Consider the following 56,789-nt stretch of genomic DNA (forward strand, 5'->3'; position numbering starts at 1 on the left):
ATCGGTAGTGTAGTAAGCCAGTTTTTAAAAAGTGATACACAACAAGAAAAACAATCAAACTTATCAACTACTACATTATATGTAGGCAATCTACCATATCGAGCCAACGAACATGTTGTCCGCGAACTTTTCGAAGAGCAAGGGCAAGTATTTTCAGTTCGTCTACTTAAGGATAAAAACACAGGCAAACGACGTGGTTTTGGTTTTGTTGAGATGTCTAAGCAAGATGCAGAAAAGGCGATTACTCAACTCAATGAGCGTGAATTTCAACAGCGTACATTAAAAGTAAGAGAAGCAAAGCAAAAGCCTGAAGGTGAGATGGATCACTCACCCGCTTAATTAATCTTTATTTAAATTAATAATAGAGATTGCTTCTTTACTACCCATTATTGGTGCCGTTGCATAGAAACGCACTTCCGATGCACTCGGCACCTTTTCTCCTACTATTTGACTTCCCAACAATGACACTGCGCGATTGGCTATTGCTTTGCCTGAATCAACCAGCTCCACATGCTTCTGTAAGCAATTCTTGATATCGTGAGCTATCAAAGGAAAATGTGTACATCCCAACACTAGCCTATCAACAGTGGCTGGAATGTTAAGCCGAGCTATTTCCGCACAAAGTGCCTCTTTATCCAACTCGCTATGCCAATAAAAGTGCTCAGCGATCCTTACAAGCTCCGTTGAATGCAAAGTTTCAACTTTACAACCTGAGGTAAAATCCATGATGAGCTTATGTGTATAAGCATTATTTGACGTTGCCGGTGTTGCCAATAGTGCGATGTGCTTGGTCTTTGAACTAGATGCAGCAGGCTTAACAGCAGGAACCACACCTATAATTGGTATCTGGGTATGTTTTCTGGCTTCTTCTAATGCGTATGTTGAAGCGGTATTACATGCAATAACGATAAGATCAACATTGCCCAAGTATTGCTGTTGCCAACGAATAAGTCCCTTGATACGTGATTTGATTAGCTCTTGAGGCTGAAGACCATAAGGGAGAAAAGCGTTGTCCATAACATAACTAAATGAAACCCCCTGCAAACATGCCTTTAAGTGCGACAGCACACTGGTGCCACCGATCCCCGAATCGAAAACCAAAATATGCGACAAACTTCATACCTCAAATCAATGAAGTATGAAGTTTGCCATGAGTCCTCGCGAAAATAAACTGGCTTAGCTTGTTTGTTTTTACTCAACTTGCTCTTTATTTAGTTCATTCAGTTTACTAAAAAAGCTACTAGCATAATCCAAAAACTCATTTAGTCTCGACTGACCTTCATTCATCCAAGCAAGCAGGTTTGGCAACTCATTATCGGCATTGAGTCCCTTAGCTTGCTCTTGCACATCTGCTAACTGCTTATTCAGTGGCATAAATGCCTTCTCTAACTCTTTCATTGGATTGCCTTGCTGATATTGAGCAATCGCAGCAGACGTTTTACTTTGTCTTAGATCCATCGTGAAATTAGCGATCTGATCAGAGTTTAAACTAAGCGACTTTGCCAAATCGAAAGCTTCATCGTATTCACCACCGAAAAAAGAGTCACTGACATTACGGATATCTTCCATCATATCGTTAATTGCTTGCTGCTCCTCTTCGTTCAGCTCACCATTTACCTTAATTGAGAAACTGACTTCGTGAGAGGACTTTGTGCCATATGCCATGCCATAATCATTACCTTTTTGCGCGACACTCGCAGCGGCCCCCTGAGCATACGCATCGGAGAATGAAATAACGACTTCATCCCCTTCAGCCGTTGTAAATGCATATTCAGCCTGATTAGAGAGGCTCGCAAACTGCGCGGCACTGATTGCTAATGCCTTTGGCGACTTTTCTTCAAACAGCTCTTTTTCAAAATCATCTAAACCTTTAAAAATCCCTTCTCGTGACTTTTCAATACCATCTTCGATGTCGGAATTGAAAGCGCCCATGCCTTTTAACTCTTCGCTGGCTTCATCAATACCCTGAAGCACGCCCTTACGTGCCCCATCGAGCATGGATTTCAATTCGTCATCATTTTTGCCGTCGACTTTGGCTTTCTTCACTGCACCCTGAACAAAATCGAGTACATTTTTGACAATAGATTCAAAATCAAATAGTGGCTTGTCTTTTTTATCTTGTGTCGGCTTCTCAATCCCTAACGCTTCGGCAAGCTTATCATCAAGAATTTTAGCTGCTAGCTTAGATTTATTCCCCGCATAGCTGTCCGAATTAATTTGGATATTTGGTCCTATCCCTTTGCTCTTTCCAGGCTTATGCTGCATCGCTGGATTGAGCAACTGATTTAATTGCCCGATTTTCATGGTATGCCCTCCAATATATTAGTTAGATTATCGGCATATTTGCGCAAAGCTAAAGTATAATGATTAAAAAAACAGCAAACCAGACGTATCAGTGATGCTAGACTGGACAAATTAGCAACGCTCCCTAAAATAGCGCCTCTTAATTCAACATAGATGGTTTTAGCATGGCAGTAATAAAAATTGATGATTCAGCATATGAGCAACAGTTAGCAGATAAAGCTGAGCGTATCACAACACAATTTGCACAGTTTGATGCACCTGCACTTGAAGTGTATGAATCTGCAACTCGCCATTACCGCCAGCGCTGTGAATTTAGAGTATGGCATGAGGGTGAAGATCTGTTTCACATCATGTTTGACCAGCAAACAAAAGAAAAGATCCGTGTTGATAGCTTTGATCCTGGTGCGCCGCTTGTCAATGAAATGATGCAGGTGATGATACATCAGCTGAAAGGCAACGAAATATTGCGTCGTAAACTGTTTCAGATCGACTATCTCACGACGCTGAGCGGTGAAGTACTGATCAGCTTGCTTTATCACAAGCAGTTAGATGAAGCGTGGCAAACTGCCATGCAGACATTAAGAGCCGAGTTGCAACAAACCTATAAAGTTGATTTTATAGGTCGTGCTAGAAAACAAAAGGTTGTGTTTGGCAACGACTATGTAACTGAAAAACTAAGCGTTAACGGTAAAGAATATATTTATCAGCAGGTTGAGAACAGCTTTACGCAACCGAATGCGGAAGTGAATCAGAAAATGCTAGCTTGGGCACAGTCCATTAGTGAACCGCTAAGCAACGACCTACTAGAGCTTTATTGTGGTAACGGTAACTTTTCAATCGCATTGGCTGGTTCATTCAATAAAGTGCTGGCTACTGAGATCTCTAAATCATCAGTAAAGTCTGCACAATTTAATATTGCAGCGAACAAAGTCGATAACTTAGATATTATTCGCATGTCGAGTGAAGAATTTACACAAGCCATGAAAGGGCAGAAGTTTTCTCGATTAGATGGTATTGATTTACGGTCCTATAATTGCCAAACGATTCTTGTCGATCCGCCTCGTGCTGGCATGGATGAATTGACCTGTCGCTTAGTTAGCAACTACGACAACATTATTTATATCTCATGTAATCCAGACACGTTAGAGCGTGATTTAGCCTTGTTATGTGAAACACATAAAATCGCACGTATGGCGATTTTCGATCAGTTCCCTTATACCCATCATATTGAATCTGGCGTTTACTTAGTGAGAAGTGATCTCTAACGATTAACGACTGGCTGCCATCGCTGTGATAAGTGCTGGCAGCTGAGTTTCGCTAAAGACTTGAATACCGGATTGCTGCAATAAAGACGCCGTCAGCCCCTGCCCTACTATTTTTTTACCTGTATGACTACCATCGTAAATCAGATTGCTGCCGCAAGACGGACTAGACTCTTTTAACAACGCAAACTTTATATCGTACTGAAGACAAGCCGCTAGCGCTTTTTTAGCACCGAGTTCAAACGCGGTGGTAAAATCGTCCCCTTGTTTACTCAAAACTTTACCATCTGCTATTTCAGCCGATGGGCGAGGTGTTGGTAAGCCACCAGATACTTCGGGGCATAGCGGTAAGACCCAATTTTTTTGCCGCCAATACTGTAATGTATTGTCTTGAAGGCTTTGTGAAGAGGCGTCATACCTCACTGGATAACCTAATAAGCAGCTAGAAACTAAAATTTTAAACATAAAAAAGCCCCGCAACAATTGCAGGGCTAGTCTAATACAAATTAGATTTTATTTCTTTGCTAAATAATTCACCAAAGCAGCAATTTGCTCAGGCTTAGTCGTGCCAGACTCACGAAGCAATAGCTTGTATTTACCGTTTACCACGAACATTGGTACACCTGTTAGCGCACCTTTATCAGAAAGGGTCTTCTGCATACGCTGCATTTTTGATGCTTTAGTACGAACAGAGAAACTGGCATAAAGTTTATCAAATTTCTCTTCTTCAACACCTTGCGCAATAAAGATATCTTTTACATCAGCAAGTTCATTGATTTTTGCACGCTTGCCATGAATATGATTAAACATGGCTGCAATTATCTTGTCCTTTTGTGGCAGCACTTCAGCAGTTGCAAGTGCTTGTGCCAACACCTGTTGGATCTCAGGCTCTCTTGGACCAACAAAATCTATATGGCTCTTTTTAAACTTAACGCCCTCATCCAGCTTTGGTTTAACGTCAACGATTAAATTTTCCATTGCGTTACAGGCTGGACAATAAAATGAAAAATACTCCATTACCTCAGGCTTTTTCGTGCCACGCTCGGCAATAACTTCATAATGAACACCTTCTTCAAATGGCGCAGCCTGAGCAAGAAGAGGAAGCATTAGTGCAACCGCTAAGCCTTTTAATACTTTCAACATACTAACTTTCTCCAGTCCTTATTTTTTTAATAGATATGCGATCAATTCATCAAGCTGCTCTTGACTCTTGATACCTTTCATTTCGATTCTGTATTTGTCGTTTACGATAAAAGTTGGAACGCCTGTAAGCGCACCCGCTTCAGAAAATTTTTCTTGTGCTTTAAGCATGTTATTTTCAGCACTCACGACTGGCATACTCGTAACAGCCTGATCAAACTTTTCAGCAGAAATCCCATTTAACTCCATTAGCGTTTTCAAATCTTTAATGTCTAACAGTTTGTTTCTTTCAACATGAATAGCATTAAAAATCTTCTCAGCAATCACATCCGCTTTGCCTGCTTGATCAGCAATAATATAGGCATAGCTTAGGTTGCTCTGCGTTTCTGTAGGAACACCTCGCAGGAAGTTCACATGGCTTTTTTCAAAGTACGCCCCCTCAGGTAAGTTCTTTTCAATCGCTTTTGCAATTGGCTCAAAGCGGAAACAATGAGGGCAGTAGAAGGAAAAAAACTCGGTAACTTTCTCTGATTTACTCTGTTCGGTTGTTAAGGTTGTGTAGTGCTCACCTTCGGTAAAGTCTGAAGCCATTGCAGCAATAGGCAAAAGTAATGCAATAAGTGCGATTTTTAATTTTTTTAGCATGTTACTCTCTCTAATTTTAAGGAAATAGGCTCAAACTTGGTTCATCTAATGCGGCAAATTGCTCTTTTAACGCTAGGATCTGTTGTTCCCAGTATTTGTCTGTCGCAAACCAAGAAAAGTTCCGTTCGAATGCAGGATCCTGCCAGCGCTGTGCCAACCAAGCCATATAATTCACCATTCTCATGGCACGTAGCGGCTCAATTAACGCAAGCTCTTTTGAATCAAACGGCATAAATTCTTCGTAACCCATAAGCAGGGTGTCTAACTGTACCAATTGCTCGTTGCGGTCGCCATTTAACATCATCCACAAGTCTTGTATTGCAGGGCCTTGCTGACAATCATCAAGATCCACCAACATCAATTGATCTCTAGACCACAATAAATTTCCAGCATGACAATCCCCATGAAGCCGAAGTGTTTTGGCAACTTGATACTTTGAGGTTGCTTTGTTAATAACTTGCTCAAGAATAGTAACAAATGGAGTATGTAGATGACTAGGCACTAACTGGCTTTTTAGTAGTGTTTGTTGCGCATCAACCAAAAACCGCTGAGTATTGAGCTGTGGTCTATGTTCAAATGCTCGCTCAGCCGACAGACAATGCAAGCGTCCTAGGTAGCGACCTAAAATTTCCAAGTGGTCTAGATTATCGAGCTCGAACTGGCGTCCGCCAACACTTGGAAACAACGTGTAGCGATAACCTTCATAAAAATGCAGACTACGCCCAGCAATAAGTAAAGGTGCCACAACAGGCACTTCAGCTTCTTTCGCTGCCAGTGCGAATTCATGCTCTTCAAGAATTTGTTCATCCGTCCAACGCGCTGGGCGGTAAAACTTCACCACATAACGCTTGCCGTCCTCAGCACCAAATTGATAAACACGGTTTTCATAGCTGTTTAAGGCCAATAATCCCGTTGTCGGATATATCTCAAGTGCCTCAATCGCATCTAAAATAAGATCCGGTGTCAGCGCGTTAAAACTAAAATCGTTCATAATGTTTATAAAAAAGCGAGGTTTTATACCTCGCTTTACCTTACTCTATTATCTTCCTTTGAAGAAATTGGTCGGCTGCGCCAGCCGCTCTTCAGGATCGTCTTGGTTAATAAGCACAAACTCAAATTCAGTTACTGGCTTTTTCAAATCATATGGGTCAATCACAACAGAGAGTGGCACATCTAATGTCGTGCCTGCAGCTAAGTGCACCTCTTGCTTACCGATCACCTGATAATTACTGAGACCCGTTATAGCAATAGAAAATTTCTGCTCAACTTGCGCTTTGTTTATCACTTTCAAGGTATAGGTATTTTCTACCAATCCCTCAATATTGACACGATAAAGCTGATTTCTATCCCGAATAATATCAAGATCCATCGGCTTACGCATCGCAATGTTCGCAACTAATGCACCAGTGATAACGACCAGAATCAATAAATAACCGATTAATTTACCACGTACTGGTTTGGTCTTTTCGCTAGATGATTCTAAATTGCGCTCTGTAGTGTAAGCAATCAATCCGCGCGGGTAGTTCATCTTATCCATAACACCATCGCAGGCATCAATACACGCACCACAGTTGATACATTCATATTGCAAGCCATTACGAATGTCGATACCGGTAGGACACACCTGAACGCACAGGTTGCAATCGATACAATCTCCTAGCCCAAGCTCTTTTGGATCTTGTTTGCGTCCTCGAGGACCTCGACTTTCACCTCGTTCGCTATCATAGGCGACGGTAAACGTATCTTTATCAAACATGGCTGATTGGAAGCGAGAGTAGGGACAGATGTGTAAACACATAATTTCTCTCATCCAACCAGCATTACCATAAGTACAAATGGTAAACACGATGATGCTAATGACGGAATAGAAGCCTGCTGAAAAAGTAAGTAAATCAGGGATCAATGAGCGGATCGGAGTAAAGTAACCAACAAAAGTGATTGCGGTATATAGTGAAAAGAGTATCCAGCTACCGTGTTTTGCCGTTTTTCGCCAAAACTTGTCAAAATCCATCGGTCTCTGATCTAGTTTTTTCCGTTGATTTGCCGTTCCTTCAAACTTTTCTTCAAACCAAATAAAGATAAACGTCCAAACGGTCTGCGGGCAGGTGTAGCCGCACCATACTCGGCCATAAAAAGTGGTCACCAAGAACAAAGCAAATGCTGCTATCATCAGAATAAAAGCAAAGATAGTCAGATCTTGTGGCCATAGTGTCATGCCAAAAATATTAAACTTCTGCTCAAAAATATCGAACAACACCGCCTGATGACCGTGAAAATTTAACCAAGGTAAAGCCATAAATGCCAACATACCAATAAAGCCGATACGCCTTCTTAGCAGTTGATGTAGGCCAGACACCGCCCGGACATATATGCGATTGCGAGGATTAAAACGATCGGGCGTAGAGCTATTGAGCGATTTCCCTTCAGTGCCACCTATTGGCTTTTGAATTTTTACTTCAGACGGTATATTTTTAACCTTGATTCTTTCGTTCTCCATGGAAGCTCCTTAGTGCTTTGGAACGAGATGCACTTGCTACAGTGACCTTGAAAAATACAGGCTAAACTATTGCAATGTGCCCCATGACATAGTTTAGCGCTTACTATTATACGCTTTGAAACTCTATGATTAATAGTAAGTTGAGCTAAAACCCACCATAAATGATGAGAGACTTGTTGCGACCTGACAGACAAGTTTATTACACTAGGAACAAGATTTTTGTTAGCTAGATCAAATCAGCGTCAGATTATGAAAAAATTCTTAGTATTAGCCATTATAGTCGTTGCTCTGTTTACTGTGGATCATCCATTGATTAAAGAGCCAAGAGATAGATTACTTGGTCAAGGCGTTGAAGTACTCAGCGAGTCCAGCAAAGTACAACGCAGCACGGCTGCAAGAATCGCCAGAGCCAATGTCGTAAAAACAATTACCATGACAGATGACGAAAAGCGCTACATTGACGAAGCCCTTGCAACAGATGAAAAAGTAAGGCTTTTCCACCTCAAGTATTGTAAAGAAAACGACTATAACCTGTATTTCTACGGCCCCGATCTCGTCAAAATCTGTGAAATTGCGGAGCAAGCTATTCATGAAGCAAAGGGGTTATAATGGACTTTAGTCAATTAAATAAAAAGTCGGCAAAATCCTTTAATGATCAAAAAGCGCTCATCAAAAAGCTTAGTCAAGGACGCGTTGTCAATTGCCCAAGCTGCCAGCAACCCATTGCTCTCGGTTTAAGCCAATCGACGTCAAATAGAGCCGTGGCGCAATGCCAACAGCGTTGCACATTTATCGAGTTAGATCTCGCGTAAAGATTATTCAAATAACCCACTATTCACTGCGGCAACTTCGACTAATTCAGCATAAGATGCGGCAAACTCATCAGCCAATTGTGCTTGAGTTAGTTGAAACTCGGTCAGTGACTGTCCTACTTTGTCACAATAAATCGTTAGCTGTTGCTCACCAAGTGCAAAAAGCCCCAGTTGTTCTGTGCTGACTTGCAAAGCTTGTTTAATATCGTCGGCGAGCGGACTGGACATCAATTGCTCATAAAAGGGCGTCGCCGCCATTAAAAATCCTTCGGCCCAATTAATTTTTTGCTCAAGTGGTGTTTCACCATTCCAAGGCAATTGAAATTCAGTTTCATATACCTGCTCAGAAATCTCATGATGTAAAGCCATCAATGCAAATGCAATACTCTCATCCAATTCGGGATCCGCGTTGGTTAAAGCCTTAAGCCACTTTTCAACCTCAATACCGTTTGGGTCTATGCAGGTAGCAAATAAATATCCTTGTAAAAAAGCAATATCAATAGAAAGCTTGCGCGCAGAAAAGTAGTTTTCTAAATTCAGCTGATCAGCTGCAGTAAAAGAGAAGTCGTGCATAGTGTTGCCTTGAACTTAGGCGCCGTATAAGCGCCTACAAAAATGCTTTTATATTAATAACTAACCTGAGATTAGATTAACTAAAGTCTGATATGACAGAAGTATATTATAAATTTACTGGGTAACGACCTTCGCCATCCGGTCTACCCAAAAACTTAACAGCATCGTGTACTTCTTTTGGTAGACTTGCATCTGGCTTGATATTACCAGACACGCGAAACTGGAAATTGGCAGCTAATGTCGCATCAGCCTGTAAGCCCAAACGGTTTTCAGGGTCAACAACCACGGCAATATCTCCTGATTTACAATCGAGCTGACCACTAAGATCGCCGATACTAAACCAACCATTCATGCCTTTAACATCAATATTTGGACTACTTATCTCACCATTTAGCCCTTCACAGTACGGTGCACCACTTTGGTACTCCTTCACATTGACGATAACGCGCCCTTTGGCATCAACCGGCAATGGCAGAGTTACTTGATCCATAGCCTGCTCAACACTGAAACGAAGTGAGGCATTATTTACCGTCACTGATTTACTTACTAAATTCGATGAGAAATTGGCTTTCCCTGAGATCTCATTTTTATCTCTCGCATTACCAAACTGTACATTGCCTGCCAAATCACCAAGTAGTAATGACGACGGTTCAAGCTCCCACTTAACCTGATTCAATTGAATGTTATTGAATCTCACACCGCTCACTTGACCATGCCAAACAGAACCATTTACTGCACCTAGCTGCAAATTAGCTGGCAATTGACCTTTAAAAACTTGCAGCAACACCGCTGCTGGCATAGTAAAAGCACTAAAAATAATAAATGCGAGTAAAAATATAATGAGTAGAGATAGTGTTTTTTTCATAATTATTTCTCTAAAACCAAGCGACTAACACGCACAAAGCCAGGTAAATTCCCTTGTGTAAGGTCTAGGTTATCTACTTTTACTCCATGCTTATTTGTCAGTTCATCTATCCAAGCAACAAGTTTATTAAATTCCACATCATCGATGGTTAAACGCAAGCTTTCGCCACTAGGTTGCATTTTGCTGATATCAATTTGAAAACGGCCACGGGTGTTATTGACTATCTGACTGATATTGCCGCCGCTAATCACCTGTGCAGGACTGCTAGATTTCAGCTTACTCACGCTTTGACCAACCCAATTTACGAGTTCGTGATTACGTTTTAGCTTAGCTTCGGCATCGCTGACAGCCTGATTCAAAGGTTTGAATATACCCATTACTAGAACAAAAACGACAAAAATAACGCCAGCAACAATCAACAGTTTTTGTTCTTGCTCTTTTAAACCACGCCAATAGTTCACTACTTGCTGCTTCATGCTGCACCTCGAATGCGAATTTCACCCACCACAAAGTCACCATCATTGTTCAGGGCACCCTGTTCAACACTTACACCGCGTTGCTCTAAAATTGCTTTGACCTGACCAAATACTTGGAACTCTTTTGCGCGTGCTCTAATTCTAAGCTCATTCCTACGTTTGTCGTAACGCAGCGTTTCAGGCGCGAAGGCATCGACCTCTTCATAAATAGCCACAAAGTGATTAGTTAATTCGAGCAAACCGCCTTGTTCCGTGCCAGATAACGCATCAAGCTCATTCTGGATCTGTTTTTTCAATAAGTGCGGACGCACTACTTTATTTGGAAATGCCTGTTGATACATAGCGACCGCTTGGGTTTCTAGCTGATTAGCTTGATGACTTATCACATACAGCTGAGTGCCTTTAATTGCGATAAAGCTCACTACTGCCACGCTCGCCGCTATTAGGCCACTGCGCCAGTCACGCCACCACTGCGGCTGCTTTTTCTTCGCAGCGAACCGACCTTGACGCAAATTAAAATCAATATTTGATAGTGATTTCGCGAAGATGGCTAAAGGTAAATCGTAATCTTGTTGTTGCGCAGTAAGCGTTATCGTTTCTGAGAAATCGCTTGCAGGGCTAAAATGCGCCAGCTGTTCAACACCCGCAATGGCGAGGTACTCATTAACCCAGCTAAGTTCAGCAGTGCCAACTTGCCAAGCATTGTGTTTGAATAGCCATTGCTGACCTAACTGCACGGCACTAGTCATCTCTTCATGAAGCGACAGACATAAGGCGTCCGGTAGCGCTTTACTTACACTGATCCCTGCATCATCGAAGGCACTAAACCAGCTTTGTAGCCAACTGCTATCACAAATCGCGACATCGATAGTATGTGTGTCGGCTTTCATGCCCGGTTTACCAATTGCGATAAATAGCGCATCGATGTCGGTCGCGACATGCTCCTCAAGCATAAACGGTAAGGCTTGCTCTAGTTTTCTATTCCATTTTGCTGGTAACTCTAGCGTACGTAATTGCACCGCAGTCGCTGGTAGTAACAAAACAACCGGTCTCGTTTGCGCTTTTTCGGCAAGGCTACCAAGTTGTTCACTCCCTTCTAATTCACCACTGGCAATAATTTGTTGTTGTTCTGTTGACCACACTAACCAGTGTATTGTCTCCTGGTGTGACTGACCCACACGGATCAATAATTGTTCTGTCACTCTACGCCTCCAAATTTACGAGCAAGCACGTACGCTTTACCATCTTTTGTTTCTATAATTGATGTGAGAGAAAAGCGTCGCTCATCAAACACAGCTGTTGCTCGCAACTGAAAATAATTGCTGTTAATCGTAAAAATTTTGGAAGTCTTGTTAGGGTCTTTGACCCCTTGATTCGCGACTTCCGTGTAAAATTCATTGATATCGGTAAAACCTTTTTTTGGTCTTGCAGAAATAATAGCTTCAGCACCTGATTTCGATAAACCAGGTATAAGCGCACTGAGTAAAAGCGCTTGCTCTGGCAATATCGTATTGACGTTTACCGCGAGCTCCTCACTTCCGGGGATCACGCAAACATAAGGCTTAATCTTTTCCATCACCAGCGGATTAAAGCCCTTAATTACTCGTAGCTCACTTACGGACGCCATCAAATTATTAGCCGTTAAATAAGGCGTCTGATTAGACATATACTCGTCTTCTTCTGCCCCTGAGCGGTAAGTAATGCTATCTTCGTCAAGCCAGTCGTACACACTATCAGCAAGGGCTTCCTCGCTTTCGTTACTCGGCAAATCCTCAATATTCTTCAAAAGTTCCAATAGTGCAGCATGGGCTGGGTTTGTATTCTTTCCACCAATCTGCTGACCACCTTGGTTATTTCCATTTGTTTGTGACTTTGCTCTCAAGGCATTCAGGTTTAAGCATGCCTGTAAGTCTGTAACTTTACCGCTCAACGTACCATGGTCAACAGGGTAAGGCACTTCTTCACGAGCCCAAGGCTGGTCTAGATTAACGGTATCAGGATCATCTTTTTTCGCTTGTATCAACGCTCTTTTGACTAATTCCTCAGCACCATAGCTATACCACTTGGCTTGTTGCTGAGTTTGAATATTCGAGGCCTTTTGTACCTGCACCATTAAACTACTTGCCATTTCAGCGGCAATTGTCGCTGCCAATGCAACGATGAAAAGTACGATAACTAGAGCTGCACCTTGCTGCTTCATGGCTGTTGCCCCTTATCATCAGCAACACCACTGCCTGGCGTTAAAAATAAACGGCTTATTGGATCCGAGTCTTTTCTTTGTAATGTAACTTTAACCGCTTTAGGTAACGATTTAGACTTCCAATCAGCTTGCCATTTTAGTTTGTCATCCAAAAATTCAAACTTTAACTCTTCTACATCTTCCAAGATAACCTGCGCGCGGGGCTCTGTTCCATCTAGCTGATCAACGTATATTCGATAAATACGCTCAAGCTTGTCATCGATAACCCGATAGCCCACAGCCTGCAGTTCAGAGCGAGGCAATAAACTAATAGGGTTAGTCCAACCATCACGAACAAAAGCGATACCATCGTATTGGCTATCGAGCTCATAACGACCATGAATGATATAAGTTGGGCTAAAGTCCCCAGCTTCATTTCTAACTTCCCGCTTAGTGATCTGATTAAAATCCTGATCCATCAACCGGAAAGTCGTTTGTAGCCCTTCTATTTCGGCAATTTTTTCCGCTGAGGCCGCTTGAGCCTTTAGCGTTGAATCTAAAATTTGATGAGTCGCCGTCACCACTACCGCTAAAATCGCTAGAGCCAACAAGACTTCTATTAGTGTGAAACCACGCTGTGGTGTATGAACAGTCACTACTTACTCCGGTACATAAAAGTGGTGATGTCATACACTGAGTTTTTGAGTTCAGGCTCGCGGAAAACGTGTACGGTGAGCTTTACAAAGTTAGGATCTGCGGTTTGTAGGATATGTTGTTGCCAATACCAAGTGACCCCGGCCATTTCCTCTTCGCCTTTATTACCATTTTTCCCATGCCAGTCATCACCTTGCGCGCGTAAAAATACCAAGCGATTTTCTGCCACCCACGATGCATAGGTTTGTTCTTCAAGCGAGCTGATATGGTTTATATGTTCGCTTGTTGCTTGCATTGCAGCAATACCAGCGACAGCACAAATACTTAACGCAACCATGACTTCAAGTAAAGTAAATCCTAAGCTTTTTCTTGGGCTCATTCTTCCGGTTCCCGCTTAAGCCCGACGGGCGCCATAAACTCACCTTCAATGAAGAAGATAGGCTCTTGTAGCTCTTTATTTTCCACACTTAATCTAAATGCGCTGACCTCACCGGAAGATAAAATAAGTACTTGCGGGATCTTGAGTTTTTTAAGTTCAAGTAAATTGTCGTCGTCGCCGCCACTCATCAACTCTCGCCAATTTGCTTGCTCAAGTAAGTTATCTTGAGACCACGGCAGATCTTCTAAGATCAATTCCACTTTGTACTGCTCAGGCAGCTCAATTGGTTTGTAGATATCGTCGGCTTCGAAAGTTCGCCATTTCTCACCATCAAAAACCAAAAACTCAATCACACCTTTATCCAGATGAAAGCCAAGTTCTACCTGATTTAGTACTGCAAATTCTGACGCGAGATTAATCGTCCCCTGCACACGCATAGCCATGGTTTCGAGCTCTTCCTCATCACTATCACTGACGGTATAAGTAATGAGGTTTACTGAAAAAGCAATGATCACCAAGACAATAAGGACTTCAAGTAAACTGAAGCCCTTTACCTTGGCTAATGTCGGCTTGTACAGAGGTGCTAACATAGATTAACGTTCGTCTTCCGTATCCCAGTTTCCGATATCATCATCTGTTCCAACTTCGCCATCTGGACCCATTGAAAAAATATCGATTTGGCTCATTTCGCCTGGGCTTACTAATTGGTAAGGATTACCCCATGGATCTTCTGGAAGCTTAGAAATGAAGCCACCTTCAGGGAAACGTTTTGGTACCGGGTCAATATTTGTTTGCGTTACCAAAGCTTCCAAGCCTTGCTCTGTGGTTGGATAGCGTTTGTTTTTTAGCTTGTACATCTTCATTGCGTCTTCAATCTGACGAATATCTAGACGTGCCTTTTCCTTTGCTGCTTCTTCTTGTTGACCCATCACGTTAGGCGCAACGATAGATAAGATCATACCGATGATAACAAGTACCACCATCACTTCTAGTAGTGAGAAACCTGATTGTTTTTTCACAATGTTTACCTCAATGCTGTTATTGATGACCATGCAAAAACATGCGATGGCCTTTCCTTTTTGACTACAATCCTACGGCTTTGTTCATCGCCATAATCGGCTGAAGAATCGCCATAACTATAAACAGTACAATAATTGCCATCGTCGCTATCATCGCAGGTTCTAGCAACTTCAGCGAGACATTTACCATACTTTCAAATTCTCTTTCTTGGTTATTCGCAGCACGCTCAAGCATCTGTTCTAATTCCCCCGACTTTTCACCGCTGGCAATCATGTGCAGCATCATAGGTGGGAACATTTTAGTCTGTTGCAACGACGCTCTAAGGCTTGCACCTTCACTCACCCGAGTCGCTGCTTCTGCAACGGATGCTTTGATTTTTTCGTTCTCAAGTACTTGACCTGAGATTTTCATGCCCTCAAGCAGTGGAACGGAACTCGATGAGAGAATACTTAAGGTACGCGCAAATCGTGCAGTATTCACGCTGCGAGTTACCTTACCAAGACCCGGTAAACTCAGCAGCTTGCTATCATACCAAAAGCGGATCTTAGGTTTTTGTAATGCTTTTTTAATCGCGTAGGTGCCAATGACAACCACTGCCAACGTGATCATCCAGTAGTTTTGTACAAAATTACTGGCAGCCATAACCCACTCTGTTGTCCAAGGCAGTGCTTGCTTAGACTTCTCAAAGGTCTTCAAGATCTTTGGTACTACCGTCCCCAATAGAATGGAAACTATCGCGATAGCAAAGATAACCAAAATAATGGGATACACCATAGCTTGCGTAATTTGGCTACGCATATGTTGGCGCTGCTCAGTGTAATCGGCCAAGCGATTTAGTACTTCATCTAAGTGCCCTGACTTTTCTCCAGCGGCAACCATTGAGCGGTATAAGTGATCAAATACGTGAGGAAACTCCGACATACCATCTGCAAGCGTATAGCCTTCAACGACTTTTGATCTTACCGCCATCAGCATACGCTTTAGTCTTGGCTTTTCACATTGCTCAGCTACAGCCATCACCGCAGCTTCAACAGGTAAAGAAGATTGGATCAAGGTCGCCAACTGACGCGTGATTAAGGCAAGATCTGATACCGAGGGACGGTAACCTTGAAAAAGCGTAAAACCACCACTACTTTGGTTTTTATCTTTCTCAGCAGCAGGCAAAACTTCAAGTGGCATCATGGCTTTTTCTCTTAGCATTTGCCTAACTTGCTTCGCCGTATCCGCCTCTAAAATCCCTTTTTTTTCTTTGCCTTTACCATCTAAGGCGCGGTATTCGAACGCTGCCATTAGCCTTCCTCACGTGTAACACGCATTACTTCTTCTAAGGTTGTTCGGCCAGCGAGTACTCGCGAACAGCCATCTTGTCGGATGCTTGGCGTACGCTTACGAATATATTTCTCTACCGCTTGTTCACCTTTACCATTATGAATAAGTTCACGGATAGGCTCATCAACGATGAGAAGCTCATGAATACCCGTACGGCCTTTGTAACCATTGAAATTACACTCTTCACAGCCGACTGCACGGAAGATTTGTGTGCCACTGTCTTTGGCAACCCCCAGCAGCTCACACTCTCGCTCATCAGCTACATGCGCTTCTTTACACTTAGGACAAAGCGTTCTTACCAATCGCTGTGACAGCACGCCGAGCAGTGATGAACTCAAAAGAAACGGCTCAACCCCCATGTCTTCCATACGCGTGATAGCACCGGCGGCCGTGTTAGTGTGTAGTGTGGATAATACCAAGTGGCCGGTCAAAGATGCTTGAACACCAATTTGCGCGGTTTCTAAATCTCGGATCTCACCAACCATCACCACATCTGGATCTTGACGTAGGATCGCACGTAAACCTCGAGCGAATGTCATATCCACTTTTGGATTTACTTGTGTTTGGCCAATGCCTGGGATCTCATATTCAATCGGATCTTCAACCGTTAAGATATTGCGGTCCTTAGAGTTGATTTGTGTCATGCCCGCATACAAGGTTGTACTCTTACCTGAACCCGTTGGACCGGTAACCAATATGATACCGTGAGGCTTGGCAATGAGCTCCGCAAACGCATCGCGGTTTGCTTGGGTCATGCCCAAATCTTCAAGATTTAATCTCGCATTATTTTTATCTAGTAGACGCAGCACCACTCGTTCACCAAAACTTGATGGCATCGTCGATACACGCACATCCACCGCACGCCCCGCTATCCGCAAACTGATACGGCCATCTTGCGGTACACGCTTTTCTGCGATATCGAGTTTCGCCATTACTTTGATACGAGACACTAATAATGAAGACAACTTACGATTTGGCTTCAATACTTCTTTCAGTACGCCATCAACCCTAAAGCGAATAACCAGTTCTTGCTCAAAGGTTTCGATATGGATATCCGACGCACCTTCTTTTATCGCTTCACTCAACATGGCGTTAATGAGCTTGATGATAGGCGCATCATCATCCGCAGCAAGCAGATCTTCTGTTTGTGGTAATTCTTCAGCAAGCGAGAACAAATCCATCTCGTTGCCGATATCTTCCATCATCTGTTGTGTTTCAGAGCTGTCTCTTTGATAAGACGCCTCAAGCATATGCTCAAAGCGGTCTTCATCTAACGCTTCGAGATGTAATGTTTTGCCTGCAACGCGGCGTACTTCCATCAGCGTTTCAAGATCAAGCGTGCCTTTGTGAAAAAGCTTAGCCTGATCGCCATCAGGGCTGAGTAACACCCCTTTTCGACGTGCAAATGAAAAAGGTAAACGCAAGGAAATCGTCGGTACGACAGGTATTTCAGCTACTTCGCCTAGTATTGGCTCAGCGCTTTGCAACTGAGCTGCCATCTCTTCAGCCTCAGCTCCTAAGTCTGGCGTGACTTTCTCATCAATCATTTTCACGCTCTTTTCTATTTTGCTCTTTCAAGAACTCTTCATACGTCGGTGGCAAAGTAAGCTTGTCGTCCCACTTAGGAAGGATAGGCGTATCTTCAAATGGCATTAACTCGATACCATCTTCTCTTTGTTTATGCTGCTCACCACGGATAAAATTATATTTTGAATGGCTAATATCGTTCATACTGCGGCTATCACGTACAATCGTCGGACGGATAAAGACGAGTAAGTTACGCTTTTCCTTCTTAGTCCCTGTTGATCTAAATAGGTGACCTAAAACTGGAATGTCACCTAATAATGGTACTTTAGAAACACTTTCTTGAACGGTTTCGTCAATCAGACCACCTAAGATAACCATGCCACCATCATCCGCGATAACCGTGGTATTGATAGCACGTTTAGCCACTCGAATATCCACCGACGTTGCACCTTTCACGCTTGATACTTCTTGTTCTATCGTCAGTTGAACGGCTGTACCATCGTTAATCTGAGGGGTTACTTTTAATTTAATACCTACTTCTTGGCGGTCTACCGTTTGGAACGGGTTTGAGTTATTGTCATTTGCAGTAGAACCAGTCACGATCGGTACTTCTTCACCGACGATCATGGACGCTTCTTCGTTATCCATAGTCGTAACTGACGGTGTGGCTAGAATATTTGAGTTAGTATCCGTGGTTACCGCTTGAATGATAGCACCCCAGTCATTCTTCACAATACCAGCCGCCAGACCATTGATACCACCTAGAACTTTGGCAAGCCCAGTCAAATCGCCCTCAACAGTCTCGTCATATGATGTTGCCTTTCCAGATTCTGAACCTAATATATTCTTAGTGACTGTTTTGTCACGCGCTTGCTCAGCAGCAACAGCTATGGATCCAATAGGTGCAGTTGTGCCATCGTTAAACTGCAACATACCGCCTTTCTCTGAAATCCATTGCAACCCTAGGTTAATACCATCGGCTTCAGAAACCTCAACAACGATCGCTTCAACCAATACTTGGGCACGACGGATATCTAACTTTTTAATCACCTGAGTTAATGACCGCATTGTATCTGGTTGTGCGGTAATCACCAGCGAGTTTGAGTCTTCATGCGCCTCTATGCTGGTTTCATTTTTGCTACTACTGCGAGTTCTTGCTTGCTGACCTGCAGCTTGTTCTTCTTCAATCGATTTACTCACGCCTTGAAGAACCTTAACCAAGTCTTCCGCTTTTGCGTAATTCAGATAGAAGACCTGAGTATTGCCTTGAGATTGCAACTCGTCGTCTAAACGCTTGATAAGCTCAGCCGCGCGGCTACGGGCCTGTGATTCGCCACTAACAATCACACTGTTGGTACGGGTATCTGACACAATTTTCGGGATAAGGAAGTCTGGTACACCGCCTTTACCTGAGTCTTGGAAAATCTTTTCAACGACTTTAACAACATCTTCAGCAGTGGCATGCTTCAGCTTAACGATATCAACACGCTTATCGCCCGCTTGGTCAACCGTTTTGATAATATCAACAAGGCGATTCACCGAGGACGCATGGCCGGTTAGCATCATCACGTTTGCTGAATTTAGATTGGTTACGTGACCACCATCTTTTTGGTCACTGAATTGACGAATAAGTGGACCAAGCTCTTGCACGCTAACGTTCTTCACGCGAACAACGCGTGTTACCATTACGTCACCGTTACCTAGCTCTTCACCAGATACCAAAGGTACGTTCGACTTTTTACCATCAGAACTACGAACCACCTTAAGCACACCGCTATCCATTTCAATAACTGAATAACCATATACTTCAAGCACATTTAAAAAGAACTGATAATAAAGTTTTTCATCCATCAGCTCATAACTGCGAACATTGATATTACCGCGCACGTTAGGGTCTATAATGATAGTTTTATTCAGCTTATCACTAACGATATTAATGAATTCATTAATATCGGTACCTTTGAAGTTCGCGGCATATTCAACCGCAGAAACAGAAAGTGAAATACCAGCAGCAATCAAGAGCGTTGCATACTTAGCTAACCCTTTTTTGGTTTTTGTGAGGTGTAGCTTTTTACCCATTATTCTAAAACTCCAAAATTAGTAACTTTACAGGCTAAACTGCACATCCATCACCTGACCGTCTCGTTCGATCGTGATGTTCGCATCTGTGCTCGTTCTAAGTTCATTAATAGCTGACATAGCCTGTTTCATATCCGTGAGCTGAAACCCATTAATTGCGATTGCTAAATCATTCGCTTTAAGCCCCACCTGTTCGAACAATTCAGGATCCTTTCCAGGTGAGAGGCGATAGCCAATAACTTCGCCGTTACGCTGTTCCGGAGCAATCTTAATATAATCAAATAATTTACCTGGATCGCTGAGCAATTCCTGGCGACGATTAGCTAGTTCATTTCGAGGTGGGGTTGGTGAAGTTGTGCTGTTGACGATTTTCTTTGGCTTTGTTGGCATCGCCACAGTGCGACTAAACTCTATGCCATCTAACATCAGCGTTTCAAAACGCCCACTAACATCTAAAATCACACGGTCAGGTAATACCCGAGCAAGCTTTGCGCGAGTGCCTGTGATTGGCGCGTCAACAGAATAGGTCTCTTGACGCCCCTGAGATTCAATAATAGCAAGGCCTGCACCATCATCTTGGCTGACCGCCACGATACCAGTTAGCCTAACATTGAGCGTTGTTTCTGGTGCATCAGAAACCACTGGCTGAGGTTTGGTATCAGGCTTAGCATTTGCCTCACCAAACAAATTTTGAGCGACAATTCCTTGGCTTGTGATACCGCTACTTGATTGACTATACAGTTGTGATGCAGGGAGCAAGGGTTGTGTTTGTGGCACTGGCCATAACAACCAAAATAATTGCGAAAAGAGAAACGCAACGTAAACAACCGACAGGACAACAATGATACGACTCAATTTTGCATGAGGCAAACCAAGCCAAAACTTCTGAAGCTGTTGTAACTGTAATTCCATATAATACTTTTCTTATTCTCTTGAACGCCCCAGTGTACCGCCTCGAAATTTTTTCAACAAGCGTGCATTTGTTAAACTTTTAATTAAATAGGTACACCGTAGGCCAATTAACTGAATCTAAACTTAACCTTGGAACATAGACACACATATTAGTTCATTTTTTAGGTAAAGTGCGATTAACTCACAAGTTTAGTGCCTGTCATCTACTTTGTTTGCATAACGAAATATGCTAAATTTGTTAGGTTAAATTTCACACTAACAAATAGTTAACGAATTGTGACAAAACTCCAACAGGAAAACAACCAATCTGAACAGAAAGTTCGTATTGATAAGTGGTTATGGGCTGCTCGCTTTTACAAAACACGAGCGCTTGCTCGCGATATGGTCCAAGGTGGCAAAGTACATTACAACGGTCAGCGCTGTAAACCAAGTAAAACGGTTGAAGTCGGCGCGGTAGTGAAATTAGCCCAAGGATATGAAGAGAAAGAAGTAACCATACTCAAAATTATGGAAAAGCGACAAGCAGCTCCTATCGCTCAAACTCTTTATGAAGAGTCTGAAGCAAGTATTGAAAAACGAACGCAAAACGCGTTGGCGCGCCAAAACAATAGCTTGTTTGCGCCTCGTCCTGCCACTAAGCCGGACAAGAAACAACGCCGTGAATTACTTAAATTGAAATCAAACTAGGATTTTCATTGATGCAGACTGATTTACTTCATCGTTATATTTTCGACAAGCTAGACGTACGTGGTGAGCTTGTACAAATAGAACAGACTTTTACTGACATCATTAGCGGTCACAACTACCCAGAGCCTGTGCAACAGCTATTAGGCGAGTTATTGGTTGCAACCAGTTTACTGACCGCTACGTTAAAATTTGAAGGTGACATTGCGGTTCAGCTCCAAGGTGATGGTCCAGTAAAATATGCGGTGATCAATGGTAATCACAAACAACAGATGCGCGGCGTGGCAAGGCTGCAATCTGAGGTTTCGGGATCATCTGTACCTGAGCTAATGGGCAAAGGGTATATGGTTATCACCATTACACCGACAAAAGGCGAGCGCTATCAAGGCATAGTTCCACTTTCTAAAGCATCACTTGCCGAATGTTTAGAAGAATACTTCGAGCAATCTGAGCAATTGAAAACCCGTTTATGGTTCGCAACAAGCCTAGTTGGCGATAAAGTGAAAGCTGCAGGTCTGTTTTTACAAGTACTGCCTGTCAATAAAGAAAAGTCTGTCGCCGATTTCCAACATCTTGAAGCACTAAGCGACACGATTAAAGATGAAGAGCTACTAGATTTAGACGCGAATACCGTATTAACAAGACTGTATCACGAGGACAATCCTCAACTTTTTGAACCACAAGCTATCTCGTTCGTATGTGGATGTAGCCGTGAAAAAACCGAGAATGCGCTGGCAAATGTCGGACTAGAAGCCTTGATGGAAGACTTGCAAAAACACGGCGAAGTCAATATTAGCTGTCATTACTGCTTGAAAAACTACGTTTTTAACGAGCAAGATATTAAATCGTTATTTAATTAAGTTGCGCTTTAGCCCTTAATTACAAAATGAAACCGCCATTTTTGGCGGTTTTTTTATGGCTATTGGGTGATACCGGTGTCATAAAACATACAAAAGTTATGACACCGGTATCATTGAAATTATTCAAGTTTTTTGACGTTTTTATGTAATTTTAAGCACTCTAAAGGCTCGAATATCTCAATTTCATCTGTTACTATAAATTTAGCTAAGGGCAAGAGTACCCCAGAGCTATCCCGTTCAACTCTCACTTTTTAGGTATAAACATGACTTCAAGCGCTACTCGTTTTGTCGATTTAACCGCAGCTGAACTTGTCGAACACGCTATCCGTCGTGGCGAGGGCACTTTAGCCGCAAATGGAGCTTTTGTTGCAAAAACTGGTCGTCGTACTGGACGTTCACCAAACGACCGTTTCATCGTAAAAGAATCAAGCACAGAAAATGACATCCAATGGGGTAACGTAAACCGCCCATTCGAAGGTGCTAAGTTTGATGCTTTATGGGCTCGCGTAGAAGCGCACGTTCTTGAAAATGACCACTTCGTCTCTCACTTAGAAGTCGGTGCGGATCCTGAGCACTATTTACCAGTCGTTGTAACGACTGAAACTGCTTGGCACCACATTTTCGCTAAAAACATGTTTATCGAACCTAACTCTTATAACAAAACTAATTTACCTGAATGGCAGGTGATGAACGTTCCTTCTTTTGTTTGTGATCCTGAGCGTGATGGCACAAACAGTGATGGTACCGTTATCATCAACTTTGCACAGCGCAAAGTGCTTATCGCAGGTATGCATTACGCCGGTGAAATGAAGAAGTCGATGTTCTCTGTACAAAACTTCTTACTACCAGCAAAAGGTGTACTACCTATGCACTGTAGTGCAAACGTAGGTGAAGCTGGCGACACAACGTTATTCTTTGGTCTATCAGGAACAGGTAAAACCACTCTTTCTGCGGATCCTAAGCGTTTTCTTATCGGTGATGATGAGCACGGTTGGGCGCCTGGTAGCGTATTCAACATTGAAGGCGGTTGTTATGCGAAATGTATCGACCTGTCACAAAAGAACGAACCTGTTATTTGGGATGCAATCCGTTTTGGTACTATTTTAGAAAACGTCGTGCTAGATGAAACGCGTACTCCTGATTATACCGATTCAAGCTTAACGCAAAATACGCGTGCAGCTTACCCACTTGAGCATGTTGAAAAGCGTAAAGTAGAAAACCGCGCAGGCGAGCCTCGTGCAGTTGTATTCTTAACTTGTGACGTGAGTGGCGTATTACCTCCAGTTTCAATCCTAAGCGAGGAAGCTGCGGCTTATCACTTCCTTAGTGGTTACACGGCGAAAGTAGGCTCAACTGAGATTGGTTCAACCTCTGATATCGAATCAACTTTCTCAACTTGTTTTGGTGCTCCTTTCTTCCCGCGTCCAGCAGGCGTGTACGCTGAGCTACTAATGAAACGTGTGCGTGAGTTTGGCGCTAAAGTTTACCTAGTAAACACAGGTTGGACTGGTGGCCCATATGGCATTGGTAAGCGTTTTGACATTCCAACAACTCGCGCCGTGATTGATGCAATCGTAAACGATACATTAGAGGGCGTTGAGACACAGCACATTGAGGCACTAAATTTAGATGTACCAGTGGCAGTGGAAGGTGTTGATAGCAAGCTACTTAATCCGGTAAATACATGGCAAGATCAAGCTAAGTATGCGGAATATGCAGCTAAACTTGCAGCTGATTTCAAAGAAAACTTCGCTAAATACGATGTTTCTGAAGCAATCAAAGCAGCAGGTCCTCGCGGCTAATAATCTAACCTAAGAAAAATTCCTTTATCAAAAGCGCCCCTCGTTTGGGCGTTTTTTTGATCCAAAAACCCACATAAAGGATTATCACATCAACATATTGAAAACAATAAAGCTTTGCTTGGAAAAGTGGATTTACTCCTCACTAGTGCACAATAGGAACTGAATTCAGCTTAGTAAATATTAAGGAAAAAGGAGATATATCATAAAGTTAAACCAGCTTAATCGGCTAAGACCTTTTGACAGACTTAGAAGCAATAACACATATCTAGCGACGGTACTTATCCTCGTCCTAACACGCCAGATACGCTACTCGATAATATTTTCTTTAGTGTTAAGATAAATTGTGTAAGCGAAATAGGAATGATAACAACAAGCGCAATTCCCTTATCAAATTCAGGATTAACACTGCAGTAAAGTGCAATCTCAGTTTTTCTGCTTTCTCTAAAGCGTGCGATTTCAGCCTCGCTGTAATTGGTTTTGCGCCCAACAACCTTCAAACATCTTAGACCATTATAGGAACTTACCAAGCCACTCGGGTTAATGATGTCATAGAGCGTTGCTATCGCGCTATTTTGAGACAAGCTATTCGGATAAACTTCGGCGATATTTTTTGCCATGGCCCTGAACATAGCGGGGCTGAGCATAGTATCTGCATATAAAAGTTTTCTACGAGGGTTACGTATATAACGTTTTAATACTTCTATAAGAGAAAACCTAAAGGTGCTGTTTTTCCCTCTAAAGGCAGGTAAAAAAGCAGCTGAAGCGCCAACAATACAAACATCATTATTGCTATCATCAAAGGTCAATAAGCAATAGCCGACAATTTCACCGCCTGATAAAAACAAACGGAGTCTACGCTTTGTGCTTTCGCCTCTTTCAAAGTACAGAGCAAAGTAATGCTCAACCTCTACATTGGAAAAACTCGTTGCAATGATGCACTTTAATTGAGCCAACTGAGCATTTGTTAAAACATTTTGGGTATAGGTCAAATCACGATATGACACCTTCTTCGATATGCTTCGCATCAATTATCCACACCCTGCGCAACTATCTGAATACTCGCGATGTTATCTCTCGATAGGATCACTGAACGATTTTTAGATTTTTCATAGAGAAAAACATAGCGTTCAGACTCCAGTATGATTTGCATATCTTGAAAGTGACGCCTTTTTTGTTGATCAAGACTAATCGAGTTAATTAAATCAAAATTGTAAAGCTTACCATTACCTTCTTTTATGCTCTCAGCGTTCCAAGAGCCCAGTAGTCCAGCGTATGCATTTGGATAAATAAGCATAGCTACAACAACTAAACTATAGAAAGGATTGAGTCGATATAAAATACGGTGGCTCAAGAGCCAGCTTTTCCACCCCTTAAGCTCTTTAATCTGAGCACGCTTTCTATCGAATTTACTCACTACATAAGCCACTCCCCCTCCCACTACAATTGCGCAAGATGTTGCAAAAAGAATATCTGGCTCTGCTAAGAATGACATCAATAAGTCACTAAGTTCCATATATTTGATGATCTCGATAGAAAAAGCATTGAATAAAGAAGTAAGATACACGAACCCTGCCAAATTTAGTGTCAGATATCCCAAAGTAATAAGAACACCAGGTTGTTCATAAATAAATTTTGCGGTCTTTTTACTTACTTCATCGAACCAAGCGTAATATTCAGCGTCATTGGTAATTTTTTTCATTTCCCTCCCCCTGAAGCCGAGAGTGTAGTAATGCTACCTAAATTCGCATCGGGAATGGCCACCGCCTTTTTTGTTTCTGGGTGATATATAAAAGTATATCGTGAAGTCGACAACACAATTACAACTGAAGGAATTGTCATTACTTGTTCGCCAAACCAATCTATCGGATAACTTAAATAAATATCAGTGTTTCCACGCTGCAAAGCCTTTACTTCTCTTACTGCACTTTTTGCTGCAAAATCAGCCGCATATGTAGACAAAATAAGCGTAGTAATAATCGTTGTGGAAAGTGGAAAATTATAGAGTGGCTGGTTAACTATATAGTTCAACTTATCAACGCCAAGAAACTTAACCTGAACAAGCTTTTTATCTTGCCTGATTATTGTGAGCAAGCTGAAGTGTAGTGGCATAGTTAATTTGGCCACCCATTAAGAAAGAAATGTTATGCTATTTGCATACAAATTTGGGTGAAAAAATGACGAAATTAAAACGCGCAACGTATTCTGCTGCAATCAAATTAGAAACAGCTCAGCTTGTAGTTGATCAAGGCTACACGCAAGAAGATGCAGCCAAAGCTATGGGGGTTGGTAAATCAACTGTAAGTAAATGGGTAACTCAATTAAAGCAAGAACGGAATGGCCAGTCCCCATTAGCTTCACCAATGACACCCGAACAAATTGAAATCCGCGAACTTAAAAAGCAAATCCAACGTATTGAATTAGAAAAGGATATATTAAAAAAGGCTACCGCTCTCTTGATGTCCGACTCCCTGAACAATTCTCGTTAATTGAGAAATTAAATCAACGAGAGCGTTACCCAATTAGCGTGTTGTGTAGCGTATTCAATGTGCATCGCAGCAGCTATAAATATTGGGCCATACGGGATACAACGCCAACACCAGAGCAAATAAGGCTAGAAGCTGAAGTTAAAGCCATACATGCAATGAGCGGCGGTTCAGCTGGGGCACGGACAATCGCAGCAATCGCAACGAATAACGATTTTGAATTAAGCCGTTATCGCGCCGCTAAGCTAATGGTTAAACTAAAACTAGAGAGCTGCCAAGTACCACAACATCAATATAAAAGGGGTGGTAATGAGCATCTTGAAATCCCAAATTTGCTAGATAGGCAGTTTGATGTTGTTGAGCCGAATAGGGTGTGGTGCGGTGATGTGACGTATATTTGGACAGGCAATCGCTGGGCCTATTTAGCGGTCGTTGTTGATTTATTTGCACGTAAAGTCGTTGGTTGGGCAATGTCGTTGTCGCCAGATACTAACTTAACGCTAAAAGCGCTTGAACTCGCGTATGAAAGCAGAGGTAAACCAAGTGGATTGATGTTTCACTCAGACCAAGGAAGCCATTATACAAGCTTGAAGTACCGCCAACGTTTATGGCGCTATAAAATTACACAAAGTATGAGCAGGCGCGGAAATTGTTGGGATAATGCGCCAATGGAGCGATTTTTTAGAAGCTTTAAAACGGAGTGGATGCCAAAGGTTGGATACGAAAACTTTAAAGATGCTAAATATGGTGTGAGTGATTATATCAACGGATATTATAACAACGTTAGGCCTCATCATTATAATGCTGGTTTAGCGCCAAATGAATCTGAGGTTAGATACCAAGATTCTAAAACTGTGGCCAAAATTAGTTGACCACTACAGAAGACAACGATAGTAAATGCCGGTAGAAATAAAAAATTAGTCATGATAACGGTTAAAAAGTCACTTATCCCTATGTGTTTCAGTGCAGAAAACCCAAACGAATTAAGCAAACGAGCAACATAAAACAGAGCAATACCACTGACGGCCAGGTAGAGCATAAAAGGAATGAGCGTTGGGTGGAGTTTGGCAAACTTTTTGACAGCGACAATACGCCTCAAAACAGGGATCAATCGTGCGCTGGATACTTCTATAGCCACAATAGCATTCCTTACTATTACTTAACGGCCCGGAAAAACCAGTGTTATATCTCAAGCCGTTAAAGTTTATTAATTGTTATTTTCCTCAAGTTTACCACGGTAAGCTGGCAAAGAAACCTCCGCAATCAGACCACCGCCATCACGATTTCGTAATCTTACTTTACCGCCGTGTGTGGTCACGATACGTTTGATAATGGCAAGCCCTAAGCCACTCCCCTCACTCCCTCTGGCCTGATCTCCCTGTTTAAAAGGTTCGAATACAGACTCCAACTCTGACTCAGGAATACCAGGCCCTCTATCCATTACTTTTACGATAACAGCACGGTGCTTGGGGCTGTACTCTGTCGTCACCTCAATATCTTGTTCAGAATAACGGATCGCATTTTCAATCATGTTAGTAAACACTCGCTTTAACGCGACGGCATTCATCATCACTGCTGGTAAGTACTCCTCTGCTTGCAGGTGAATTGGTCGCTGATGCTGCTGCTCTGCATGAACGACTTCTTCAATAACCGTGTTAACGTCATCTGCCGACATTTCTGCACTGTTGTGATGACGGAGATATTCAATGAATTGGTCAATAATCGCATTCATATCTTCAATATCATCGATTATTCCCTCGCGCAGGTAGTCTTCTTCATCCGACATCATTTCAGTTGCTAGACGAATTCGGGTTAAGGGTGTACGTAAATCGTGTGAAACACCAGCCATTAACAGTCGCCTATCACTTTCTAGGTCTGCGATCCCCTTAGACATTTTATTAAATGCCCGAGTCACCTCTATGACTTCAGTAGAACCTTCTTCGACAAGACGTGTTGAAAAATCCCCGACGCCTACTCGACTAGCTGCAATTTGTAGCGATTTTAGCGGTTTGTTGAGATGCCTAGCAAAAAGCCACCCCCCTAACACACTTAAAAAGCCAATACTGGAGAGGTAAAAAACTAAAAACTCCATTTTTGTTTCACTGAGTCCGCTAAGCGGTACTCTTACCCAATACCCAGGCGCTTGCGGTGCTTCGACCCAATAAACAACCGGATCTCCTTGGCTTATCCTGACTCGCGCAGAACCATTAAGTTGCTCCGACATACTACGAGACAGCAATGTATATTCTTTGGCCTGCCCCAGCCCATTTACATAGGCCTCTCTTTGTGTCATCACCTCAATACCCGTTATCTCGAAGAATTTGCGAGATACACTGTTATCAACTTCAACACCATTCTCCCAATCAATGAAAACCGTTTTAACCTGCTTAGCAAGCATCAGGTTCACTTGTTCAAAAGTTGGTTTGAAGACGTATAAGGTAACGGTAATGTAAGACACGACTTGATTTATCAATAGTAACGCGCCGACAAAGAAGACGGTTTGCCCGAATGCACTACGAGGTAACATGCTGGCTACTTCACGCCGTCAGGCACAAATACGTACCCAAGACCCCAAACCGTTTGTATATAGCGAGGATTAGAGGCGTCATCTTCAATCATACGACGCAAGCGCGAAACCTGAACGTCAATGCTACGCTCAAGTGCGCTATAATCACGCCCTCTAGCAAGGTTCATTAACTTATCTCGACTAAGCGGCTCTCGAGGGTGACTCACCAGTGCTTTAAGTACCGCAAACTCACCTGAGGTAAGTGAAATTGTCGCTTCCCCATGTTGCATCTCTCGCGTCGCTAAATTAAGGGTAAAGTTACCAAAGCTCACTTCATTTTCTTCTGCCGCAGGCGCACCTGGTACTTCTTTGGCACGACGACGAAGAATGGCTTTTATTCGCGCCAACAGTTCTCTTGGGTTGAAAGGTTTTGGAATGTAATCATCCGCGCCAAGCTCAAGACCAATAATACGGTCAACTTCGTCACCTTTCGCCGTCAACATGACAATTGGGATCTCATTCTCTTTTTGTCTTAAACGACGACAGATGGAAAGGCCATCTTCTCCAGGAAGCATCAAATCTAACACCATCAAGTGAAAGTTTTCGCGTTCAAGTAGTCTATCCATTTGTTCAGAATTGGCTGCGCTGCGGACGATAAATCCCTGCTCAACGAGATAACGCTCTAAAAGACTGCGTAAACGCATATCGTCATCAACTACGAGCACTTTGGTGGTTTCATTTCCCATTTATATTTCTTCTATTTATTAATTTACTAAAGCTTGCTGATCTGCGACATTTCGTGCACAAATCATCATCCTGTTCATTTAACGCTCATGGCGATAATGGACCATGATATTATTATGCTTAAATATAATTGAATTTGGTGCTTTTCGACACCATACATTGATACTAGATTGTTACCGAACATTACAAGGGTTTAACCCAAAATACCTGAGAAACATGAAAACAAATTTGATCACGCCCGAAGGATACCGCCAACTGCAGCAAGAACATGATCATCTGTGGTTTGAAAAGCGCCCAGAGATCACCAAAATTGTGAATTGGGCAGCGAGTTTAGGCGATCGCTCCGAAAATGCCGACTACACCTTCAATAAACGCTTATTAAGGCAAATAGATAGACGGGTGCGCTTTTTACGAAAGCGTATGCCCGAACTAAAAGTCGTGGAATATAGTCCCGAACAAGAAGGTAAAGTATTTTTTGGCGCTTGGGTAGAAGTGGAAAGCGAAGAAGGCGAGGTTCGTGCATTTCGCATTGTTGGACCCGATGAAATATACGAACGCAATGACTACATCTCCATCGATGCGCCAATGGCTAGGGCCTTACTAAGCAAACAAGTCGATGATGAAATTACGGTCACCACACCGTACGGCCGAAGACTTTGGTATATCAACCAAATCGAATATCGCAGAAACACCGAACAATGATAACATTGAGCTAAATTTTGTTTGCCCGAGATGAGTATTATCTAGGCAACACAGACCGATTAAGAAGAGTATAAGGATTTTGCATGAGCAATATCACACAACGTTTAGCAACTGAGCTTAACGCCAGAGAACAGCAAGTTAATGCTGCTATTAGTTTGCTAGACGAAGGGGCAACCGTTCCATTTATTGCACGTTACCGTAAAGAGGTAACGGGTGGCTTAGATGACACTCAACTACGTTTGCTTGAGCAAAGGTTAGGTTACTTACGAGAGCTTGATGAACGTCGCGAGTTTATTTTAAAAACCATCGATGAACAGGGTAAACTCACTGCTGAGTTAAATGCAGAAATACAAGCCGCCGACAGCAAAACCGTACTCGAAGATTTATATCTCCCATACAAACCAAAGCGCAGAACAAAAGGCCAAATCGCGATAGAAGCAGGTTTGGAACCCTTAGCTGACGCTTTATTTGCAGATCCAACGTTGGACCCAGAACAACAAGCGGCTCCTTTCATTGATGAAAGCAAAGGCGTTGCAGACAGCAAAGCGGCTTTAGATGGCGCTAAGTTTATTCTCATGGAACGTTTTGCAGAAGACGCTAAACTACTCGCAAAACTCCGTGCCCACCTTAAAGACAACGCGCAAATCGAAGCAAGAGTCATTGCCGGTAAAGAAGAAGCAGGAAGCAAATACCGTGACTACTTTGAACATAATGAGCTGCTAAATAAAATTCCATCACACCGCGCGCTGGCGATGCTAAGAGCACGTAATGAAGGCTTTTTGCAACTATCTATCAACCCGGAACCAAGCGCAGAGGACCCCGCTCAATTTTGTGCACAGATCATTGCTGATCATTACCGCCTAGCCGTCTCTGGTAAAGCTGCCAGTGATTGGTTAATGGGTGTGGTCCAGTGGGCATGGAAGATTAAAATCGCCCTGCACTTGGAAAATGAATTCTTAGGGTCAATGCGTGAAAAGTCAGAGCTAGACGCTATCGAAGTTTTCGCAAAAAACCTGAAAGATCTGCTGATGGCTGCGCCTGCTGGCGCAAAAGTGACAATGGGTATCGATCCGGGATTACGTACAGGATGTAAAGTCGCCATTGTCGATGCCACAGGTAAACTGATTGCAACCAGTACTATCCACCCTCATGCCCCTCAAAACCAGTGGGATAAGTCGCTAAAGACGCTAGAGCAAATGTGCCGCCAATACAAAGTTGAGCTTATTGCTATCGGTAACGGAACCGCGTCTCGCGAAACCGACAAACTGGCCGCAGAACTGCTAAAAAGTGCTACCGAATTAAAACTCAACAAAATTATGGTGAGTGAAGCTGGCGCATCGGTGTACTCAGCCTCTGAATTTGCCGCGAACGAATTTCCAGATCTTGATGTATCTCTACGTGGCGCAGTTTCCATCGCAAGAAGATTACAAGATCCGTTAGCAGAGCTTGTGAAAATCGAACCAAAATCAATCGGTGTTGGCCAATATCAGCATGATGTTTCTCAAAGCCAGTTAGGACAAACGCTAACTGCTGTGGTCGAAGACTGCGTAAACTCAGTAGGTGTCGATGTGAACACGGCATCGATCCCATTATTAACGCGCGTCTCGGGTTTGAATAAAACGTTAGCCAGCAATATCGTAAAATACCGCGACGAAAATGGCTCTTTCACGGATCGCAAAGCGCTTAAAAAAGTTGAGCGATTAGGACCGAAAGCATTTGAACAAGCGGCTGGTTTCTTACGGATCGCCAATGGAGATGATCCACTGGATGCATCGGCAGTGCACCCAGAAGCTTACCCTGTTGTCAAAGCGATTTGTAAAAAACAAAATCTAGAAGTGAATACCCTTATCGGTAATCGCGAAGTCTTGAATGGCCTTGTGGCAAACGACTATGTAGATGATAAGTTTGGGGTACCAACGGTCACTGATATTATCAAAGAGTTAGATAAGCCAGGCCGAGATCCTCGCCCAGAATTTAAAACGGCGCAGTTTAAAGCTGGTGTTGAGACAATCACAGATCTTAAAGTCGGTATGATTTTAGAAGGTGTGGTCTCTAATGTTGCCAATTTTGGGGCTTTTGTGGATGTGGGTGTACATCAAGATGGACTTGTTCACATTTCAGCACTCACGGATAAGTTTATTTCCGATCCGCGTGAAGTCGTTAAAGCGGGAGATATCGTTAAGGTCAAAGTGATTGAGGTTGATGTGCCTCGTAAACGCATTAGCTTTACCATGCGTCTAAACGATGAAATATCTCAAGCTCCAGCGCAAAAACAAAGCGCTAAGCCGCACAAAGGAAAACCGGCGCCTAAGTCTTCTAAGCCAAAGTCACGAGATGCAGGTAACGCTGCGATGGGTAATGCGTTTGCCGAAGCCTTTGCAAAGCTGAAGAAGTAATCTCAACAGTGCAATGAACAAAGAAAAGCGCGGCCTTGGTCGCGCTTTTCGTTTGTCGGGGGTTTTAACTCGTTTTCACTGCAATGGCCCGCGGAGGAGAAGGCCAATACCTACGGTTAAATTTGCACTGATAGCGATGCGGGTTGATTAGGCATCGCTACATGTTGATAAAAATTTGAAATCCTGAGTGATCTTGCTTGGATTTCAGGATCAGCTTCAATTGGCATCGCAACAGCGTAGGGATCTGCATCCTGCTTCAGCTTGGCTTGCTCTTCTTCACTCTCTGCTTTTGCCTGCTCACCACTCAAGCGACGAGTTTGAATGTTTTGCACCCGCTTGCTATCACTTTGTTCTTCACCACTGATAGAAGCTTTTGCCAACTCAGCCTGCGCCGCCGATAGTTTTTGAGTAGCATCTGCTGCGATGGCTCTATCAGCGCCAGATGGCTCCGCTGGTGCTAACGCTGCCGCTCTCACCGTTTGCATTTTTTCAATCGTGCCCTGCGGGTCACCTTCAAGCGGCGCAACGTCGATCATCACCTCACCGCCAATAGCGTAGTTATTGCCATCAGGACCGCGCTGATATTCATAACTCGGTGATCCGGCATATTGCCCACCGACTCTGGCATGAGCCTGCTCATGTAATCTTACTTCTCTATCTCGAGATTTTAATTCTTGAACGACCTGCTCATCTTGCTCTGTTTGTTGCTGCTCTTGTTCATTCTTTTCTTTTTCTTGGCCTTCACCTTTTTCGCCTTCCTCTTTGCCTTGAATGGTTTTGCTTTGCTCTGTTTTACCATCAGAACCATAAACTTTTGCATCGTCTACGTTAGAAGAGCGGCCTTTTTCAGAATCAGAAAGGTTGCGGTTTTCAGTAAATGAGGGATTAGTTGGTGCAGGTTTTGGGATCGCTTCACGCAGCTGATTATCGCGTACAACCGTTTCGGTGTACACGTTGGCAGTGTTTAAATTCATCGCCGGTGGTGGCGTTACTATGTTCATTACACTTTAATATCAATCAACGTACCTAGCACTTCATCTGCAGTGCGAATAGTTTGCACATTGGCTTTCGCGTTAAACTCTTCAACTTTTAAGGCTACCACGGATTCGGTCAAGCTTGGGGTTTCGCTCACTGGAGCCGTCACAGCTTCACCGGCACTGGCACCCTGCAACTGCCGCCCAGATGCACGTTCAGAATCACTTTGTTGATCGATGGCAGCGCGGTTAATATCAGCACTTGCTTGGGCAATCCCCTGAGCAGCGCGGTTATAACCGTCAATTCCATTATTTAACACATCACCTATTGGCATATTCGCACCTAGATAAACCTTTTCTTACTGACTAATTATTGCGCAAAATATCAACAAAGAAAAGTAAAAGCGGCAATTTTTTGCCGCTTTATTATCCTAAATATCTAAACAATTGATTTAAGGAGTGATAAAAAGGCTTCTTTATGTGAGATAAAAGGCGCATGAGAGGCCTTTGCAAGCGTATGAGCCTTAAAATTTGGATTTAATGCCTGCATTTTCTCGACTGCCGCTTGTGGAACAAGAGAATCTAAACGGCCGAATATGCCTATTATGGGGAGTTGCAGTTGTGAAAATTCATCACGTAAGTCCTGCGATTTCAATATCTCCAGTCCACCAGCAAGTGCTTTCGCCTCCGATTCCGGCAGTGTGCCCAGCAGCGCTTTGAGTTGTTTGATGTCTTCTCTGGCATGTTCACTGCCCATCGCTTGAATAGCTAAAAACCTTTCTATCGTTTTTGCGCTATTGGTTTGCAGTTGAGTCTCAAAGTTGTTTAGCACCTTAGGGGCTATTCCGGGCCAATCAGCCTGCTCACAAAAAAATGGCGTTGAAGCGATCAAAATAACCTTGCTAACTTTGTCTGGAAAATGAGCAGCTAAATACAATGCAAATAAGCCCCCCAAAGACCAGCCTATCAACACACTTTGTGGCATCAGTTGTTCAGCAATAAGTAAAGCATTACGCTCAAGAGAATAATCCCCCTCGGCGCTTGGTGTACCACCAAATCCAGGAAGATTTACCGCTTTAATTGCTGTTGTAGGTGCTAAAGCTTCCTCGCATAACTGCCACACAGCTTTGTTCATCCCCCAACCATGGAGCAGCACAACTTCATTTTGCATTTATCTGTTCTCTATACCAAACTTGACGCCATGATAGCTAACCCGGGATGGAAAGCAATGATCCAACTTACTCGGTTATTACCTAAAAAGTGGTGTCAGCCTTGTGTATGCTGTGAACAAAGCACGACAAAAACCTTGCTTTGTCCATACTGCTTACAAGCTAGCTTAGACTTTATGGATAAAGAGATTAATCTACTTAATTATCCCAATATCCAACGCATGGTTAGCCTTGAAGACTGCGATGGGTTAACCGTGGCGAGTTGGTACCGCACGCCTATAAACACATGGTTGCAAGGAGTAAAGTTTAACCATAGCAAAGCGTATCAATGTGCCTTAAACCTGCTAGCCCAGACGCTATGGCAACGCTTCAGTGAAGAAGATGCTTTCCCCGTAGACCTTGTTTGTTGTTTGCCACTACACCGAAGACGTTTAATCCGACGAGGTTACAATCAAGTTGAGCAAATTTGGCAAGGGCTACCACTCACCCAGACAATACTCAAAAGAACGAAGCACACAAAGCCGCAATCTGAGCTGACCAAAGCTAAACGAAAATGTAACTTAAACAATTCCTTTGTGCTCAACCAATCTGTTGAAGGTAAAAATATCGTATTGCTTGAGGATGTGATCACAACGGGCGCGACCATGAATGCAGCGGCAAAAGTGTGTAAACAAAACGGGGCGAAAATGGTGTGGGCGATGGCTATCAGCCTCACACCATTCGACGCTTAAAAGCGTATTATTTGCTTGATATCACGACAGTAGATACCAATCAAATTGCTAAAAATCTCACTGCACAGATAAACTGATCTAAACCTTATCTTATGCCGTGTGCAAAGAACAACGCGTTATTTAGTAGTCGGCTAGAACCGAACCAAAAGCCACGAAATACCGGGTTGTCAGTCATTCCTACAGCCACTCCACGTCCAGACGTTGACGCAATCAAGACAGAAGAACCTGCGATCTGTTCAACGTTAATATTATCAGCATACCCTGCCAATAAAGGCTTTTTAGTGTACGTCAACGACTCGATAAATGGCTTATTATTTCGATGCATCACCCAAGTACTATTTTTAAAGACAGGTAATTCCCGGTTCTCGAAGCCAAAAGACAAGGGATGACTTAAATCCAAACGCGCGTCAAAAATCGCGCCGGCAATCCGCTGTTTTGCCGAAAGGCTATCTTGATCTGCAAAGGTGAGATTTTTGCTGTCAAACTGGGCTCGCATTTCTTTGCTTGAAACCAGTTCAGCGTCTAGTAGCTGCTGTTCGATTAGCCACTGCGCACCACGCTTTTGCCCCCAAATCACACCGCCTTTAGCAACCCAGCTCAAGAGCTTGGCTTTGCTCTTGTCACTTAAATCTCCATATTTCCCATCAGCCAATAAAATATGGGTGTAGCGCGTAAGATCAAGTTTCTCGATATGCTGCTTTTCCACAATCGACGGGGCGAGCTTTAAATGCCTATCTAAATGATACCAAAGCTCACCCGCTTCATATTGACTTACACCCGCACCACCTATGATGAGGACTTCTGGCTTTTGCAGCTGTAGCATTTGCCTTGAACCAAAATCGACACCACTTTGTGTCAGGCCTGTAGTCACACTATACACTGGAAGTGAAAGTTCTCTAGCGATTGTTTCAAGCTGAGTAAACCAGTCTGCTTGCTGTTGAATACCACTTGCTATCACCAATGTACCGGCCTGAAAGTCATGAGAACCTGAGGTGGTTGATGCTGAAAATGGTGACATTGCAGCTGCCACTTTCACTCCAGCCTGTAAGAGGCGATTTGCTAATTGTGGCGCCAAGTAATGGTGCCACTCTATGGTGTAGGCATAACTTCCAGCAACGGGAGCCGACACATTTGAGTCAGCGTTCGATTCACCTTGAAGCTTTAAACCCCAGCCACTTTTTACTGCGGCAAAATCTAAATCATAAGCATACGGCATCGTCCAACCTGAAACATCGTAGAATGTGTTGTCCTTAAAATGCGTCTGTGTGCTAAATAGTGCTTTTATCAAGCGATATTGCGGCTGGGCTAGTGGAATGTATAAATCCCCTTGCTGATATTCGGTGTTATCAACCTCTTTGGCTTTTGAGAGGTATTTCACCTCTATCTGGTGCTGTTTCAACAAATCCACAAACGCTTGAAAGCGATAGTTGTCTTTGCCACGTGCAACGACGTAGCCATTGATTTCATCTTTACTGGCAAGCTCGTTCGCTTGTTGATAAAACTGCTGCTGATAATCAAGTAAAGCGCGTCGATGCGTCGTGCTGGCTCGGAATGTCGAGAGACTCGTCGTGACCTGATTTTTAATCGTTTCAGGAAAACTCAACACACCATACTGAGTTTCTTGTGCATGCCCTCTACTACTTGCTTGTTCGAACAAAATGCCAACAGCGCCATTTACGTCGGGGTACGTAGAGCCTTTGCCATAATAAAAGTCATCAAAGCTCTCTTGGGTAAAATATAACTCCCCTTGTGCATCAAGGGCTTTGGCATGAAACTTACCAATCTCGTTGGTTAGCGCTACGTTTTGTAATGGGGTAATTGGGTGAGTCCTTGATGGGATCCCAGGTTGAAAAAAATAAGTACTATTTGGGCCCATTTCATGAAAATCGGTCAGTACGTTAGGTTTCCAGCGATGGAATGCTCTGATCCGTGCTTTTGACTCAGGATGTTGTAGTAGTAACCAATCACGATTGAGGTCAAACCAATAATGGTTAGTGCGACTAGAAGGCCAAGACTCATTATGCTCACGATGTGCAGGATCGGTTGATAGAGACATGCTCTTATTGGCGTTTGCCCATGTAGCAAAACGTGATAAACCATCAGGGTTCAAGGCTGGATCTAACAATATCACCGCATTATCAAGGAGCTGCGTAACAGACTCGCCCTGCGCCGCAGCTAAATAATATGCCATGAGTACCGCAGCATTGCTTCCTGAAGACTCATTACCGTGCACGCTATAACCCATCCACATCACAACAGGCTGACCTGAGCGGTTTTGGCTACCGCTCAATGAAGCAATATGATCTTGCTGAATACGCGCCAAGTTTTGTTGGTTTTGTGGCGAGCTCGCTTTTAGGAGTAACAAAGGACGTCGCTCATGGCTAAATCCGATTGTTTCGACACTCAACCTTGGGCTTTCACTTGCAAGGGTATGTAGATAATTAACGATTTGATCGTGGCGCAAATGCCACTGCCCAACTTCATATCCAAATGCTTGTTTTGGCGTAGTTATTGTGGGGTCAAATTTTATTTCATCGCCAAAATAATAGGCAATGGGCTTGGCCTGCAAGCTAAAGCTCAACAGCACGATAATACAGCTTATTAACCGCATGATAATGTCCTTTAATTCCGATTACTTTTCAAGCTAACAAGCGCGCCGCAGATTGCCAAATTTTTACGCCGAACACTAGCGACAACACGACGAGGAGAGTATGATACGTATTAACCGAGTAATTTAGTCAAGTATAGAGCGAATTATGATCCATATTTCAGATTCTGCCCAAAGCCATTTCGCGAAACTATTAGCCGATCAGGCTGAAGGCACTAATATTAGAGTTTTCGTGGTTAATCCAGGCACCTCTCAAGCTGAGTGTGGCGTGTCATATTGCCCAGCAGATGCCGTTGAACAAAGCGATATCCGCTTACCGTTTAATGGTTTTGAAGCCATCGTTGATGAAGAAAGCGCACCATTTTTAGAAGAAGCCGACATCGACTTCGTTACCGATAAAATGGGGAGTCAGTTGACGCTTAAGGCACCAAATGCCAAAGCAAAACGATTACGTGACGATGCGAGCCTAGCTGAGCGCGTAGAGCACATGCTTGTGACAGAAGTAAATCCACAACTGGCCAATCATGGTGGTCAAGTTAGCCTAGTAGAAATTACCGCAGATGGTATTGCAGTACTTCAATTCGGCGGTGGTTGTAACGGCTGCTCAATGATTGATGTCACATTGAAAGAAGGCATCGAAAAAGAGATGATCGCTAAGTTTGAAGAAATCAACGGCGTACGTGACATCACGGAGCACGCGCGCGGCGAACACTCTTACTATTAATGAGCAAAACCCTCATTTATCGCTTAGGGTCTCACCCTAAGCGAAGTCTCAAATTTTTCCTTTTTGGCCTTGTTATTGTGTTACTCGCAGGTGCTTTTATCGCACTGGGTTATTATCAAGATCATCGCTTTCAAATCGCAGGTTTAGTGCTTTTGCTTCCTGGTTTGTGTTGTGCCTTTTACGGATATATTGGCATTTTTGCTAATCGTTTTTCTCAAGTTATAGAAGCCAGAGAAAAACGCCGCAAAGCCCTAAAAGATAACGACCCGTTTGCTTAAGGCAGCCCCATTACTCGAGTAAAGTAGCCGCTCGAGTGAGCTGATGATATTTATATGCCAAGGTCAACCCACGCAACCCCATAAAACAACTCATCGCAAGCCAGAGCGCATGATTACCAAGTGGCAATGCAATCAAAAAAGGCAAGAAAAAACCGAATACCGCAGAAACTAGCATGCTATTTCGCATTTCTTTAGCACGAGTAAGCCCAACAAAGATGCCGTCAAACAAAAAGCAACTCATGGCAATCAAAGGTAATAGTACCAACCAAGGTAAGTAAGTACCTGCCAACGTAATTACTTCGGGGATATTGGTTAATAAGCTAATGATCCAGCCACCAGCTAGATAAAAAATAGCACTGTATAAAAGCGCAAATGCAGCCCCCCAAAACAGGCTTACTTTTACCCATAATTGCAATTGCCCCAACGAACCTTGCCCTTTTGCTCTGCCGACTTTAGCCTCCGCAGCATAAGCGATACCGTCCATCGCAAAGCTGACTAACATCAAAAAGTTAAGTAATACAGCGTTGGCCGCCAACGTGATCTCACCAAGCCTTGCGCCATAGAAAGTCATGAAACTAAAGCAGAGTTGTAAGATCAAGGAGCGAATAAAAATATCACGATTCAAGGTGAGTAAACTGAGCCACTGCGCGCGCTTTGGTAGAGTGAATTTCAACGCAATACCGTGGCGCTTTGCTACCAATGCGCTCAAAAACAAGGATAAGCCTAATGCAGAGTAGTCTGCAATGAGTGAAGCCCAAGCTGCACCTGCTACTCCCCACTCAAATCCGACAACAAATAAAATGTCCAAGGCGATATTCACTATGTTTGTGAACAATACCAGATAAAATGGCCCTCGTCCGTAATGCATCCCAAGCATAAAGCCCAGCAACACAAGATTCAACATTGCTGCAGGCGCACTGAATACACGGATTTGAAAATATAATTTTGCTTGCTCAAATACTTCACTAGAAGCATTTGAAAGCTGAGCAATTAATTGGCTCAACAGAGGAGATAATACAATCAAACTCACGGCAAAGAGCAGCGCGATGAGCATACTGGTATATAGTGAACGTGTTAGCTTGTCATGGTCTTGCTGGCCGCTTGATTGAGCGATCACTCCTGTTGTACTCATTCGCAGAAAACTTGCAAGCCAAAATAATACCGAGATAGCGCTAGAGCCAAGCGCAATCCCAGCCAAAAAATGCGCATCTCCCATATGGCCAATTACTGCTGTATCGACTAATCCTAACAGTGGCACCGTAATATTTGATAGTATCATCGGACCTGCAAGTAGTAAGAGGCTCAGATGTTGCGCTTTATGGCATTTAAGAAATTGATACAACATATTATTTTTGGTTTGGCCCTATTCTCAGCAAATAGTTGGAGTGCGGTTATCTTACAGTATCATCACGTGAGTGAGAAACTCCCTGCGGTCACCAGCGTGAGTGAAGAAACCTTTAAATCTCATCTTAACCACATTAAAGAACACGGTTTTTCGGTGATACCTTTACCACAGTTGTTAGATAGCCTGAAGTCGGGTAAGTCTCTACCAGAAAAAACGTTAGCTATCACCTTTGATGATGGCTATGAAAACAATATCACTGCGGCGGCCCCGCTCCTGGAATCTTTTGGCTTTCCCTATACTATTTTCGTCAACCCTCAACTTATTGACGAAAAGAAAAGCTATGTCATGACGTGGGATGAACTGAGAGCATTAGCAAAACGCGGTGCAATTATCGCAAATCATAGTGCTAAGCACGATTACCTCCATCTCAAACTAAAAAATGAAACAGTGGCGCAGTGGCGTGCGCGTGTTGAGCGCGATATCACATGGTCACAGCAGCGTATTAAAGAAGAAATTGGCCACGATTACCCGTACCTCGCATACCCTTACGGCGAGTTTAATAATGAGTTACAAAAGCTGGTAGCAGAACTTGGACTTATTGGTATTGGGCAACACTCTGGTGCGGTTGGTGTTTCTTCAGATTTTACACGTATCGCTCGATTTCCCGCATCGGGAAATTACAGCAACTTAGAAACATTAAAAACTAAGCTCGAAACCAAAGCATTCTCTCTACAAAAATTAGATTACCTTGATAGCGTCACGAACAATAAAACACCAGGAATCACGTTGCATTTTAACAATAAGGATTTTCATCAGAGTCAATTTGCATGCTACGTTTCAGGTGTTGGGCAAGCTGAGCTGAATTGGCTATCAGAAACCAGTGTACGTATTCAAACTCCGAAAGCACTGCCCATAGGACGGTCACGATATAACTGTACTGCACCTTCAATCAAAGACACAGGACGATATTATTGGTTTTCACAACCTTGGGTTATTGAAAAATAACAGATATGGGTAGGAACAAGTTCGCTCCTACTCTTACTTTTTAACCGCGCTCAGCATGGTTTCAGTCACTTTACTCAAAGGTACTAGGCTTTGCACTGCACCAAGCTCGTACGCAGCTCTAGGCATTCCCCATACCACACAGCTAAGTTCATCTTGTGCAAATGTATTAGCACCTGCGGCTTTCAAAGCCAGCATCGCTTTTGCTCCATCACTGCCCATTCCCGTGAGCATAGCAGCGCAAACATGCTTCCCCATTGGCACAAGGGAGTTAAATAACACTTCAACTGAGGGTTTATGACGATTAACAGGCTCAGTATCATCTAATCGGCAGACATATCCGGTTGCAGTGTGTGCCACCTTAAGATGTTTGTCTCCCGGTGCTATGAATACATGACCAGGTAATAAAACATCACCCTCTTCTGCTTCTTTGACTGATACTGCACAGGTGCGATCCATTCTTTGCGCGAATGAGGTGCTGAAAACTGGTGGGATATGTTGGGTGATAACAACAGGAGGCGCGTGTGTTGGTAATCGCATAAGCACCTCTCTAATAGCTTCAGTTCCTCCAGTTGAGGCTCCTATGGCTAAAATAGTATTACGCGAAAATGTATAATTACGGCCAATTTCTAGTTCGCTTTCCTGTTTTGGTGCTTTAAAAGCCCTCACTCTTGCACCGGCTGCTACTCTAATCTTTTTAACCAGCAAATCGGAATAAGACATTAAGGTATCAGCAACATTGCTGGTGGGCTTAGAAATAAAATCAACTGCGCCTAACTCTAATGCCTCTATCGTGGCGGGTGACCCCTCTTGGGTCAACGTGGAGATCATCACAACGGGCATTGGCCTTAAACGCATTAAATTTTTGAGAAAATTAATGCCATTCATTTTTGGCATTTCTATATCCAACGTTAATACGTCAGGCGAAGTTGATTTAATGAGTTCTCTCGCTTCATAAGGATCTTCTGCAGTGCCAACGACTTTAATACCATCCGCCTGACCTAATATTTCTTTTAACAACCCACGAATTAACGGAGAGTCGTCAACAATCAGAACTTTGATCATATTTCACACCTAAAATAGCTCAATATCCGTTTTATTGTCTTGAGCTTCAATGTCATGTAAGTAACGCACTTCACGTTGTTCAATTGTGTTATTGTGCATGGTTCGTAACTTTTTCACTTGCGCTTTACCACTTTGAGGATGAAAAATAACTTTTCTTGGCCAAGGGCCACCTACATCCTGTGAAATTAAATTCAAACATTCCTCTTCCACATAGGCTTGAGCAAACCTGATGTTACCTTCTCCGATATCAGTCATAGCGCTGATGATTTTTCCGCCGCCAAAAAGTTTAATTTTTAAATTGCTTCTAGACGCCCCATTTTTGAGTACTTCATTTATCAGATACTCCATCGCCCAGTTACCATAACGGCAATTTAGATCATCCGCATGTACTTCTCTTAGCGCCTTGGCTCCGGGTAACATAAAGTGATTCATACCACCTATACCCAGTTTCTCGTCATATACGCAAGCGGCAATACAGGAACCTAGTACAGTCGAAATCAGTTCGTCCTGCTTGGATACATAAAACTCCCCTGGAAGTACTTTTGCGACGACTTTGGCACGCCCTGAATCCCAAAAGCGTTTTACATGCTCGAAGCCTCTGAGAACAGGTCTAAACTCTCTCATTCAACTGGCCTTTTTGATAAATGGTTTTACCTAGATTTTTAAATTCTAGGTGCTCTTTTCCCATCGTTTCGGAGTGCCCAATAAGTAAGTAACCATTGGGAACTAACATGTCATGATATTGCTCAAATAGTTTGTCTTTGGTTTCTTTATCAAAATAAATTAAAACATTACGACAGAAAATAACATCAAAGGGTCCTTTCATTGGCCATGGCTCTAGAAGATTAAGTCGTTTAAAATGGATGAAAGATTGCAATTTAGGCTTCACTTTATACGTTGCTCCATCAGCACTTCTAAGAAACCATTTTTTGAGCTTATCTTCATCTAAACCCGTGACGTTATTTGCCGTATATTCTCCGAGACTCGCTTTGCCCAAGACGTTGGAATCTAGATCTGTTGCCAGCACTTTGACATCCCAACCATTCGGAAAAGCATTCGCAATGGTCATCGCAATACTATAAGGCTCTTCACCAGTAGAGCATCCAGCAGACCAGATCCGGACTCTTCTATCCTGTTTGTGTCTGGCAATAATTTCGGGAACTATTTTCTTTGTTAAAAATTCGAAGTGATGATTTTCCCGAAAAAATGAGGTTAAATTGGTCGTGATTGCATTGATAAAATGACTAAATTCAACATCTTGATTTTCTTCCAAAAAAGACAAGTACGCCTCAAATGATTTTAGCCCGTTGGCTCTTATGCGCCTTGCCAACCTTGAGTAAACCATTTCCCTTTTATGCGGCCCGAGTACTATGCCGCATGTGTCATAGACCCGAGCCGAAATTTCGGAAAAATCCTTATCGGTCAACAGAAACTCTCGCATCGTCGTATTCCTTCAGCCAACCCCCACTAAGGAATTGACCTATTACCTAACCCTAAAACTCTTCCCACTCTTCCGAGTCATCTGCAAACTGATTACTTCTCGTGTTTTGCTGGGGAAGCTTATTGGAGTTCATTGTCCGTTTTGGTAATTGTTTTTCTGGCGCCTTATAGTTCTTCGGTGACTCAGATATTTCTAAGCTACGGTGTGAAGATTCATCAAGTGTGAAGAAATTTAATAATCTTCTCATATCATTTGCTTGCTCAGCCATAGATTCCCCTGCAGCTGACGCTTCTTCAACTAAGGCAGCGTTTTGCTGCGTCATTTCATCCATTTGTGACACTGCTTTATTGACCTGCTCAATACCAGAGCTCTGCTCAATCGACGCTTCAGCAATGTCGGAGATCATGTTCGTTACCCGCTTAACAGACTCAACTATTTCTTTTAGCGTTTCACCAGACTCATTAACTAGTAACGTACCATCTTCGACTTTACTTACACTGTCTCTGATCAGGTCTTTAATTTCTTTAGCTGCTGCGGCAGAGCGCTGAGCTAGATTACGAACTTCACCTGCAACCACAGCGAATCCTCGACCTTGCTCTCCAGCTCTAGCAGCTTCAACGGCTGCGTTTAATGCCAATAAGTTTGTCTGAAAAGCGATTTCATCAATAACACCTATAATGTCCGCAATTTTCTTACTTGAGTCATTAATTTCAGACATGCTTTCAACTGCGCGTGTGACTACTTCACCGCCCTTGGTCGCCTTATCACAAGTTTCTTCAGCCAGCTCGTTGGCTACTTTCGCGTTATCTGCATTTTGTCTAACGGTGCTCGTCATTTCTTCCATACTCGAAGCTGTTTCTTCTAGTGAGGATGCTTGCTCCTCGGTCCGCTGACTCAAATCCGCGTTACCTTGAGATATTTCATCTGCACCACTGGCAACTAAATTTGCAGAAGTACGGATCCGACCCAGCACCTCGGTTAACTTCTCAGCGGTAGTATTTGCGTCTTTTTTCAGCTTCTCATAGGCCCCGCGATAATCGCCTTCAATACGTCTAGTTAAATTACCAGTTGCCAATGCGTCTAACATGTCCCCCATATCTGTAACAGTCTCGTCAACAGTAGACACTAAACTGTTTAACCCTTTGGTTAGTCTTAAATAGAAGCCATCTTTCCCATCTTCTGATAAACGAACACTAAGGTTACCAGCGTTAGCCGACTGAACTAGACCATTCACCTCTTTCTCAATCGTAACTTCTTTGGTTCTATCTTCCCATTCAACAACGGTGCCCACACGTTCATTATTGCCATCAAATATCGGATTGGCGACTAGGCCAAAGGTTCTTCCGCCGACAACGATTTCCGTTTTATACTCGGTTTCAAGTCGAGAAAGCATGGTACGTTGATGACTTGGGTTACGGTGAAAGACATCAATATTTGCCCCCATAAGATGGTTACTATCAAAATTAGGCAGGTCACGCCTTAAATCGCTCTCAGCATTTCTCATCATGTCCTTCACTGCGCGATTCAAGTACACGATCTCAAATTGTTCATTTGCAATCATCGTGTTCGTCGATACGTTGTCTAATGCTCTGCGAACGCGCAAGTTTTCAGCGGCAGCTGTTTTCTCATTCTCTTCACGAACTAAGCGCTCGGTCTTATCTTCCCACTCAACAACTGTACCAATCCGTTTTTTCTCATCATCAAATACCGGTGTCGCAATTAAACCAAATGTAAAGCCCGCTACTTTAATATCTGTACGATATACGTCATTCAGTTTTTCAAGCAAATTCCTTTGATGGCTAGGGTTTGCATGAAATACATCAATGCATTGCCCAACAAGTGTATCCACATCAAAGTTCGGTAATGATTTTCTAAGCTGTGTTTGATTGTCTCTCAACATTCGCACAACCGAATCATTAACATAAATAATATTCAACCCTTCGTCTGCTAGCATTACGTTTGCCTGACAAACGTCCAGTGCGCTCGATATACGAGCATTGTGGCTTGCCAAATCCGCCTGCTTTTTCTCTAGCGCTAATTCTCTTGTAAGGTCTTTCCACTCAACTAAAGTCGCGATCCTTTGCCCTTCATCGTCGAAAACAGGTGTGGCGATAAGATCAAAGGTCAAACCTGCCACTTTGATTTGTGTGACATATGGACGGGTCAAATTAGCTAGGATGCCTCTCTGGTGGCTAGGGTTTTTATGGAATGTATCAATATTTGCACCAATCAAACTATCAACATTAAAGCCAGATAATTCTTGCTGTAACTTAGCCTGATTTTTACGCAGCATACTTGTTACTGAATCGTTCAAATACACAATGTTGAGAGAAACATCTGCAAGCATGATATTGGCCTGACAGACCTTTAAAGCCAGCAACAAACTATGGCTATGATCTTGACTATCTACTGCGTCACCATTTAATAAATTAGCAACCGCCTTGTATAAAGATGATTGGCGTGACGCATTGCTTGCATTCAGTAAGCTAGCATCTTTACTCTCTATCGCGGGAACAATTTCCTCGACATCTTGTAACTTAGAAAGCAGAGTGTTTGCGCTTTGCTTAAGTAGTAAAATTGCCAGCACCACACTGACAGCCGCTATTACCATCGCCACATAGGCTTGTGTAGACATGTTAATATTCAACATTTGAACACTAATTGCCAAGCCCACAAATATTATGGCACCCGCAATCAGAACCCTATTGTTGAGTTGACTTGCTAATGCTTGATCGCTCATGTTATCCCCCGACAACCAATTGCTCATTCTGCTTTACTTCAAGATCTAATATCTTCTTCAAATTTAAAAGTACGACCATTTTTTCACCAACATTGACAAGTCCTTGTACAAATTGACTATTTTCCGAGTCTTGAAAATCTGGAACATCCTTCGCTGTTTCTTCATTGATGCTGTATACATCAGACACCGCATCAACAACTAACCCCATAATTTTTGTAGCCTCTTTTATTACAACGGAGACAACGATAACCACCGTTAGGGCTCCATATTCAATTTGCGGTAAGCCGAATCGAACCCTTAAATCTATGATCGGCACTATCGTGCCACGTAAATTAATCGCACCGTTCACATACTTAGGTGCGTTTGGAATAGCAGTAACTTCTTCCCACCCTCTGATTTCCTGCACGGCCAAAATATCCATGCCGTACTCTTCGCCCGCCATCATAAAGGTGAGAAATTGTGTATCGTCATCTCTGTCTGCAAGCATGATTTGTTCATTAATCGAGGCTTTTTCAGTGATCATGACACCACCTCATCTAACTCTTGTTCTACTAATAATTCTTGAGTTCCTGGACGCTTTAAGCCACTTAGTTTTATAAGACCACTAATATCAACAATTAAAGAGACTCTGCCATCACCTAAAATTGTCGCCCCTGAGATCCCATTTACTTTCTGATAATTCGCTTCGAGACTTTTAATAACGACCTGTTGTTGCGCCAGTAAATCATCCACCAACAGTCCCACTTTGTGACTATCACTCTCAACAACCACTAACAGTGTTTTATCCAACTCTTCTATTGCACCACCATGGTTAAATAGTTGATATAGCCTTAGTATTGGTATGTATTCATCTCGTAACCGAAGCACCTCTAAGCCATTACCTACTTTGCTCACTTTTTTAATATCTATTTGTAAAGACTCAACAATAGAGATAAGTGGAATGATGTAGGTATGCTTCGCAACTTTAACCAGTTGACCATCAAGAATGGCCAGCGTTAATGGCAATCTAATTGTAAACGTTGAGCCAACCCCTTTTGCAGAAGTCACTTCAACGCTGCCGTTTAATGCTTGAATATTTCTTCGAACAACGTCCATACCCACGCCGCGACCAGAGATATCACTCACTTCATCGGCTGTTGAAAACCCAGGCCTAAAAATAAGTTCATTAACCTCTTCAACAGTCAGCTCATCAGTTGCTTGAATCAGGCCATTGGCAATTGCTTTACTTTTTATTTTTTCGGTATTCAAGCCTCTGCCATCATCCATGATTTCAATCACAATATTTCCACCTTGGTGGAAAGCATTCAGTGTCACCGTACCAACGGGGTCTTTTCCGGCTTTTATTCTGTCTTCCGGTGTTTCTAAGCCGTGATCCAAAGAGTTTCTTACTAAATGAACCATAGGATCGGAAATTTTTTCCATCACGGTTTTATCTAATTCTGTTTGCTCTCCTAGCAGTTTTAGCTCAACCTGTTTATTCAACTTCTGCGACGTATCTCTTACTAAACGGGGAAATCGGCTGAAGACAAAACTAATAGGTAACATCCTGATGCGCATTACATTTTCTTGTAAATCGCGCGTATTATGGGCTAATTGAGCGAGGCCTTCTTGCATCGCAGCAAGTGTATTTTCTGTCGGTTCTTGCTCGCCCAATTGAGTCAACATAGCTTGGGTAATAACCAACTCCCCTACCATATTGATAAGCGAATCAACTTTATCAATCCCAACACGGATCGAAGTCGATTCTGCTGATTTCTTGCTAGCCTCTGGCTTCGCCCTTGTCGCTGTCGCTGAGGGTGTTTTTGGTACATCAATATTTTGAGTCTCGTTGCTCGACGCTTCTTTCTTCCCACTCTCTGGTTCTGGCGTTGTAGAGACACTCACATCATCTTCAAATAAACCACCACATAAGGTAATAGAAATTTCAGCATCATCCTCAACCCACTCAAATACTTCTTTAATCGCCGACTCGGGATGACTGGTTGTTATGTATAACCGCCAACTTAGGTAACAATCCTCTGGGTTGAAGTCATCAATTTCAGGTATTGCATCACAAAACGCATGAGTTTCTAAGTCCCCCAATTCTGACAGCTCACTTAACATATAAAGCGGTTCGTTACCGGTTTTAAACAAATGGGGAAGCGGTTTGAAGTCTATTTGATAGGTTTGAGATTCTTGCCCTTGAGGTGTGCTATCAGCAGTGTCTGAGTTAACACTCTCTTTACCACCTAAAATCTCTTCAAATTTAACTTTCAACTCATTCGCATTGGAAAGATCTGGCTCTTCTTCGGCTTGTAATGCGGTTAGTAAGGCCCTTAAACAATCAACGGATTGGAGCAGCAAATTGACATGTTCAGCGGTCAACTGTCGACGCCCATCCCTGATCTGATCGAGTAAGGTTTCCAACACATGCGTGAAGTTAGCGACAGAAGTAAAACCAAATGTTCCACTGCCACCTTTGATGCTGTGTGCTGCGCGAAATATAGTATTGATCGTTTCTGAGTCTTCATGGCCTGGCTGTAAATTCAGCAGCTCAGCTTCCATTATGTCTAGACCTTCAAAGCTCTCTTCAAAAAAGACATCAAAAAATTGGCTTAAATCAATACTCATATCGACGCCTCTCTGTATCTATCTTATGACTTTTTTCAATACCGCTAGTAGTTGTTCAGGGTTGAATGGCTTCACTATCCAACCTGTTGCTCCCGCCGCTTTACCTTCTGTTTTTTTATCTAACCCCGACTCAGTTGTCAGCATTAGTAAAGGGGTGAACTTATAGTTGGGTAAGCTGCGCAGCTCTTTAATAAGTGTGATCCCATCCATTACAGGCATGTTTACATCAGAGATCACAGCATCGAACCCTTGTTGCTTGGCAATAGATAGCGCTTCACTGCCATCTTTGGCTTCCGTGACATCAAAACCTGCTTTTTTCAAAGTAAAGCCAACCATTTGGCGCATTGACGCCGAATCATCCACAGCTAAAATCTTTTTCATATTCACCTCTTAATTTTCAATACTATGGAATAAATAATGGGTTAATCCCAACTCATTTACCGCCTGCGCTAAAGCGTCACTTTCACCATGCCATACAATTTTATGTTCTAACGAGAGCAAGTGTTTCTGCACGGCACAGAGCAGTTGTATAGATGCTGTGTCGGCTCTTTGCACTTCACTAATATCAATCGTGATGTCTGATGTTTCCATAGAGTCTTGGAAAATCTGATGGTACAGGCTTTCCACATGGTTAATCGCCATTTCAGGTGGAAGTTTCAACATGAGCTGAAGACTATCCTTGTAAAAATGAGTAATAAAATTAGCTTAGACCGTGATGGTAAAAATGCCACAAAGATTGATTAAAAATCCGCAAATAATTAAAGCGTTAGAGGTAAGATAGTACAGCGACACTGGAGTCGACCAGTGTCGATATAAGACTAATTGATGATCTTCTCTAGGTCAGCGAGAAGTAGTTTGTCATCGATTGTAGGGACAGCTCCAGCTGTGTGTGTAGGTTTGAAAATAGCCTCAAGCTGACCTTTTGGGTTAATTAATGCTACAGACGCACTATGATCAACATAATACTCTTCTGTCTGTTCCTGATTTATTGCGTAGATTAAACCTAGATCTCTCACAAAAGGAAATAAAGCCGAATGCTCGGCAGATACCGCTTTAAAATCAGGATCAAAGTGCTTGATGTAGGCCAAACGCTTCTCTTCAGTATCTCGGTTAGGATCGACCGATACAAACCATACTTGTAAGTCACTTTTGTTTTTTACGGATTGATATACGTGAGTTAATTTCAACAGCGTCATAGGACACACGTCGGGACAGCTGGTGTAACCCAAAAATAGCAAGTTCCATTTATCGGTAAAGTCTTGGTTTGAGACTACCTCACCGTATTGATCCTTTAATTCAAACGCTTTAACTTCCTTAGGCTTAGGGTACCAAACCACTTTTTCCGACACATCTGGCGCAGGCCCACAACCAAACAGAATTAACATAGAGATAATTAAGATAAATTTTTTCATATAAATGCTTTATCCACAAAGAGTGCAATGAACACTATCAAAAGATGCCAGATAGAGAAATAAAATACCCTCATAGCATACTCTAAACTATTTGTTCTCATAAGCTTTGTGGCTTTGTAAATAAAAGCGACATTTGCCATGCCAGAGACCAACAAATAGATCCAACCAGACATTCCCACCAGGTAAGGCAGCAAACAGACTAAAGTTAAAATGATGGTATAAAATAGCACACAGAGTTTTGTAAATTCGTTTCCATGCGTTACTGGTAACATGGGGACTTCGGCTTTTTCGTAGTCTCGTTTACGAGCAATAGCTAATGCCCAAAAGTGGGGAGGTGTCCAAGCAAAAATGATCATTACTAACAACCAAGGCTCTGCACCAAGCTGACCTGTCTCACTGACCCAACCTAACAGAGGTGGCATCGCTCCTGCTAACCCCCCTATTACTATGTTTTGAGGGGTTGCGCGCTTTAACAATAACGTATAAACCACGGCATAACCGAATAGCGCGGCTAAGGTGAGTAGCGCACATAACTGATTGGCGAAAATAGTTAACAGAGCATAACCGGAAATTGCGAGGCCCGTCGCAAAGATTAAAGCTGATGATACAGAAACGGAGTCTGTCGCTAACGGTCGGTTTCGTGTTCGTGCCATCTTTTTATCTATTTCTCTATCCACGATATGATTTACAGCTGCTGCACTACTTGAAAGTAAACCAATGCCAAACAAACTCATTACTTGTGCCAATAATGTTTTATCACTTTGTGGTGCTAACATCATCCCGACCCACGCAGTAATCACCAACATACATACTACTTTGAACTTACACATGCCAAAGTAGGCTTTGAATAGCGTAGTTGCTTTTTGGAGCTCTGAAAAATTAGTTAATTGAAGCATATTTCACCCCTATTTTTTGCGCCAAGCTGATAAAAAAGCACAATCTCACCATTGCTAATAACACCATAGCTGCCATGAAGTTATGGAATAGTGTCAACAACAGAGGAAACTGGAAATGTACTATTGCAGCCCCCACCAAAACTTGTATAGAAACTAAAGCTAAAACGACAAGCGCTGAGTGTCGGAGTACTCGGTTTTGGCTTGCTTTAAGCAATGGCCAGCATGCTGCAAGTAGCATTAAAACGGTAATAACTGCCCATATCCGATGGATAAAGTGAATAGATACTCTAGATTCGAACGGTAACACTCCAAACTCGTAAGTCGCTGAAGCTTCTGGAAGCGTAAATAAGCTCTGCCAAGAGAAGAGTTGCAGATTGTCACATAGTGGCAGCCCCGTACAATGTGGAGCAGCATAATTGGCTGCAAGCCACCCGCCAAGCGCAATTTGTATAATCAACACACCGAGAGCCACATAACATAAGCGATAGGTAAGCTTAGTTACACTAGCAGTAATAGTGGTGTATTTCAGCCTTAAAACCAATAACACCAGCAATGCTAGAATACTAAATCCCCCTAGTAAATGACCCATCACGATGACTGGCTGTAAATTCATCGTCACGGTCCACATCCCAAGCGCCCCTTGAAATAACACAAGCAATAGCAGTAAGTAGTAGTGTCGATTAGGGCTTTCTATTTTTTGCTTTTTGAACAGCCTTATGCATGCAAGTGCCAAAATAAGTAATCCAAGGAAGCTGGCAAAATAGCGATGGATCATTTCAATCCAAGCTTTTTCTGCTTCCACTTCTAAATGTGGAAAGTTGTCTTTAGCAGCAGATAATTCATGACTCTCATTTGGTACTGTTAAGAAGCCGTAACATCCAGGCCAATCTGGACACCCAAGTCCCGCATCACTTAAACGTGTGAAAGCGCCAAGTGTCACTACAGTTATTGCGACGAAACAGGCAAATATTGCGATTTTTATTCTTACCTTGGACATATTTACCTCCTAACTTGAACGAGAGTAGTTCAATAATTTTTTCAGATCACTCAGTAGCCCTTTTTGTACACTTCGCATTTCTTCTAAGCTTGCTACTGGTGCATACTTAAGTACAAATAACCCTGTTTTATCAACCAAATAGAGGTAGTTGTCGTCTAACTGGTTGAGGTATATCGGCAAAGAAGTAGCGTACTCAATACCTTTTTCATTTCGCTCTTGTAATACCACAAGCGATACTTTCTGCTGGTTTTTCCCCAGCGCTAAATATAAATTAGGTAAGCTATCTAGTAGTAAAGAACATTGCTTATTACACTGCTTTGGTCGCTGATAAACGATACTCCACTCAGTATCTAAAACCAGCTCTGATTGGCGAACCTCCTGACTTAAAAATTCACCGTGATTAGTCGTGCTATGTGGTATCCAGCCGACCTTCAGGGCAACAAATGCCAACAGTAAGGGGAATACGAACAGCCCTATAAACCATCCCGCACTTCTAGACATTTTTATTCTCCTTTTTTGAAAGTTTCCAGCCAATTACTACCGCGGCCAAGGCAATAAGCAACCACTGCAAAGCATAAGCTTCATGTTTTTGCGGTGACATTACTATCGGTTGATAATGGGGCTCAGTCCCAGCTAGTCTGTTTTTAGTCATGTAGGCAATTAGAGGTAAAAGAGGTTTACCTGACTCCGCAGATAAGTAATCAACATCAATATACTGGATCACAGATTGTTTTGTTGCCTCCTCTGCCGCAGACTTAGCTAAGGTGAACCGCTTACTAGCACCAGATTTGATATAGACAGGTAGAGAGACACTACCACTTGGAAGAGAGTAAACGGTAGGTACGCGACTAGCCTGCTGTGGCACAAAGCCTAAGTTCACAGCTAGATACTCATCAGTTTCGGAAATTTTAATAATGCCAATTACATCAAAACCGACTCGGCCTTTCACGACTTGATTATCTAAATACCAAACCGCATCGCCTACAAAACTCCCTGTAATCGACACTTCAGCATTAACATATTGAGTGAGCGGCTGGGATGTTACTTGCTGCTCATTAGCAACGCCTAGCGATTTTTCAATCTCAATTTTATGCTGCAACACATGTTTTTGTTGTGCTCTTTGCCACTGCCAATAAGAGAGCGAGCCACATAAGAGAACAACGATTAATGCTGCCAATATGGGGGGTTTTGATCTACCTTTAAAAAGTGCACCTAAATCCATCGGACACCCCTTATGATTAAAATTATTATTGTTGTATTGCTACTACTCGTTTTTCTAAATCTATTTAGAGCTATGCTAGTCATGCTCAAGTCAGAGCAACAAGAGTCGATGGCGAGGCTATTGCAACAAAGAGTTTATGCATCAATAGCTGTCGTACTTCTAATCTGCCTTGCTGCTCAATTTGGCTTTATAAAACTACACTCTTCACCCGTTGTTACAACACATAAACAAATACAAACAGGCACAACCAAACAACATCAACAAAATGCCAATACCAAGCCCCAGCTTGAAAAGCAAAGTGGTTCTTAGCGGTAAAGTGCCCCTTCAACACCCTGATCCATATAACAAAAAGAATGATCGCGCCAAGTGTGACATGAAAGCCATGAAATCCTGTCAGTAGAAAGAATGTATTACCGTAAACCCCCGACTGGAGAGTTAACCCTAGATCTTGATAAGCGTGAATATACTCTTCCACTTGCAAGGTTAAGAATGCGACGCCAAGTACTACTGTTAATCCTAAGAACGCCTTCACTTTCGCCCGTTGCTCTTTTTCTAAAGCTACATGAGCAAAGCTAAGAGTTACTGATGATGCTAATAGAATAATCGTATTGATCAGCGGAAGTCCCTGCCAACCCATTGCTTGAGTGACAGTTCCATCTGGAGTTGTGAGCAATGGCCATACAGCTTCAAATTGAGGCCATAAAACCTCGTTGGTGCTGGCGTTATTACTTGCACCGCCTAACCACGGCACAGCTATCATTCGTGCATAAAAAAGTGCACCAAAAAAAGCAGCAAAAAACATAACCTCGGAAAAGATAAACCATCCCATTCCTTGCTTGAACGAACGATCCATTTGGGCCGAATATAGTCCAGTTTGAGATTCTTGGATCACATTCCTGAACCAACCAAAAATCATATAGATCAGCACAGCAATACCCACGAGCAGTAGCATTACTCCGCTATTACTGTTTGATTTAAGTTGAATAATCGTTAGGCCAGCGCCAACAGCGATAAAGAAAAGTGCAAAAGCCCCGACGATTGGCCATGGACTTTGCTCAGGCACGTAATATTTTTCTTGTTCATGGTTCATATTTGAACTCCTCTAGAGCGGCTAGCATATTCAGTCCATCACTGTCTTGTTTGCTAACTCGTTCTGTAATATCAAACAACGTATATGAAAGCGTGAGTTCCTCAACATCACTTGGGAGCTCCGTATCTACATAGAACCTCAAGACAAACTCAACTTCTTCTTTGCCTTTCATTGGTTGCTGATCAAAACAAAAGCAGGCCATTTTGTGTAAATACTTTGCAGCTTTCCCTGGGGACACTGAAGGGATCGCTTGCAACACACGCTCACTATCACTCAAGTTTTTTGCAATAAATTTGACATCGGTTAGCTTACCTGGTGTAACCCTAACCGAATGCTCGACTGCATCGACCTTAAATGGCGCCTGGCTTTGACTATGCGTTGTGAAGCTCACATCTACTTGTCGACTTTGTGCAATTGACTCGCTCTGCTTTGCGATTTCCATGGATGGCTTACCATTTAGACCTGTGACATCACAAAAAACGTCGTATAGAGGAACCAGCGCAAAGGCAAAAGCAAACATGCCTAGCGTCAACAAAATAAGCTTCTTAAGCAGGCGTCCATGTTGCATTACTTAATCTCCGGTGGCGTTGAAAAGGTATGATAAGGAGCAGGAGATGGTATTTGCCACTCTAATCCTTCTGCCCCATCCCAGACTTTCCCAGGGGCCTGTTCTCCACCTTTTATACATTTATAAACTACTGCAACAAACAACAGTTGAGAAAGACCAAAAGCAAATCCTCCAATACTAATGATCGCGTTGAAATCAGCGAACTGTAGAGCATAATCAGGGATCCGCCTTGGCATGCCAGCAAGACCAACAAAGTGCATTGGGAAGAACAATACGTTCACACTAACCAAGGAGAGCCAAAAGTGAAATTTAGCCAATCTAATATCAAACATGTGCCCCGTCCACTTTGGTAACCAATAATATGCAGCGGCCATTATTGAAAACACAGCTCCTGTGACCAACACGTAATGGAAATGCGCGACAACGAAGTAGGTATCGTGATATTGGAAATCTGCGGGTGTAATCGCTAACATCAAGCCGGAAAATCCACCAATTGTGAAAAGTACGATAAATGCAATGGCAAAAAGCATCGGCACTTCAAAACTAATGGCACCTCGCCACATTGTAGCCACCCAGTTGAAAACCTTAACGCCAGTAGGCACTGAAATGAGCATAGTTGCATACATAAAAAACAACTCGGCAGCTAAAGGCATGCCGGTTGTAAACATATGGTGAGCCCAAACGACGAACGACAGCAGTGCAATTGAAGCGGTTGCATAAACCATTGATGCGTAGCCAAACAGTTTCTTTCTTGAAAATGTCGGTACTATCGTAGAGATTATGCCGAAAGCAGGTAATATCATGATATACACTTCAGGATGGCCAAAGAACCAGAATATATGCTGGAACATAACTGGATCACCACCACCTGCTGCATCAAAAAAGCTCGTTCCAAAGAACTTGTCGGTCAATACCATAGTCACAGCGCCAGCGAGTACAGGCATAACAGCAATCAGAAGAAATGCAGTTATCAGCCAAGTCCAGACAAATAAAGGCAACTTCATCCATGTCATACCTGGAGCTCTAAGATTGACTATGGTCACGATAACGTTGATAGCACCCATAATAGAGCTAATGCCCATTATAT

The 56,789-nt window shown here is 42.8% G+C and carries 61 protein-coding genes (2 of these 61 only partly in view); 15 read left to right on the forward strand and 46 right to left on the reverse strand.

What is annotated here, in order from left to right:
* Positions 1-339 carry the 3' portion of an RNA recognition motif domain-containing protein gene (locus JJQ94_RS22565; protein WP_045988290.1) on the forward strand. 129 nt of this gene lie to the left of the window's left edge, so 339 of the gene's 468 nt are visible here — the last part of the coding sequence; its start codon lies off the left edge, out of view; its stop codon occupies positions 337-339.
* On the opposite strand, the gene murI is transcribed toward JJQ94_RS22565, so the two are convergent.
* Positions 340-1,113 (reverse strand): glutamate racemase, encoded by a 774-nt coding sequence (murI, locus tag JJQ94_RS22570; protein WP_099031911.1) that lies wholly within the window; start codon positions 1,111-1,113, stop codon positions 340-342. It abuts the gene before it with no gap.
* A 78-nt stretch (positions 1,114-1,191) separates the two neighbouring features.
* A complete protein-coding gene (locus JJQ94_RS22575; protein WP_099031910.1) occupies positions 1,192-2,304 on the reverse strand; it encodes a DUF5610 domain-containing protein in 1,113 nt (370 codons plus the stop codon).
* Positions 2,305-2,468: 164 nt separating this feature from the next.
* Here JJQ94_RS22575 and trmA point away from each other — a divergent pair, with 164 nt between their 5' ends.
* A complete protein-coding gene (gene trmA, locus JJQ94_RS22580; protein ID WP_099031909.1) occupies positions 2,469-3,569 on the forward strand; it encodes a tRNA (uridine(54)-C5)-methyltransferase TrmA in 1,101 nt (366 codons plus the stop codon).
* A 3-nt stretch (positions 3,570-3,572) separates the two neighbouring features.
* Here trmA and JJQ94_RS22585 read toward each other — a convergent pair whose 3' ends face one another.
* From JJQ94_RS22585 to ccoG, 5 genes are read right to left on the reverse strand one after another with little or no spacing between them, the layout of a single operon-like run.
* Positions 3,573-4,031, reverse strand: coding sequence for a DUF523 domain-containing protein (locus tag JJQ94_RS22585; protein ID WP_099031908.1), 459 nt, complete (start codon positions 4,029-4,031; stop codon positions 3,573-3,575).
* Between the two features lie 48 nt (positions 4,032-4,079).
* The gene (locus JJQ94_RS22590) at positions 4,080-4,709 is read right to left on the reverse strand and encodes a thiol:disulfide interchange protein DsbA/DsbL (protein WP_099031907.1); all 630 of its coding nucleotides are present in this window, start codon (positions 4,707-4,709) and stop codon (positions 4,080-4,082) included.
* 18 nt (positions 4,710-4,727) lie between these two features.
* The gene (locus tag JJQ94_RS22595) at positions 4,728-5,351 is read right to left on the reverse strand and encodes a thiol:disulfide interchange protein DsbA/DsbL (protein ID WP_099031906.1); all 624 of its coding nucleotides are present in this window, start codon (positions 5,349-5,351) and stop codon (positions 4,728-4,730) included.
* A 16-nt stretch (positions 5,352-5,367) separates the two neighbouring features.
* Positions 5,368-6,342, reverse strand: a complete 975-nt coding sequence (locus tag JJQ94_RS22600; RefSeq protein WP_045962799.1) for a serine/threonine protein kinase — start codon at positions 6,340-6,342, stop codon at positions 5,368-5,370.
* 48 nt (positions 6,343-6,390) lie between these two features.
* Complete coding sequence (gene ccoG, locus JJQ94_RS22605) at positions 6,391-7,848, reverse strand: cytochrome c oxidase accessory protein CcoG (protein WP_099031905.1); 1,458 nt, start codon at positions 7,846-7,848, stop codon at positions 6,391-6,393.
* 249 nt (positions 7,849-8,097) lie between these two features.
* Between ccoG and JJQ94_RS22610 the strand changes: the two genes are divergently transcribed.
* On the forward strand, positions 8,098-8,457 hold the full coding sequence (locus tag JJQ94_RS22610) for a hypothetical protein (protein ID WP_223193819.1): 360 nt from the start codon (positions 8,098-8,100) through the stop codon (positions 8,455-8,457).
* A complete protein-coding gene (locus JJQ94_RS22615) occupies positions 8,457-8,660 on the forward strand; it encodes a hypothetical protein (protein ID WP_099031904.1) in 204 nt (67 codons plus the stop codon). Before JJQ94_RS22610 ends, JJQ94_RS22615 begins: the two co-directional genes overlap by 1 nt.
* A gap of 3 nt (positions 8,661-8,663) precedes the next feature.
* Here JJQ94_RS22615 and JJQ94_RS22620 read toward each other — a convergent pair whose 3' ends face one another.
* From JJQ94_RS22620 to gspC, 13 genes are all read right to left on the reverse strand, one after another.
* Positions 8,664-9,233: a UPF0149 family protein gene (locus JJQ94_RS22620; RefSeq protein ID WP_099031903.1), complete on the reverse strand. Its 570-nt coding sequence runs from the start codon at positions 9,231-9,233 to the stop codon at positions 8,664-8,666.
* A 106-nt stretch (positions 9,234-9,339) separates the two neighbouring features.
* On the reverse strand, positions 9,340-10,098 hold the full coding sequence (locus tag JJQ94_RS22625) for a type II secretion system protein N (protein WP_099031902.1): 759 nt from the start codon (positions 10,096-10,098) through the stop codon (positions 9,340-9,342).
* A gap of 2 nt (positions 10,099-10,100) precedes the next feature.
* Positions 10,101-10,574 (reverse strand): type II secretion system protein GspM, encoded by a 474-nt coding sequence (gspM, locus tag JJQ94_RS22630; RefSeq protein ID WP_099031901.1) that lies wholly within the window; start codon positions 10,572-10,574, stop codon positions 10,101-10,103.
* A complete protein-coding gene (gene gspL, locus JJQ94_RS22635) occupies positions 10,571-11,776 on the reverse strand; it encodes a type II secretion system protein GspL (protein ID WP_099031900.1) in 1,206 nt (401 codons plus the stop codon). The genes gspM and gspL overlap by 4 nt, the downstream gene beginning before the upstream one ends.
* Entirely contained in the window at positions 11,773-12,774 is a 1,002-nt protein-coding gene (gene gspK, locus JJQ94_RS22640; protein ID WP_099031899.1) for a type II secretion system minor pseudopilin GspK, read from the reverse strand. Before gspK ends, gspL begins: the two co-directional genes overlap by 4 nt.
* Positions 12,771-13,409: a type II secretion system minor pseudopilin GspJ gene (gspJ, locus tag JJQ94_RS22645; RefSeq protein WP_099031898.1), complete on the reverse strand. Its 639-nt coding sequence runs from the start codon at positions 13,407-13,409 to the stop codon at positions 12,771-12,773. Before gspJ ends, gspK begins: the two co-directional genes overlap by 4 nt.
* Entirely contained in the window at positions 13,409-13,786 is a 378-nt protein-coding gene (gene gspI / locus JJQ94_RS22650; protein WP_099031897.1) for a type II secretion system minor pseudopilin GspI, read from the reverse strand. Before gspI ends, gspJ begins: the two co-directional genes overlap by 1 nt.
* Positions 13,783-14,376: a prepilin-type N-terminal cleavage/methylation domain-containing protein gene (locus JJQ94_RS22655; protein WP_099031896.1), complete on the reverse strand. Its 594-nt coding sequence runs from the start codon at positions 14,374-14,376 to the stop codon at positions 13,783-13,785. The genes gspI and JJQ94_RS22655 overlap by 4 nt, the downstream gene beginning before the upstream one ends.
* A 3-nt stretch (positions 14,377-14,379) precedes the next feature.
* Positions 14,380-14,805, reverse strand: a complete 426-nt coding sequence (gene gspG / locus JJQ94_RS22660; RefSeq protein WP_026001105.1) for a type II secretion system major pseudopilin GspG — start codon at positions 14,803-14,805, stop codon at positions 14,380-14,382.
* Positions 14,806-14,869: 64 nt separating this feature from the next.
* On the reverse strand, positions 14,870-16,096 hold the full coding sequence (gene gspF, locus JJQ94_RS22665; RefSeq protein WP_099031895.1) for a type II secretion system inner membrane protein GspF: 1,227 nt from the start codon (positions 16,094-16,096) through the stop codon (positions 14,870-14,872).
* The gene (gene gspE / locus JJQ94_RS22670) at positions 16,096-17,682 is read right to left on the reverse strand and encodes a type II secretion system ATPase GspE (RefSeq protein WP_099031894.1); all 1,587 of its coding nucleotides are present in this window, start codon (positions 17,680-17,682) and stop codon (positions 16,096-16,098) included. Before gspE ends, gspF begins: the two co-directional genes overlap by 1 nt.
* Entirely contained in the window at positions 17,675-19,741 is a 2,067-nt protein-coding gene (gene gspD, locus JJQ94_RS22675) for a type II secretion system secretin GspD (protein WP_099031893.1), read from the reverse strand. The genes gspE and gspD overlap by 8 nt, the downstream gene beginning before the upstream one ends.
* A gap of 27 nt (positions 19,742-19,768) precedes the next feature.
* Positions 19,769-20,653, reverse strand: coding sequence for a type II secretion system protein GspC (gene gspC / locus JJQ94_RS22680; RefSeq protein WP_039490900.1), 885 nt, complete (start codon positions 20,651-20,653; stop codon positions 19,769-19,771).
* 276 nt (positions 20,654-20,929) lie between these two features.
* Between gspC and hslR the strand changes: the two genes are divergently transcribed.
* The 3 genes from hslR (at position 20,930) to JJQ94_RS22695 (ending at position 23,999) form a co-directional block, all read left to right on the forward strand.
* Positions 20,930-21,340 carry a ribosome-associated heat shock protein Hsp15 gene (gene hslR / locus JJQ94_RS22685; RefSeq protein WP_010378496.1) on the forward strand — a complete coding sequence of 137 codons (411 nt, stop codon included), beginning with the start codon at positions 20,930-20,932 and terminating at the stop codon, positions 21,338-21,340.
* Positions 21,341-21,351: 11 nt separating this feature from the next.
* A complete protein-coding gene (gene hslO / locus JJQ94_RS22690; RefSeq protein ID WP_088529699.1) occupies positions 21,352-22,197 on the forward strand; it encodes an Hsp33 family molecular chaperone HslO in 846 nt (281 codons plus the stop codon).
* Between the two features lie 263 nt (positions 22,198-22,460).
* A complete protein-coding gene (locus JJQ94_RS22695) occupies positions 22,461-23,999 on the forward strand; it encodes a phosphoenolpyruvate carboxykinase (RefSeq protein ID WP_099031892.1) in 1,539 nt (512 codons plus the stop codon).
* A gap of 278 nt (positions 24,000-24,277) precedes the next feature.
* Here the strand turns inward: JJQ94_RS22695 and JJQ94_RS22700 are convergent, their stop codons facing one another.
* Genes JJQ94_RS22700 through JJQ94_RS22710 form a run of 3 tightly spaced genes read right to left on the reverse strand, consistent with a single transcriptional unit; the run spans position 24,278 to position 26,108 of the window.
* Positions 24,278-25,024: a hypothetical protein gene (locus tag JJQ94_RS22700; protein ID WP_236596534.1), complete on the reverse strand. Its 747-nt coding sequence runs from the start codon at positions 25,022-25,024 to the stop codon at positions 24,278-24,280.
* A complete protein-coding gene (locus JJQ94_RS22705; protein WP_099031891.1) occupies positions 25,024-25,698 on the reverse strand; it encodes a hypothetical protein in 675 nt (224 codons plus the stop codon). The genes JJQ94_RS22700 and JJQ94_RS22705 overlap by 1 nt, the downstream gene beginning before the upstream one ends.
* The gene (locus JJQ94_RS22710; RefSeq protein WP_099031890.1) at positions 25,695-26,108 is read right to left on the reverse strand and encodes a hypothetical protein; all 414 of its coding nucleotides are present in this window, start codon (positions 26,106-26,108) and stop codon (positions 25,695-25,697) included. Before JJQ94_RS22710 ends, JJQ94_RS22705 begins: the two co-directional genes overlap by 4 nt.
* A 65-nt stretch (positions 26,109-26,173) precedes the next feature.
* On the opposite strand from JJQ94_RS22710, the gene JJQ94_RS22715 reads away from it, so the two are divergent.
* Positions 26,174-27,354 (forward strand): IS3 family transposase gene (locus JJQ94_RS22715; RefSeq protein ID WP_201435439.1). Its coding sequence is split into 2 segments (ribosomal slippage): positions 26,174-26,432 and positions 26,432-27,354, totalling 1,182 coding nucleotides; the frame shifts between segments, so codons are not numbered across the junction.
* Between the two features lie 335 nt (positions 27,355-27,689).
* On the opposite strand, the gene envZ is transcribed toward JJQ94_RS22715, so the two are convergent.
* Together envZ and ompR are read right to left on the reverse strand one after the other, a co-directional pair.
* Positions 27,690-29,009: a two-component system sensor histidine kinase EnvZ gene (gene envZ, locus JJQ94_RS22720; RefSeq protein ID WP_099031830.1), complete on the reverse strand. Its 1,320-nt coding sequence runs from the start codon at positions 29,007-29,009 to the stop codon at positions 27,690-27,692.
* A 5-nt stretch (positions 29,010-29,014) separates the two neighbouring features.
* Complete coding sequence (gene ompR, locus JJQ94_RS22725; RefSeq protein ID WP_010378483.1) at positions 29,015-29,734, reverse strand: osmolarity response regulator transcription factor OmpR; 720 nt, start codon at positions 29,732-29,734, stop codon at positions 29,015-29,017.
* A 214-nt stretch (positions 29,735-29,948) separates the two neighbouring features.
* Between ompR and greB the strand changes: the two genes are divergently transcribed.
* Positions 29,949-30,434, forward strand: a complete 486-nt coding sequence (gene greB / locus JJQ94_RS22730) for a transcription elongation factor GreB (protein ID WP_099031831.1) — start codon at positions 29,949-29,951, stop codon at positions 30,432-30,434.
* Positions 30,435-30,517: 83 nt separating this feature from the next.
* Positions 30,518-32,830, forward strand: coding sequence for a Tex family protein (locus JJQ94_RS22735; RefSeq protein WP_099031832.1), 2,313 nt, complete (start codon positions 30,518-30,520; stop codon positions 32,828-32,830).
* A gap of 116 nt (positions 32,831-32,946) precedes the next feature.
* Here the strand turns inward: JJQ94_RS22735 and JJQ94_RS22740 are convergent, their stop codons facing one another.
* The 3 genes from JJQ94_RS22740 to bioH form a co-directional block, all read right to left on the reverse strand.
* A complete protein-coding gene (locus tag JJQ94_RS22740; RefSeq protein WP_099031833.1) occupies positions 32,947-33,831 on the reverse strand; it encodes a putative metalloprotease CJM1_0395 family protein in 885 nt (294 codons plus the stop codon).
* Positions 33,831-34,139, reverse strand: coding sequence for a hypothetical protein (locus tag JJQ94_RS22745; RefSeq protein WP_010378475.1), 309 nt, complete (start codon positions 34,137-34,139; stop codon positions 33,831-33,833). The genes JJQ94_RS22740 and JJQ94_RS22745 overlap by 1 nt, the downstream gene beginning before the upstream one ends.
* A gap of 104 nt (positions 34,140-34,243) precedes the next feature.
* Positions 34,244-34,975: a pimeloyl-ACP methyl ester esterase BioH gene (gene bioH / locus JJQ94_RS22750; RefSeq protein WP_099031834.1), complete on the reverse strand. Its 732-nt coding sequence runs from the start codon at positions 34,973-34,975 to the stop codon at positions 34,244-34,246.
* Positions 34,976-35,032: 57 nt separating this feature from the next.
* Here bioH and JJQ94_RS22755 point away from each other — a divergent pair, with 57 nt between their 5' ends.
* Positions 35,033-35,704, forward strand: a complete 672-nt coding sequence (locus tag JJQ94_RS22755) for a ComF family protein (protein WP_099031835.1) — start codon at positions 35,033-35,035, stop codon at positions 35,702-35,704.
* A gap of 85 nt (positions 35,705-35,789) precedes the next feature.
* On the opposite strand, the gene JJQ94_RS22760 is transcribed toward JJQ94_RS22755, so the two are convergent.
* Complete coding sequence (locus JJQ94_RS22760) at positions 35,790-38,315, reverse strand: M14 metallopeptidase family protein (protein WP_099031836.1); 2,526 nt, start codon at positions 38,313-38,315, stop codon at positions 35,790-35,792.
* 145 nt (positions 38,316-38,460) lie between these two features.
* Here JJQ94_RS22760 and nfuA point away from each other — a divergent pair, with 145 nt between their 5' ends.
* On the forward strand, positions 38,461-39,036 hold the full coding sequence (nfuA, locus tag JJQ94_RS22765) for a Fe-S biogenesis protein NfuA (protein WP_010378467.1): 576 nt from the start codon (positions 38,461-38,463) through the stop codon (positions 39,034-39,036).
* On the forward strand, positions 39,036-39,314 hold the full coding sequence (locus JJQ94_RS22770; RefSeq protein WP_099031837.1) for a hypothetical protein: 279 nt from the start codon (positions 39,036-39,038) through the stop codon (positions 39,312-39,314). The genes nfuA and JJQ94_RS22770 overlap by 1 nt, the downstream gene beginning before the upstream one ends.
* Before the next feature lie 10 nt (positions 39,315-39,324).
* On the opposite strand, the gene JJQ94_RS22775 is transcribed toward JJQ94_RS22770, so the two are convergent.
* Positions 39,325-40,593 carry an MATE family efflux transporter gene (locus JJQ94_RS22775; protein WP_099031838.1) on the reverse strand — a complete coding sequence of 423 codons (1,269 nt, stop codon included), beginning with the start codon at positions 40,591-40,593 and terminating at the stop codon, positions 39,325-39,327.
* A 27-nt stretch (positions 40,594-40,620) separates the two neighbouring features.
* Between JJQ94_RS22775 and JJQ94_RS22780 the strand changes: the two genes are divergently transcribed.
* Positions 40,621-41,664 carry a polysaccharide deacetylase family protein gene (locus tag JJQ94_RS22780; protein WP_099031839.1) on the forward strand — a complete coding sequence of 348 codons (1,044 nt, stop codon included), beginning with the start codon at positions 40,621-40,623 and terminating at the stop codon, positions 41,662-41,664.
* Positions 41,665-41,697: 33 nt separating this feature from the next.
* Here JJQ94_RS22780 and JJQ94_RS22785 read toward each other — a convergent pair whose 3' ends face one another.
* The 13 genes from JJQ94_RS22785 to JJQ94_RS22845 form a co-directional block, all read right to left on the reverse strand.
* Entirely contained in the window at positions 41,698-42,726 is a 1,029-nt protein-coding gene (locus JJQ94_RS22785) for a protein-glutamate methylesterase/protein-glutamine glutaminase (protein ID WP_099031840.1), read from the reverse strand.
* 9 nt (positions 42,727-42,735) lie between these two features.
* Positions 42,736-43,350 (reverse strand): chemoreceptor glutamine deamidase CheD, encoded by a 615-nt coding sequence (gene cheD, locus JJQ94_RS22790; RefSeq protein ID WP_099031841.1) that lies wholly within the window; start codon positions 43,348-43,350, stop codon positions 42,736-42,738.
* Positions 43,337-44,167, reverse strand: coding sequence for a CheR family methyltransferase (locus JJQ94_RS22795; protein WP_099031842.1), 831 nt, complete (start codon positions 44,165-44,167; stop codon positions 43,337-43,339). The genes cheD and JJQ94_RS22795 overlap by 14 nt, the downstream gene beginning before the upstream one ends.
* Positions 44,168-44,219: 52 nt before the next feature.
* Positions 44,220-46,907: a methyl-accepting chemotaxis protein gene (locus tag JJQ94_RS22800; protein WP_099031843.1), complete on the reverse strand. Its 2,688-nt coding sequence runs from the start codon at positions 46,905-46,907 to the stop codon at positions 44,220-44,222.
* A gap of 1 nt (position 46,908) precedes the next feature.
* Positions 46,909-47,430 (reverse strand): chemotaxis protein CheW, encoded by a 522-nt coding sequence (locus JJQ94_RS22805; protein ID WP_099031844.1) that lies wholly within the window; start codon positions 47,428-47,430, stop codon positions 46,909-46,911.
* Positions 47,427-49,517: a chemotaxis protein CheA gene (locus JJQ94_RS22810; RefSeq protein WP_099031845.1), complete on the reverse strand. Its 2,091-nt coding sequence runs from the start codon at positions 49,515-49,517 to the stop codon at positions 47,427-47,429. Before JJQ94_RS22810 ends, JJQ94_RS22805 begins: the two co-directional genes overlap by 4 nt.
* Before the next feature lie 18 nt (positions 49,518-49,535).
* Positions 49,536-49,898 carry a response regulator gene (locus JJQ94_RS22815; RefSeq protein WP_010378447.1) on the reverse strand — a complete coding sequence of 121 codons (363 nt, stop codon included), beginning with the start codon at positions 49,896-49,898 and terminating at the stop codon, positions 49,536-49,538.
* A gap of 9 nt (positions 49,899-49,907) precedes the next feature.
* Entirely contained in the window at positions 49,908-50,180 is a 273-nt protein-coding gene (locus JJQ94_RS22820; RefSeq protein WP_010604348.1) for an STAS domain-containing protein, read from the reverse strand.
* 155 nt (positions 50,181-50,335) lie between these two features.
* Positions 50,336-50,929 carry an SCO family protein gene (locus JJQ94_RS22825; RefSeq protein ID WP_099031846.1) on the reverse strand — a complete coding sequence of 198 codons (594 nt, stop codon included), beginning with the start codon at positions 50,927-50,929 and terminating at the stop codon, positions 50,336-50,338.
* The gene (cyoE, locus tag JJQ94_RS22830; RefSeq protein ID WP_099031847.1) at positions 50,926-51,825 is read right to left on the reverse strand and encodes a heme o synthase; all 900 of its coding nucleotides are present in this window, start codon (positions 51,823-51,825) and stop codon (positions 50,926-50,928) included. Before cyoE ends, JJQ94_RS22825 begins: the two co-directional genes overlap by 4 nt.
* Positions 51,809-52,822: a COX15/CtaA family protein gene (locus JJQ94_RS22835; RefSeq protein WP_099031848.1), complete on the reverse strand. Its 1,014-nt coding sequence runs from the start codon at positions 52,820-52,822 to the stop codon at positions 51,809-51,811. The genes cyoE and JJQ94_RS22835 overlap by 17 nt, the downstream gene beginning before the upstream one ends.
* A gap of 9 nt (positions 52,823-52,831) precedes the next feature.
* Positions 52,832-53,323 carry a transmembrane cytochrome oxidase associated protein gene (locus JJQ94_RS22840; RefSeq protein WP_099031849.1) on the reverse strand — a complete coding sequence of 164 codons (492 nt, stop codon included), beginning with the start codon at positions 53,321-53,323 and terminating at the stop codon, positions 52,832-52,834.
* Entirely contained in the window at positions 53,316-54,044 is a 729-nt protein-coding gene (locus tag JJQ94_RS22845; RefSeq protein WP_099031850.1) for an SURF1 family protein, read from the reverse strand. Before JJQ94_RS22845 ends, JJQ94_RS22840 begins: the two co-directional genes overlap by 8 nt.
* 72 nt (positions 54,045-54,116) lie before the next feature.
* Between JJQ94_RS22845 and JJQ94_RS24460 the strand changes: the two genes are divergently transcribed.
* Positions 54,117-54,353 carry a DUF2909 domain-containing protein gene (locus JJQ94_RS24460; protein WP_442793316.1) on the forward strand — a complete coding sequence of 79 codons (237 nt, stop codon included), beginning with the start codon at positions 54,117-54,119 and terminating at the stop codon, positions 54,351-54,353.
* Here JJQ94_RS24460 and JJQ94_RS22855 read toward each other — a convergent pair.
* The 3 genes in view from JJQ94_RS22855 to ctaD are tightly spaced (each overlapping or abutting the next) and all read right to left on the reverse strand, a layout consistent with a single transcriptional unit that may run on beyond the window.
* Entirely contained in the window at positions 54,259-55,134 is an 876-nt protein-coding gene (locus JJQ94_RS22855; protein WP_099031851.1) for a cytochrome c oxidase subunit 3, read from the reverse strand. The two genes, JJQ94_RS24460 and JJQ94_RS22855, sit on opposite strands and share 95 nt — an antisense overlap.
* Positions 55,124-55,702, reverse strand: coding sequence for a cytochrome c oxidase assembly protein (locus JJQ94_RS22860; RefSeq protein WP_099031852.1), 579 nt, complete (start codon positions 55,700-55,702; stop codon positions 55,124-55,126). Before JJQ94_RS22860 ends, JJQ94_RS22855 begins: the two co-directional genes overlap by 11 nt.
* Positions 55,702-56,789, reverse strand: partial view of a cytochrome c oxidase subunit I gene (gene ctaD / locus JJQ94_RS22865; protein WP_099031853.1) — the 3' portion only. 487 nt of this gene lie beyond the right edge of the window; the window shows 1,088 of its 1,575 coding nt (coding positions 488-1,575); the start codon falls outside the window, past its right edge; its stop codon occupies positions 55,702-55,704. The genes JJQ94_RS22860 and ctaD overlap by 1 nt, the downstream gene beginning before the upstream one ends.

This window comes from Pseudoalteromonas sp. GCY (assembly GCF_016695175.1).
GTDB lineage: Bacteria > Pseudomonadota > Gammaproteobacteria > Enterobacterales > Alteromonadaceae > Pseudoalteromonas.

Coding starts and splice junctions, on each gene's coding strand:
- JJQ94_RS22575 (WP_099031910.1), bottom strand. CDS start 2,304: ATGAAAATCGGGCAATTAAATCAGTTGCTCAATCCAGCGATGCAGCAT.
- trmA (WP_099031909.1), top strand. CDS start 2,469: ATGGCAGTAATAAAAATTGATGATTCAGCATATGAGCAACAGTTAGCA.
- JJQ94_RS22585 (WP_099031908.1), bottom strand. CDS start 4,031: ATGTTTAAAATTTTAGTTTCTAGCTGCTTATTAGGTTATCCAGTGAGG.
- JJQ94_RS22590 (WP_099031907.1), bottom strand. CDS start 4,709: ATGTTGAAAGTATTAAAAGGCTTAGCGGTTGCACTAATGCTTCCTCTT.
- JJQ94_RS22595 (WP_099031906.1), bottom strand. CDS start 5,351: ATGCTAAAAAAATTAAAAATCGCACTTATTGCATTACTTTTGCCTATT.
- JJQ94_RS22600 (WP_045962799.1), bottom strand. CDS start 6,342: ATGAACGATTTTAGTTTTAACGCGCTGACACCGGATCTTATTTTAGAT.
- ccoG (WP_099031905.1), bottom strand. CDS start 7,848: ATGGAGAACGAAAGAATCAAGGTTAAAAATATACCGTCTGAAGTAAAA.
- JJQ94_RS22610 (WP_223193819.1), top strand. CDS start 8,098: ATGAAAAAATTCTTAGTATTAGCCATTATAGTCGTTGCTCTGTTTACT.
- JJQ94_RS22615 (WP_099031904.1), top strand. CDS start 8,457: ATGGACTTTAGTCAATTAAATAAAAAGTCGGCAAAATCCTTTAATGAT.
- JJQ94_RS22620 (WP_099031903.1), bottom strand. CDS start 9,233: ATGCACGACTTCTCTTTTACTGCAGCTGATCAGCTGAATTTAGAAAAC.
- JJQ94_RS22625 (WP_099031902.1), bottom strand. CDS start 10,098: ATGAAAAAAACACTATCTCTACTCATTATATTTTTACTCGCATTTATT.
- gspM (WP_099031901.1), bottom strand. CDS start 10,574: ATGAAGCAGCAAGTAGTGAACTATTGGCGTGGTTTAAAAGAGCAAGAA.
- gspK (WP_099031899.1), bottom strand. CDS start 12,774: ATGAAGCAGCAAGGTGCAGCTCTAGTTATCGTACTTTTCATCGTTGCA.
- gspI (WP_099031897.1), bottom strand. CDS start 13,786: ATGAGCCCAAGAAAAAGCTTAGGATTTACTTTACTTGAAGTCATGGTT.
- JJQ94_RS22655 (WP_099031896.1), bottom strand. CDS start 14,376: ATGTTAGCACCTCTGTACAAGCCGACATTAGCCAAGGTAAAGGGCTTC.
- gspF (WP_099031895.1), bottom strand. CDS start 16,096: ATGGCAGCGTTCGAATACCGCGCCTTAGATGGTAAAGGCAAAGAAAAA.
- gspE (WP_099031894.1), bottom strand. CDS start 17,682: ATGATTGATGAGAAAGTCACGCCAGACTTAGGAGCTGAGGCTGAAGAG.
- gspD (WP_099031893.1), bottom strand. CDS start 19,741: ATGGGTAAAAAGCTACACCTCACAAAAACCAAAAAAGGGTTAGCTAAG.
- gspC (WP_039490900.1), bottom strand. CDS start 20,653: ATGGAATTACAGTTACAACAGCTTCAGAAGTTTTGGCTTGGTTTGCCT.
- hslO (WP_088529699.1), top strand. CDS start 21,352: ATGCAGACTGATTTACTTCATCGTTATATTTTCGACAAGCTAGACGTA.
- JJQ94_RS22695 (WP_099031892.1), top strand. CDS start 22,461: ATGACTTCAAGCGCTACTCGTTTTGTCGATTTAACCGCAGCTGAACTT.
- JJQ94_RS22700 (WP_236596534.1), bottom strand. CDS start 25,024: ATGCGAAGCATATCGAAGAAGGTGTCATATCGTGATTTGACCTATACC.
- JJQ94_RS22705 (WP_099031891.1), bottom strand. CDS start 25,698: ATGAAAAAAATTACCAATGACGCTGAATATTACGCTTGGTTCGATGAA.
- JJQ94_RS22710 (WP_099031890.1), bottom strand. CDS start 26,108: ATGCCACTACACTTCAGCTTGCTCACAATAATCAGGCAAGATAAAAAG.
- envZ (WP_099031830.1), bottom strand. CDS start 29,009: ATGTTACCTCGTAGTGCATTCGGGCAAACCGTCTTCTTTGTCGGCGCG.
- ompR (WP_010378483.1), bottom strand. CDS start 29,734: ATGGGAAATGAAACCACCAAAGTGCTCGTAGTTGATGACGATATGCGT.
- greB (WP_099031831.1), top strand. CDS start 29,949: ATGAAAACAAATTTGATCACGCCCGAAGGATACCGCCAACTGCAGCAA.
- JJQ94_RS22735 (WP_099031832.1), top strand. CDS start 30,518: ATGAGCAATATCACACAACGTTTAGCAACTGAGCTTAACGCCAGAGAA.
- JJQ94_RS22740 (WP_099031833.1), bottom strand. CDS start 33,831: ATGAACATAGTAACGCCACCACCGGCGATGAATTTAAACACTGCCAAC.
- JJQ94_RS22745 (WP_010378475.1), bottom strand. CDS start 34,139: ATGCCAATAGGTGATGTGTTAAATAATGGAATTGACGGTTATAACCGC.
- bioH (WP_099031834.1), bottom strand. CDS start 34,975: ATGCAAAATGAAGTTGTGCTGCTCCATGGTTGGGGGATGAACAAAGCT.
- JJQ94_RS22755 (WP_099031835.1), top strand. CDS start 35,033: ATGATCCAACTTACTCGGTTATTACCTAAAAAGTGGTGTCAGCCTTGT.
- JJQ94_RS22760 (WP_099031836.1), bottom strand. CDS start 38,315: ATGCGGTTAATAAGCTGTATTATCGTGCTGTTGAGCTTTAGCTTGCAG.
- nfuA (WP_010378467.1), top strand. CDS start 38,461: ATGATCCATATTTCAGATTCTGCCCAAAGCCATTTCGCGAAACTATTA.
- JJQ94_RS22770 (WP_099031837.1), top strand. CDS start 39,036: ATGAGCAAAACCCTCATTTATCGCTTAGGGTCTCACCCTAAGCGAAGT.
- JJQ94_RS22775 (WP_099031838.1), bottom strand. CDS start 40,593: ATGATACTATCAAATATTACGGTGCCACTGTTAGGATTAGTCGATACA.
- JJQ94_RS22780 (WP_099031839.1), top strand. CDS start 40,621: ATGTTGCGCTTTATGGCATTTAAGAAATTGATACAACATATTATTTTT.
- JJQ94_RS22785 (WP_099031840.1), bottom strand. CDS start 42,726: ATGATCAAAGTTCTGATTGTTGACGACTCTCCGTTAATTCGTGGGTTG.
- cheD (WP_099031841.1), bottom strand. CDS start 43,350: ATGAGAGAGTTTAGACCTGTTCTCAGAGGCTTCGAGCATGTAAAACGC.
- JJQ94_RS22795 (WP_099031842.1), bottom strand. CDS start 44,167: ATGCGAGAGTTTCTGTTGACCGATAAGGATTTTTCCGAAATTTCGGCT.
- JJQ94_RS22800 (WP_099031843.1), bottom strand. CDS start 46,907: ATGAGCGATCAAGCATTAGCAAGTCAACTCAACAATAGGGTTCTGATT.
- JJQ94_RS22805 (WP_099031844.1), bottom strand. CDS start 47,430: ATGATCACTGAAAAAGCCTCGATTAATGAACAAATCATGCTTGCAGAC.
- JJQ94_RS22810 (WP_099031845.1), bottom strand. CDS start 49,517: ATGAGTATTGATTTAAGCCAATTTTTTGATGTCTTTTTTGAAGAGAGC.
- JJQ94_RS22815 (WP_010378447.1), bottom strand. CDS start 49,898: ATGAAAAAGATTTTAGCTGTGGATGATTCGGCGTCAATGCGCCAAATG.
- JJQ94_RS22820 (WP_010604348.1), bottom strand. CDS start 50,180: ATGTTGAAACTTCCACCTGAAATGGCGATTAACCATGTGGAAAGCCTG.
- JJQ94_RS22825 (WP_099031846.1), bottom strand. CDS start 50,929: ATGAAAAAATTTATCTTAATTATCTCTATGTTAATTCTGTTTGGTTGT.
- cyoE (WP_099031847.1), bottom strand. CDS start 51,825: ATGCTTCAATTAACTAATTTTTCAGAGCTCCAAAAAGCAACTACGCTA.
- JJQ94_RS22835 (WP_099031848.1), bottom strand. CDS start 52,822: ATGTCCAAGGTAAGAATAAAAATCGCAATATTTGCCTGTTTCGTCGCA.
- JJQ94_RS22840 (WP_099031849.1), bottom strand. CDS start 53,323: ATGTCTAGAAGTGCGGGATGGTTTATAGGGCTGTTCGTATTCCCCTTA.
- JJQ94_RS22845 (WP_099031850.1), bottom strand. CDS start 54,044: ATGGATTTAGGTGCACTTTTTAAAGGTAGATCAAAACCCCCCATATTG.
- JJQ94_RS24460 (WP_442793316.1), top strand. CDS start 54,117: ATGCTAGTCATGCTCAAGTCAGAGCAACAAGAGTCGATGGCGAGGCTA.
- JJQ94_RS22855 (WP_099031851.1), bottom strand. CDS start 55,134: ATGAACCATGAACAAGAAAAATATTACGTGCCTGAGCAAAGTCCATGG.
- JJQ94_RS22860 (WP_099031852.1), bottom strand. CDS start 55,702: ATGCAACATGGACGCCTGCTTAAGAAGCTTATTTTGTTGACGCTAGGC.